A 54,441-nucleotide genomic window follows, 5' to 3' on the forward strand; every position below is an offset into this window, starting at 1 on the left:
ATCTTCAGTCTGCCATCGCAACGCTCGGCATTTCCGATGACCTGGCGCGGCATATTGCACCCCTCGGCTGGGAGCATATCTCTCTGACAGGGGACTATCGCTGGAATGTCGATGAGCAGCCCGAAGCGGGCGCGTTACGTCCGCTTCGGGTGCCTGCATCCCTGCTTGTCGCTTGAACCCCAATGCTGGCGGTTCTGTAGGTGTTCACCCTAAGCGTACGTAAAATACACTTTCGTGTCGTGACCCCATACAGATCGGTGACCGTCACCGGCCGGATGTCGCCAAGAGCCCGCGAGAACGTCTCGGCCTCCCGGAGAGAGCCCTCCGATACGGCCGTCCAGCAGCGATGAACATGCCGGCTTTCGGCAACATAGGACGTAAAGCCTGTCATGGCCGAGGATCCACGCGGCATGGCGTTGATATGCTCGTCGGACGTCACACCCTGCGCCGCATCAACTGTCATAGCGTGACCAAAGCCCAGACGGATGCGTCCGGTCTTCGGGTCGGCCAGCCGGGTCCAGGGCACGAGCCCTTCCCGTCCCTTTGCGTTCTGTAGAACCAGTCCCTCATCAGACCAGCCCCTGACGGTCGTGAAGTCACCATTCGAGCCAAGATCACGCCAGCGGCGCCCATGGGGGGTGTCCACCCGGACGCTGGTTTTTGCAAACAGCCGAACCCTGTCACCGACTGCGAGAGGCAGCTCATAGGTGACGCCACGCTGATCGATGGCGGCCTTGACGATCTCCGCCTGACCGATCTCGCCACGCTTGCGCAGCCGGTCGCGGACGGCACGGCTAAGATCCATAACGTCTTCGTTCGTCGGCGCAGACATGGTGATGCCCCGTTGCGATCCGGCCTGGGCCAGCATGTCGCGGCGTCGAAGATACAGGTCAGCGATCTGCTCGACGACCTGATCATGATCGCCGCCCACAAGTCGGATGGTGCCGTCCTTGCGCTTCATGTCGATTGCTTCACGCGCCCGCGCAATATCGGCTTTCTTCTGCTCGTCCTCAGTCTGGCTCAGATCGCGGCCGGGACTACGGAACATGCTGGCGATCTGCCGACCGCGCGCGGACTTCTGGCGGATTGTGCTCAACAGCTCCGGACGCGCTTCTTTGGGCATGACACGCAAAAGCAGTTCAACAGCATCACCGGCCTCGATCGCCTGGGCCTGTTCGCGGTCGCCCACCACCCGGAGGGCAAAGCCCTTCTCCTGCTGAAGCTGGAGGATCTCGAGCAGCTGACGCGGGGAGACCTGACTGACTTCATCAAGAACCAGAACGGACTGCCGATCGAGGACGATCTTTCCCTGCGCAAGGCCGTCCAACAGAGGTGTCATCGCGTAGGTCTGGGAAATGCCCGCATCCTTCAGCGCATCGGCCTGACGCCAGGCAATGGCCGCGCCAATGACGGTGCGGCCATCCTCCTGCCAGGCATCGACCAGAGGCTTGAGAAGCGTCGTTTTGCCGGAGCCGGCGACACCAATCAGGAAGCCCAGTCCGCCCGCCTGACCAAGCGCATTGATGGCTGCAAGCTGCGCAGCGCCGTGTGCCGGTTCGCGTGTGAAGTCGAGACCCGACCGGGCAACGGCAGCGGAAATCTGCTCGTCACTGAGCGCGCCGTCCCGCGTCCGCGCAGACAGGCCGGCAAGACGGGCCATGTCCTTTTCAAGGGCGATCTGGGCACTTGTCGCGACCCGGAGGCGGCCATCCTGCTCGCGCTCAAGGAAGCGGACCTGTTGGCCGTCGATCTCAATGCCGCGCTCCTGGATCAGATCGGCAATCCGCTCGATGTCCCGCATGTCTTCAATGCCAGCCGCAATGAGACCCCGTGCGGCATGGGTCCGGAACGTGTCCCGGTCGAGAACAGCAGCTGTCCGAAACTCCTCAGCCAATTTCTTAGCCGCAATCGCATAGGCCTGCTCGTAGCGCTCAGCGCGCCCTAATGGCTGGACCTTCTCATTGGTCAGGACAGTATCGTGATACCACCCGATTTCGTGAGCCTGCTCAAGCCAGAACTCCCTGTCGTTGCTGCCATTGTACTTCTTTGAGCGGTAAGCGAGATTTGCGTTGTGAAGGATTGAAAACTTCCGCTCGGCCGACAAATCGTTCCAGTCCAGGCCCTGCCGTTTGGCATAGGCTTTTCCCATTTTCTCCGCCTGGGAATGCCGCTTTGAAAAAAGCTCACAGGCTTCTCGCGGCACACTATCAATCGCGATTGCGCGGCCACTCTCGTCGACGTGTACCGCGATACCGAGCTTGCGAAGTTCGCTTGCAAGTTCCGCCTGAAAATACGCCCCGAACATGAAAGACGTCGCACTGGTAATGCGAGCACTGTCCAGCGAACCCAAATGGCCGCTTTCGGTCGCTACGGCATTCAAAAGCAGATTGTGAATATGCGCCTGTGGGTCCCCCGGCACCGGAACTTCCACCGCCGCCGTGGGGCCTTTTGCGCCATCCTGAATCTTCATGACCGGTCGTGCCGTGTAGTGCCGGAACGATACCCACGCGACTTCCCCCCGTTCCAGCGTGGCTGTCTTTCCTGACCCTCTGCGCGCCACGCCAACCTCTTTGGCAATAAACGCCATAGCCTTGTCGTTGGCCTTGTGAATTGCGCTCCAGATGAGCGCCCGCTCGGCATCCGTCGACGCAAATTCAGCGGCAAGCGTCACTGATTTATCGGGTGACGCTGTGAAGTCGATGGCCGAGTGCTCACGCTTCCGGCCTGTGTTGGCCCATTTTTCACCTGTGTCAGCGCGCTTCGCTTCGAACAGATTGGCCAGCGCCTGGTCTGTCGGCACCTTCATGACGTCAATGCCTAGCGCATCAGCGATCCGGGGGCCCATATCTGGCGACCACATTCCCCGCCCATCACGTCCGGTATAGTAGGTTGTCAGCCGGTCACCGTTTTCACGGGTCGGATCACTCCGTTCCCGTTCAAAGCGGGCATCCTTCTCCGGCTCGGACTGATTCTCTCTCAGATAAGCGACGATCAGCTTACCGGCACCTGCCGCAGAAATCTTCCGGTAAGTGATCATCTTCCAGCCGGTGCAGAGAAGGTGGAAGCTTCAAGCCGGCCAAGCTGCGCCGAGATTGTCTCAAGGGCGGCACCCTGCTGTTCCATGGCCTGAGCCATGCGCGCGACGACCTCGACCAGGCCCTCGCCTTCTTCTGCTTTCTCTGGAGGGCTGACCATCTGGTGGATTTGGGCGAGCGTCTCCCCGATCTGATCCAGCCGTTGCAAAACGAGGAGTTGAAACGGCGCTTCGCGATCTACCGGTTGCGGGAGGTCAAATACGTTTTCGTCTGGCATGCATCGTCTCCGTGGGCAAAGGAGACATTTTGCTCGAGGTGGTTGTGAGTGCTCGCCGACAAAAACTGTCGCTCCGAGCCCACATCGTCTCAGAGACTATCTGCCTAGCCGTCGCATCCCACCAGGAGCGCAATCTGACGTCTGATGGCAGCAAGCTGATCAGATCTCACTTTGCTGCCTGTCACGGTGACACGTTGCTTGGATGTGGTGGTGAGCAGAGCACTGACCGCCCAACAGGGTTTAGAACAACCGTTCTCGGATGTTGGGTCGATCCGTACTGCCAGATCCGGAATGACGAGGTTCTCATCGTCGGTCAGCGGCACAAGCATCACGTTCGGCCACTCAGGCGGAAAGAGGTCGTCTTCGACAACAACAGCCGGCCGACGCTTGTTGGGCTCCTTCGGCAGCGCATCTCCACGCCAGTCTGCCAGCACAATTTCTCCAGGCGAGAAGATCGCTGCCATGGCGACCGGCCGATCAGGAGCCATGGGTTCCGCCAGCCTCTTCAAAAAGCGCCTGGGCGGAAGGCGTCGCAGCGACGTAGCGGGCAACACGCGCACTGTCCCTGCGGATACGGTCTCGGCGCGCACTCTTTGCCCCTGTCTCCAGAAGATCACGGATGAGTTGGCTCAGAGGAATACCGCGTGCTGTTGCTTCCTGCTCCAGGTCGGTGCGCAACCGCTCGTCCAGACGGATCGAAAGGGGGGATGCCATGACACACTCCATACATTCAGAACGTCATTAATGTAGCGCACTGTCGTAGTGCAGAACAACATATTTGGCAGAGCAGAATGCGATGAGAGGTCTTCAGCCCGGGTCAAACCCTGCCCCGCCGGATGCAACACCCGCAGGGTGGCGCGAAGCGCAAACTGAAAGTTTGCATTTGTGTATGGAAAAAGAAAAACTTTGTAGCTTTCTTGTAGTCGTTAGTAGTCGACGCGTAGCTCTTACGTAGTCGATTGTAGTCGATTGGTAGTCGTGTTAGGGTGCCCCTTAGAGATGCGCAGCAGCCGCACAACGGCCACGGGAGGCACCACATGGCAGCGACAGGTATCGGGATCAGCGGGGCCATTGGCGCGCTTGAAAACGTGTCTGGAGCGATGTCGCTGCGCGTGTGGATGGAAGCGAACCGCGAAGAGCTACTGCGGGCATGGAACGGGCGTCGTTTGAACTGGCAGGCCTTGTGCGCATGGTTCAAAGACGTTGGATTAACCAATGCTGATGGGCAGGCACCGACTGTACGATGTGCCAAAATGACGTGGTATCGGGCAGGCAAGACATTGGCTGCCCGAAAGGACCGTGCAGTGGCAGAGGCGAACGGTCCTTCTCGTGATCAAGCGGCTCGCAGAACTGTCGCACCGACAGACAAAGCGCGGTCTGGCCCCTCTGATGAAGAGATCCTTGCCCTCATGGCTGAAGCCGATAATGAGGAGCGTCTCAACAGGGAGCGTCGTGAGCGGATCGCAGGCTATGAGGCACAGCGCAGAACCACGGCGGAGTCCAAAGGGAATGGCGTTCAGTCAGAGGTACCCGTCGAGGCCGCCCAGTCCGAACCTGCACCTCTAGAAACCGCCACCCGACCCCGGATCAAAATCGGGCAGATCGCCAACCATGTGACGATGCTCAAGCAGGCTCCCCGCTATGGTGCGGACAGGGACAAGCCACTCCCGCCGCCTTATGTCGGGCCTCGGCCTGATGGAATGCCGGAATATCTGCCGCTCGATGCCCTCATGCCTCTCGATGCGACGGGGCGTCAGCCCGATGGTCGCATCGATTATGAGGCGCTACCGGGACTGCCACGACGCTCGTTTTTTGAAAGTGAGCGCGAATGGGCCAAGGCGTGTATCCCGATGGTTGAGGCAGTCCCGCATGAAGATCGCTCTATCGTCCTGAAAGCCCTCCTTATGCGGTCCCGTGATCGCATGAAAAGCCTATACTGAGCGCTCTTGCTCGCACTCACATACGGTGTCCGCATACTGAAGGTCTCTCCTCACTGAGCTGGAGAAGGCATTGAAAGTAAGGACCTGTCATGAGTGAAAAGCCTATCCCCTCCAAGTCACCCCGTTCGCCTTCTGCTGCGGTCAAAGCGGGTCGCGGCAATCTCGGAGGATCTACGGCCGAGGCGGCGCTCGCGGAGCGCGCCATTATGCAGGGGCGCCCGCCTCTTCTTGCAGACGGTGACGCCCGCAATCCCGGGCTCTCGGCGTTTAAATCGGTCTATGAGCGCTTTGGTTTGAGCCGCCCCCTGAGCGAAGAAGCCTCCGTGCTGAAAGAGTGGTTTTCCGAGGCATTCGGAATGGCCGCCGAGCAGAAGAAATCGCTTCTGGTCGATGTCGGCGGTGGCGACCGCACTTTTGAACTCTGGGCAAAAGAAGAAGGCATCATTTCTCTTGCTGAGAGTATTGGCCTCGAAGTGACTGGGCTCTTCATGTGTGGCCCGCAAGTGGGCGATCTCGATTACATCAAGCGGCTCTGGGAGAGCGAGCTCTTCCGCCCGAAAAGAGCTCTTCTGGTGTTTAACGACTGGTCGGTTCCAGTCGGACATGACCCAGACCGCGCATTTGGGAATCTCACGGAGAATCCCTTTTTCGCCCAGATGTCTGACTGCAAGCTTGGCTTCCTTCGCATTCCTAAGTTGAGCATTCTCCCCGCTATCATCGAGAGTGGGCTCTCCTTCCAGCAGGTCATGGAGAGTGCGCCGCGCCCCTGCGGAACGCCATTCGACGTTCTGCGTCGTGCACAGGTCAAGCGCTGGTTTGACCTGATCGAAAGCAACATTGTCGCCGAAAAGGTTGAAAGCTGGCTCCCATGAGTGACACTGAGACGCCTCTTTCTACCCTGCACGCGTTAAAGGACGCGGGCCGTCTGATGGAGGAAGCGGCCCGACTGGAAGGGATGGACCAGTATTCTCCATTCGGGAAATGGGTTTCCGCAACCCGGGCCACCATGGATGCCTTTGCGCAACTTGCCCTGTCATGCGCCTCTGAAATGCGGGATTTCAGGGGAGAGGCCCGCGGCATTATCGAGATGGCCAAGCAGGAACAAAGCACTCTGCGGGACCAGTACATCGAAAGCCGTCGGCAGATTGAAAAGATGGGGGAAGTCGCGGAGCGGAATATCGAGAAACAGGAACTGTTTCGAGACCGCGAATTACAGGCCACTCTCGGGCGGATTGTCTCTGGTGTGACGTCGGAACTTCGCGACAAGGTTTTCGATCAGTTACGGACAGAGATTCCGACGCATGAGCGCCAGTTTTACAAGGAAGCGCGATGGCGCGCCTATGTACGGATGGCGCTGGCCGGTGCGGTCCTTATCGGTCTCGGCTTTGCCTCTGGTTACACGTATGACGGTTATGCAGCGCAGGTCGGACGTTATTGCGAGGAGCATCAGGCGTTCGACACGAAGGGCGCATCATGGTGTCAGATCGTCCCGCCGCCGATCCTGCCGAAGTCCTGAGCAGGCTCTTGCGTACCCGCTCCAGGGCGAAGCCCTGACGCAACATACGTCACAGCCGCGCCTGCGCGGTTGTGTCCATTTTGGCGCGGTCTGACCGGACAACAAAAAAGGCGGCTCCCCAGGGAGCCGCCTTTTGCGCGTGTGGATCTGGCCGAGGCCGATCAGGCGAGGCCGTTCGACGCGGCCCGGATCTCGTCAGGGGTGGCACCAGCGGCGCGCGCCTCTTCTGCGGCCTTCTCGATGCTGGAATCGAAGCGGGTATTTTCCAGAAACGTCATGAGGGCGTCCGCGATGGCGAAGCCCCGCGCAAGGTGCTCCAGCCGTCTCAGGGGGAGGCTCTTGGCGCTGGCGTCGGGAACATAGGGGGCGAGTGCGTGAGACATGGGACAGGCTCCACGACCGGGCAGGGCCGGTCGCTCTTCGATGTGCAAAAAAACAGGAAGAGGCCGCGCCCTTTGGGCGCGGCGGGCTTGCCTTAGAAGCCCATGGCGTCCGCCTGAACGGCGGCAACGTCACGGGAGAGGCTGCGGCCATTGTCGCGGGTGTAAGGCTTCCAAGCCTGACCCATGAGTTCTTCATAGGCAGCGCATGCGCCAGAAGCGACGCAGGCCAGCGCGTATGCCTTCGCGCCGTTCTCGGCGGCAATACGGCGCAGGCCGTCCACGCGGTTTTCTCCACCGTCCACGCCCAAGCGGTCTTCGTCGCGGTCGGCGTTCTTGAAACTGTCAGCCGCGTCAATGGCAATCATACGGCGGTTTTCGTAGAAGTTCGCGGCGCCATAGGCGGAACGGATGAGGCCATCCACCACGCGGTCAAGGTGCATCCGCAGACCGTTGAAATTCTGCTCGCCCCGAATGTGGGTCACGAGGATGGGAAACATCAGTTCGTATTGCTCGCGCACCATGTTGGACCCTGCCCCGGTCAGCTCGTCAACGTCACCCGCTTCGACACCGAACGCGGGCACGATTTTTGACATCTGGTCGTCAGAGGGAACAAGACGGAGAATGTCGGCCAGAGACGGCGCGGCAAGAGCCTTGGTGCGGCGTTGTGCTTCACTGAAGCGGCGAACAGCGGCGGGGGAATAGTTGCCCTGAGAAGCGTTCTGGGACATTGTGTTGGATGCGTCGGACATGAAAAGAACCTTTCTAGTCTAGCGAAGTCCCGTTCGGTGCTCGTAACACCGTTCGGGGCGCTTTGTCTTGAGGGCCAACCCCTCTCGACAAGTAAAAGATAGCCTTTCCGGCCGTTCATGACAAGAGAAAAAGCACAAAAAACCGCCATAAAACGCGCTTTATTTTTGCATGACAAGTAAAAAGATTACTTGATTACTTTATGAAGACCTGTCGTTTTCCTAGACCCATCCTGCCCGTGCGGCGAGCACATTGACGGCGACGAGAGTGGAACGACAGTGGCGTTTTCCTGAGCCCATCCTGCCACCGGCCAAGACGGTCGACGGGACAGGCCGTCAAGCCCGGAGCGTCCTGAGCAAGGGTGGCTGGCCTGCGGCTGATGCGGGGTCGCGTGCGGCCCTGCAGCAGACGCGGGCCTGACACCTGAAGCCGAGGGTCGCGCAGAGGCTTTACGGACTGGCACGGCGACTGTCAGACTGAACGCTGGATGCGAGGACGCTGTCGTGGAACGGCCCTCCCGGGCGGTCCTTCAGGACCGTTCGGGAGGGACGAGGAGCCGTCTCACGGTCGAACGTGCCAGACCAGAACCGTCCGTTCATGGAAAAGGATGCGGGTGAACCGTTACCCGGACGGGCCGAGACGCAGGGGCCAGACGCCCGGTTGAGGGCGGCTGGACGCTGTGGCTCGGTCGAACTTGGCGACGCAGGAGCCTAGTGAGATAGAGTGAACGAACCCTTCAGGGCCGCCCCCAATCCTCTTTTGCTTTCTTTGCTCACTGCCCTGATTTTTTCCCGGAAGAGTCCCGGGTCAGAAAGAACACCACAAAACCCACGGCAAGCACCAGCAGGCCTCCCCGGATTGGATGCAGAAAGCCCTGCCAGATCAGGAGTAGAATGGCGACCTGAATGATCAGCGCACCGATGCGAATGACGGTTTGTCGTGACATGGGGCCAGTCTAGTCTTTTTCGCTGTCCTGGCGCAGCCCCCCTGTGGGGGGCGAGCATTGGGGGCATCAAAGCTCGCGCCGACGAGGCGCGTCCGCCTGACTAAACCGGGTGAGCGGACAAAAAAAGCGGCCCGGAGGCCGCCTGTCGGTGTCACTGATGGGACGTTCGCAACTTTGCGAGCCGGGTGGCAATCGGTCCGATCGCAAGGCCCAGACCGATGGTGAAAACAGCGGCAGGAAGAAGAATAAACAGGATACTCTGGGTCACGTTATCCATTGGTTTTCGCCTCCGTCTTGTCCTCAGGATAGGGGATATAGGCCAGAAAAGTCAAAGAAATTGCCTCAAGCGCCGCACCCAGAAAAAAACAGGTGACGGCACGCATGGGGGTCAACGGTCCTGTCCCGGATATGAGTGGGGTCACGATGCCGAGCCCCCACGCGCTGAGGGCGAATGTCTGAAGGACGCTGGCAATCGCCTTGTAGCGGTCTTCCTTGTGTTTGGAGCGCTGCGGCGGGGGCAGCAGCGCCATGAGGCGGTCTTTGTTCATCTGGYGCAACGCTCCTTTTTCCCGGAATCAAAACGGCACGTCATCGTCAAGATCGTTCCCGCCCGGTGCGTCCCAGCCCGCATTGCGGTTTCCGTTGCCAGACGATCCCCCGGACCGGCCGCCATTGCTTCCACCAGCAAAGCCGCCCTCGCCTTCATCGCTGTTGCCCCTGTTGCTGTCGATCAGCACCAGCTCACCCCTGAAACGGTCAATGACAACCTCTGTGGTGTAGTGCTCCTGACCGCCCTGATCGGTCCATTTGCGGGTGCGGAGTTCACCTTCGATATAGACCTTGCGGCCTTTGCGGAGAAAGCGTTCCGCTACGTCACCAGCCCGCTCATTGAAGATGACGACCCGGTGCCATTCGGTGCGYTCACGACGCTCCCCGCTCTGGCGGTCGTTCCAAGTATCAGACGTGGCGAGTGTAAAGCTCACGATCTTGGAACCGGACTGCGTATGACGGACTTCGGGGTCTTTACCAAGGTTGCCAACGAGAATGACTTTGTTAACAGAACCGGCCATGAGAACCTCCAAGAATTAAGGAACGTATCAACTGGACTGTTTCGGCGTTATTGCCTCCGTCCATGAATATATATTATGTTTTTACTTACTTGCAGTCAACAAAAAACCGCAGAAAACCGCCATTTTTGAGAAAATAAAGCCTCCGAAACTCACGATTTACTTGTTGAATACTGAAAGGATATTTGATGTTTTCCTAGACCCGTCCTGCCCGTGCGGCGAGCACACTGACGGCGACGAAAGGGGAATGGAGGTGGCGTTTTCCTGAGCCCATCCTGCCACCGGCCAAGACGGGCGACGGGACAGGCCGTCAAGCCCGGAGCGTCCTGAGCAAGGGGACTGGTTTGCGTCTGATGCGGGGTCGCGTGCGGCCCTGCAGCAGATGCGGGCCTGACACCTGAAGCCGAGGGATGTGCAGTGGCTTTACGGACTGGCACGACGACTGTCAGACTGAACGCTGGATGCGAGGCCACCTTCATGGAACGTGCCTCCCCGGACGGTCCAAAGGACTGGCCGGGGAGGTTGAGGAGCCGTCTCACGAACAGATCCCCCAGACCAGGACCGCCCGTTCATGGAAAAGGATGCGGGTAAGCCGTACCCGAAAGGGCCAGACCCGATGTCCAGACGCCCGGTTGAGGGCGACTGGACATCGGGGCTAGGCGGAGCTTGGCGACGAAGGAGCCTAGCGCAGTAGGGCGAACGAACCCGTCAGGGCCGCCCCGATCCTCTTTTCGCCTCCCCTTCACATCACCCACGGGTCAGTCTCGAAGAAAGAAAACACTCTATCCCCTCTCTCCCCCTCTGCTTTCTTCAATCTCCTCCTCAGCACCTTCCGCTCCTGGCGCGCTTTCCTCCTTTTCTTTTCGCTTGCCTTCCACCAGCCCCGCAGGACATCACGCAGTTCCGGGCACTGTGCGCTGATCTGCCCATAGGACTGACGCCGGAACCGGGCGACGCCACCGAAGCGGTCGATCCCGGTCAGCAGGGTGCTCCTGCCGATCTCCGGATAGAAGATCACGCCAACGCCATCCTGCGCATCTGGTGTTGAGGGCAATCGAAGGAAAAGGGTAGCGAAGCCGTCCGTTGTCTCAACCCATCGCGGCACCGGTTCTGCCAGTTGGCGCAAAGGCATCAGGTCAAAGTGGGGACAGTTCTCGGCTATGGCAGTCGCGAGAGGCGGAGACCTGTGCCAGAAGCTGGCGCTACATCCCGGCCAGTCTTTTGTGGCGTCAGTCGGAAAGAGAATTCCGAAGACTGTGATGAGATCCGCTTCATAGACAAGCTCGCCGCCCTGCCATTTGGCAAAGGCCGGATCATCGAAGCAGTCGAAATACTCCATTCCCCGGATGCTGACGTCTGGATATTCGTCAGACAACCCCAGCCCATGACCAAGAAATGAGGTCCCGATCCCGCTTTCGAGGGTCATCACGAGTGTTGTCTCATCCTCCCACGTCATGTGTTCGGGTGCGCAGGTCCGGTAGGCGCGCTCTCTGGCGATCTGGCGCAAACGGTCCTGTGGGCCGGTGAGCGTGAAGACTGTTATGACGGGAGTAGCCANCCGGATCATCGAAGCAGTCGAAATACTCCATTCCCCGGATGCTGACGTCTGGATATTCGTCAGACAACCCCAGCCCATGACCAAGAAATGAGGTCCCGATCCCGCTTTCGAGGGTCATCACGAGTGTTGTCTCATCCTCCCACGTCATGTGTTCGGGTGCGCAGGTCCGGTAGGCGCGCTCTCTGGCGATCTGGCGCAAACGGTCCTGTGGGCCGGTGAGCGTGAAGACTGTTATGACGGGAGTAGCCATGGAGAACATCCTTTTTCATTTTCTGGATGCTTTCCTGCGGGCGCAGACGGCTGGCCGGGACAATGGCGCGCCCTCAGGGCGCGGGCCGCGTGCGGCCGGACCATTGTGGCGGTCGGACGGCCTGTGGCGATCTTCTCTCTCTTTACCTCGGCTCGTCTCTGTTCTGTCTCCCCAACATGTCATTCGTAAGCGCCCGGAGATGACATGCTGCGATCCTGCGTGACATGCTGACGCGCATGATCGATGGTTATCCAGCCGCACGTCCCAGCGAACTGCTTCCGTTTCCCCAAAGCGCCAGCGGCTGATTGGGGGGGGTAAACGGAATGTCAGTTATCGGGAAGCGATAGTCGAAAGTAGCCATTCGCAACACTCAGATTCATGACGCCTACCGACCCAACTCACGCCGTTGACCCTTACTGGGATCAACGGCCGGCATCCAGGAAAAGCCGCCGTTCAATGCCATCCGAACTGCAGGCCGGAAGCGTCAATCCTCCAATCCCCAGTTCCGATGAGATCAGTCGCACAATGTCGAACGCTCCTTCGCGCTTCGCATCTGCGCCGTCACGGTGTTTTCTTACACCCCAGCGAGGACGCTCAGATCGCCATTTCGCCAGACATTGTCGACGACCACCCGCCGAATAACCCAGACGTCGCGATTGCGGGACAGGTCGACGTCGTAGCGATTTTTCATCATGTAATGCCGCGAATGATCGTCCTGCATTACATGCTGCGCCTCGACCAGTGCCTCCATTCTTGCGGTATCGCCCTCCAGCCACACGCGCGGATTGCTGACCGTATGGGTCGTGTCGATCCCGGCGAGCGACGCGGACAGCGCCGAGACCAGCGTATCGCGCCCTTGCAGCACGGGATATTCGAAGCCCGCTTTCGCCGCCGCCGGCCTGAAATCGGAGATCGCGTCTTCCGCTAGGGACGACGCCAGCAGATCCTGATCGCGTAGATCGATGCCCGCAGCATAGCGATAAAGCGCATCGATCACGGCGAGAGTCTCGGCGATGGGGGAATTGGAAGTCATTGTAATATCCTCGGAACCGGGTGAGGTGGGAGCGTGGGTCAGTTAGGGACGCTTGAGATGCTGGTATCCGCGATCGTCTCTGCGAAACCGCTGCCGAACAGGCCGGCAGGTGTCTGGAACCCGGGTCGAGTTTCGCCCGCGAGCACCAGCCGTGCAGCCTCGGCTGCCGCCATCGGCGTGAAGGTGTAGCCATTGACCGTCTCGAGGCGATGCAGCGTCACCGTGCCGTCGGCTGCGGTCACTTCCGCCACGGCGGCGTAGCGATTGGCCGCGCGCTCGGCTTCCGTGGGGCCGTCGGGAAGCGCCGACAGATCGCCGCCGGGAAACGCATCGCCGGCAACGTGCACAAAAGTTGCGATATTGGGCACCTTCGTCTCTCGCCAGATCGTGATCAGGTCGGGCAAGGTCAGCGGAAAGGAGGCGGCCAGGCCGCTGCCGAAGTCGAACTCGTGCAGTGCCGTGGTGTTGCTCGGGACGAGAGCGCCGTCTGCCCGCACAAGGAGGTCCACGGTCACATTCTCAGCAGCGCTGATAGCCGAACCGCGCGACATCGCGCCGGAGACCATGAGCGCGATGCGGATGCGTACCGGCTCTGACACAGTCTCGATCGCCCGCGCCGCCAAGCAGCCGAGCATCGCGACGCTGCCGCCGCTCCCCGGCAAGAGCATGACGCCACGCGCGGCCGCTTCTTCGTCGAGCTTCTCGGCGAGCCGATAACTGTCCAGTTCGGCTGCGATGTCGAGGTAATGAACACCGTTGCGGATCGCCGCACGCATCAATGGCTCGGCAGTGCGCAGGAAGGGGCCAGCGCAATTGAGCAGGACCGTTACGCCCGAAAGCGCTGCATCCGTAGCCGCCTGGTCGTCGAGGGTGAAGGCTCGCGTCTCACCGTTCAGCCCAGCCAACGCCGCGGTATCACGACCGGCAAGGAGCGGATCGAGCCCGGCTGCCTTCGCATAGCCGGTTGCGAGGCGCGCGGTGTAGCCAGTAGCGCCGTAGATCATGAGCCGGCTCACGACGCATGCTGCCAGCTCTTGAACACGAATTCGAGGCTGTAGCCATCGGGATCGAGCACGTTCGCGGCATAATAACGGAGATCATAATGGAGCCGCGCACCGGGTGCTCCCATGCCTCCGCCTATCGCTTCGGTAGCACCGGCGGCGATCGCTGTGGCATAGGCTACATCAACCTGTTCCCGCGAATCCGCGACGAAGCCGATATGGGCAGCCCGTCCTTCGACCACGCCCTGTCGCAGCCAGAAGAAGATGCGCCCCTTGCAGCCAAAGCCCTTGAGATCGGGGTGGCCGGGAGGAGCGTCCTTGCCATCGTAATCGACGCGATCAGTGATGCCGAGCGGCGCGAGTGCTCGCGTGTAGAAGGCGATGGAGCGGTCGAGGTCGGCAACAGATAGGAAGACGTGATCGAGCATTTCTGATCTCCAGTTCAGATGAGGTAACCGCCGGCGACTTCGATCGTCTGCGCATTGATCCAGCGGTTGGTGTCCGACAGCAGGCTGGCAATGACGTAGCCCACGTCGTCAGGCTCCCCGATCCGCCCAAGCGCGGCAGCCTTGCCGCCATTCGCTTCAATCGCTTGCACCACCTCGACCGCCTGCTCCGAATTGCGGTTATAAGTGAGGATGACGCCCTGACCCTGACCCTGACCCTGCGCCGCGCAAGCGATGGCGGTGGTGCGACCGAGGCCTCGGCTACCGCCGGTGATGATGGTGATTTTCATGGGGCGTTCTCCGCTTTTTTTTCGTGTGGTTTGGAGATAGTTGTTCGACCCGTTCGCGGCTGCGCCTGATCCTCCCTCGATTTTGCCTATTCCTGCTTTGCGTTTGCCGCGGCCACACGAGAGGCGCACAAGAGGCACATGGAAAAACAGCTTGTAGAACTGCGTCACCTTGCCTCAAACGCCCAGAACAGGCGTACCGAGACCGGTATCCCGCGCGTGGCGATGGTGCAGGGAGCGATACCAGAGCACGAATTGGCAGCGGTCTATGATCCGATGATCAACCTCATCCTGACCGGCAGCAAGGCGATGACGATCGGCGAACGGACAATGCGATACGATTCGGCTAGCTATTTCGTGATGTCGCTGGATCTGCCCGCCGTTGGCGAGGTGTGTCCGGATTCTGTCGGCAATCCCTATCTGGCCGTCAGCCTCACGATCGACCCGCAGATGGTAGGCATGATGCTTGCCGATCTCGGCCATAGCGCCCCGCCGCAGTGTTCGAGTGGGTTCTCGGTAGCGTCGGTGACGCCCGAGTTACTCGATGCGTGGCTGCGCATGCTGCGACTGATCGATAATCCGACCGATATTGCTGCGCTAGCTCCGGCCTACGAACGCGAGATCCTGTATCGGGTGTTCCAGGGGCCGCATGGCGCAATGCTGCGCGACATCGCCTCGCCCGACACCGCCCTGTCGCGAGTCCGGCTCGCCATCCAGTGGATACGCATGAACTTCAAGGTGCCGTTGCGGGTGGAGGCTCTTGCCGAGATCGCCGCAATGAGCACCTCAGCCTTTCATCGCCACTTCAAGGCTGCAACGGCGATGAGCCCGCTGCAATTTCAGAAACGTATCCGCCTGCTTCAGTCGCGAATGCTGCTGATCGCCAGTGCACAAAGCACCGCAGCAGTGGCTTATGAGGTGGGGTATGAAAGCCAGTCCCAGTTCACCCGGGAATATACACGCTTCTTCGGTCAGTCTCCCGCAAGGGACGTGCGTCGGGTTCAGCGCGAGCTACGCAACGGCTTGGCCTGACGGTCACTTGTGACCGTGACAATGTCGGCTTTCGGGCAACCACCATTACCGCTTTGATGTCTGCCTTGAGGGCGACTGCGGCCTGTCTGCTCCTGCATCACTGAGCAGACAGACGGATCAGGGGGGGGAAAGCAGAATGTCGGCTTTTAGTCTCTCAATGCCTGTAATCCGACATTGAGAGATGCTCATTCGTAATTAAAGAAAAGGATAGTCAGTATAGCCTTTCTCGGTTCCGCCGAAGAAAGTGTTTCGGTCTGCCTCGTTCAGCGGGGCATCTACCTTCAGGCGGGCCAAGAAGTCCGGGTTGGCGAGGATCATCTGGCCGTAGGCTTCCATGTCGGCGAGGCCGCTGGCGACGTCTTTCCCGATGTCCTCGCGCGGCCGACCGGGACGGTTGAGGATCAGCTTGCGCGTCCAGAGTTGCCGGATATCGGACAGAAGCTGTTCATTGCCCTGATGCATGATGTGAACATACGACAGATGGAGTTTATCCAGTTCACCAATCAGATAGCGATACAGGTCCGGCCCCTCTGCGCCCTCATCAATGCCCCAGAGGCTGGTGCCAGGTGAGAAGCGGATGGCTGTCCGGTCCGCACCGATTTCGTCGGCAATCGCTGTGGCTACCTCGATCGCGAAGCGCGCACGGTTTTCGATCGATCCGCCATAGTCATCAGTCCGTGTATTGGCGCTGGGAGCAAAGAACTGTTGAATCAGGTAGGCGTTGGCGCCATGGATCTCAACACCATCTGCTCCGGCTTCGATCGCGCACTTGGCTGCATGCCGAAAGTCCTGAACGGTCTGGCGGATTTCCTCGATGCTCAGGGCGCGCGGCGTCGGAATATCCTGCATGCCGGTGGCCGTGAACATGCCTGTGCCCGGGGCAATTGCAGAGGGTGCAACACCCTGCCGATGATGCGGGGTGTTGTCCGGATGGGACATGCGGCCCGCGTGCATCAACTGGATATAGATATGCCCGCCTTTGGCATGAACGGCGGATGTCACCGTTTTCCAGCCGGCAATATGGGCTTCGGTATAGATGCCCGGTGTCATCAGATACCCCTGTCCATCGTCGGACGGTTGCGTTCCCTCGGCAACGATCAGGCCGACGCTGGCGCGTTGAGCATAATACTCGGGGGCAAGAGGCCCCGGTGTGCCGTCATATTGCGCGCGGCTGCGGGTCATGGGGGCCATTACAAAACGGTTGGGTAGGGTGGCCCGGCCCAGGGTTATTGGCTGCCAGATATCCGTCATAGTCATCTGTCCTTGTTCGGCGTCACGCGCTTTCAGCAACGCGATGCCTGATGGAAAAGCCTGCTAGGGCACTGGTCTGATCCCGTCCCAGAGCAGGGTGATTACGTCGGCAACATGACGTTCGTCCGTTGCCTTGTCAGAACCCGGTTCGCCGCAGATACGGTTGGAAAAAGCCCGGTTGTGCAAAACCCCAAGAAGCGTGGACGCAAGAACCTGTGCATCGCATTGTGCCAACTTCTTCTGATCCTGCGCCCGTCCGATCCATTCGGTCAGGGCTCGAAAGGCACGTGCTGGGGCGGATTCCTCCGGATCTTCTCCTGAGCACAGGGCTTCGGTGGGGATGCCACTGGCCTGAAGCACTGTAAATCCGGCATGCAGGTCTTCGAAAAACGCTGCTATGGTGCAGGCGATCTCGACAATCTGCTCCCGGATCGGTCGGTGATCGGGACCGGATTCCAGTGTTTCAATCCAGTAGATGTCCTTTGGTGCGCCCAATGCTGCCAGCATAAGACCCTGCTTCGAACCGAAGCGGTTGAAGAGGGTTGTATGACTGACACCGATCTCCCGTGCGATGTCCGCAGCCGAGACGCTTCCACCGCGTTCAAGAAAGCAGCGACGGGCAATGGCTACGATGTGTTCGTCCGAGACTTCTTTTGGGCGTCCGATTTTCATTCCTGATTCCGACTTGACGATTCACCTCATCAGCATATCTTTCTGTCTAGAAAGAAAGCAAGAGGCATCCAAACTATGAAACGCGATCTTAGCCTGAAATGGCATAATGTGGATCCAGGCTCGCTGCGCGGCAAAAGAGCCATCGTCGTCGGGGGAACAGGCGGGGTGGGGCGTGCCGTGAGTCAGGCCCTTGCTGCGCGTGGTGCGCAGGTGACTGTCGTTGGACAGACATTCCGCGACGCCGATATTGCCAATCTCTCGTTCGTGCAGGCCGATCTCAGCCTACTGAACGATGCGGAGCGGGTTGCGCGGGAACTTCCAGCAGAGCAAGCTGACCTTTTTATTTTTACAACGGGTATCTTCGCCGCTCCCAAACGTCAGGTGACGGCGGAGGGGATCGAGCGCGACATGGCGGTCAGCTATCTGAACCGGCTGGTGATGCTCCGCAACCTTGCGCCCCGTCTAGGCACACAACGAAGCGATAGCTCACCGCGTGCGCGCGTGTTCATCATGGGGTACCCCGGCACGGGCCAGCTTGGTACGCCAGACGATCTGAATTCCGAACGGGCTTACAAAGTGATGGCGGCCCATATGAACACGGTCGCTGGCAATGAGGCGCTAGTCGTAGATTCTGCACATCGTTACCCTGATCTCGACGTCTTTGGACTGAATCCTGGCCTGATCAAATCGAGCATCCGCAGTAATCTGATGGGCGCGGACAGTCTCAAACACCGGATCATGGAATGGCTGATTGGCAAGCTGGCCCCGAGCGCTGACAACTACGCCGCGCGCATTCTACCCCTGCTGGTCTCTCCCGATCTGGATCAGCGTAGCGGGGCATTCTTCAATCGTAAGGCACAGGCCATTTTGCCATCCGAGGGCATGAATGAGGCTTATGCCAAGCGTTACATTGCTGCTTCTGAAGCATTGATTGCCAAGGCTGGCGTGAGCTTGAACGACTAATCGACTGAAGCGAAGCCATTTCAATTGAAGGGAAGACAGATGTCGACATCTTTAGAACGCCAGCCCGTAGTCGTTATTGCCGGAGCAGGTCCAGGAAATGGTCAGGCCATTGCGCGTCGCTTTGCCGACGCGGGATATCTTGTGGCTCTACTCGGTCGCAATACAGAGAAAGCGCAGGACCTGGCCAAGGAAATTCCTCAGGCCGTCGGTTATGGTTGTGACGTTGGAGATGCCGCTGCAGTGACTGCGGCATTCGATCGGATCCGATTGGATCAGGGGACGATCGACGTACTGGTTTTCAATGCTGGGTCGGCGATTTTCGCCAATATCGAGACGATAACAGCAGAGCAGTTCGAAGCCTCATGGCGGGTCAATGCACTGGGTGGTCTACTCTGCAGCCAAGCGGTCATTCCGGAAATGCTTGCTCGGGGAGCAGGCCAAATCCTGTTTGTCGGTGCGACGGCCTCTCGTCGGGGTGGTGCGCAGATGGCGGCATTCGCGCCAGCCAAGGCAGCGCAACGAAGTCTGGCGGAATCCATGGCGCGGCAGCTCTGGCCGAAAGGCATCCATGTCGCTTTGATCATTATCGATGGTATCGTCGACACGCCTGCGACGCGTACCTACGTTCCGGACAGGCCAGTTGAGAGTTTGGTAGCACCCGATGCCGTCGCCCATACCGCGTATGAACTGACGCGACAGGATCGCCGGGGTTGGAGTTTTGAGGTCGAAGTCAGGCCATTTCTGGAGAAATGGTGAGTTTGATAAGCTGCAAAAACACGTTGAGCAGGGGGGCTTTTAGGAGGGGGAAGCGGTCGGTCCACGTCGAGACAAAAACTTGTGAAAGCGGACATGTTCGCCATTTCGAGGGCGGTTCAATCAGGAAAAATAGGAGGCAGCTTATAATTGCAAAAAGATGCCCCCGGATAGTACAAATCAAGCTTCTTTGGCTTCAGATATAATCTCAGCCTGAAGGTCAGCTTTAGGCGTTTCCGTTAGGGCGTTAGGTTCACATTCCACTCGGTCACTTTCAGACATCTTTTCCATGAAGGTTTCTAGTTCAACCACGTTCATGCTTTCGGTGATGTCAAAATCTTCAATGATGCTTTCTTTCCCCTGAACCGATGGCCCATCCTTCAGCTTCTTGATTGCCACAAAGCCCATAGCGCGTGTCGAAAACGCGTTTGCACCGCCCCCAATCACACCGCCTAACAAAGGAACCATTTTTGTAAGGTTTATTAGGCCCTTTTGTGCCCCTCTGCTGACCACTTTACTCCCAACCTTTGTGCCTATCTTGGTTGCGGTCTTTGCGCTGGTGCTAGACCCTTTAATAACCAGATGGAGGGTTCGAAAAAACCCCTGGTTTTGATGCCTGCTCTGTGATTCCATTCGTCTGGTTCTGACTGAGGGAATGGCGCTATGAAGCAGCCGGGTTTCTTTGATGTTGAAGAGCGGTTGGCCCGGTTAAGCGGGCTTGGTGATCAGCTCGAAGCATTTTCCCGGACTGTGGATTTTGAGGCCTTCCGCCCTGATCTGGAGAAGGCTCTGGCCTATTCAGACAGGATCAAAGGCGGCCGTCCCCCGTTCGATCCGGTGCTGATGTTCAAGATCCTGGTCATCCAGACGCTGAACAATCTGTCCGACGAGCGAACGGAATATCTGATCAACGATCGCCTCTCCTTCATGCGTTTCCTTGGCCTGGGGCTTTCAGATCGTGTTCCTGATGCCAAAACACTCTGGCTGTTCCGTGAACGCCTGACGCAGGCGGGAGCGATCGAGGGTCTGTTCAATCGCTTTGATACAACCCTGCGCTGTGCTGGTTATCTGCCGATGTCGGGTCAGATCCTGGATGCAACGCTGGTGGCTGCTCCAAAGCAGCGCAACACGAACGCCGAGAAAGCCGATCTCCGGGCAGGCCGTATTCCCGAAGACTGGCAGGACAAGCCATCCAAACTGTCTCACAAGGATCGTCATGCGCGATGGACGCTGAAGTTCACGAAGGCGAAGCGGCAGGATGACGGGACGATCCCGTCAACGGATCTCGCCATCCCGTTCTTTGGCTATAAATCGCATATTTCCATCGACCGGAAGTTCAGGTTGATCCGGAAATGGAAAGCGACAGATGCCGCCGCCAGTGACGGTGCCAGACTACGCGAGGGCTTGCTGGATAAAACCAATACGGCCTCAAGCGTCTGGGCCGATACCGCGTATCGCTCGAAAGCCAACGAAGACTTCATGGAAAAGCAAGGGCTTTGTCTCAAAGGTCCACGGGAAAAAGCCGCATCTCAAGCCCATGCCCCGCCACATCCAGCGGTCCAACGCAGGGAAGTCGGTGATCCGGTCGCGTGTCGAGCATGTCTTTGCCGATCAGAAATCGCAGACGGGGCTCTTCATTCGGGTTGTCGGTATCACCCGGGCCACCATGAGGATCGGACTGGCCAATATTGTCTACAACATGCGCCGCTTCCTCTTCCTCGAGAGGTTGAACGCGAGCGCGTAGCCAGCAAGCGGGAGACAGCCCCTCGATCCGCTCAAAACGCAGATCAAAAGCCAACCAAAGAACCGTCAATTAAATCGCTAAAACCCAGAAATTACCGGAAAAGCACATCAATTAAGGGTTCTTCGATCCCTCCATCTGCCTCGCCGCAACTGTCATCTTCTGGCTATGAGTCCTGAGCCTAACTGACAACACGCGTTAGGCTTGAAACAAATTATTACGTCCACAGATTGACATCAGGCTACATTGTTTCCAGATCAGAGAGTTGAGTTTCAGCATGTAAGCTCGCTGCTTCCTGAGCTGAAGTTTTGGAATCGATGAGACGCGCCTGAACGGGGACAAGATCTGGCCACAGAGGTCGGAGTGAAAGGATAACGGCGCGGGCGCGCTGATCCGATACACCGTAGACGACGTGCTTGGCCTGCCTTCTACCTCTAATAATTCCAGCGTTCCGAAGAACACCCACCTGTTGCGAAAGGGTGGGCTGATGAATGTCCAGACATCGTTCGATCTCAGACACCGACCGTTCCCCCTCAACAAGCAGACAAGCAATAGCTAGCCGGGTTGGATTACCAAGAACCCGCAGGATACTGCTTGCCGCAGCTACATCTCGACAGAGCACGGACAACACCATGTCCCCCTTATACAGCGTTTCGGACAAAGGGTAGAGAAAAATCAGGGTAATTCACTTTCAATGGAAGTGGATAAAATTAAAAAACGAATCCTCTTGCGCTTTTCCTTTTCAATATATCATTATGCATATCGATATAGTGAAAGGGCTTCAAGTGTCACTCAAAATTGGGGTACATAATGCAAACCTGCATCTATTTCTCGCGTCCCGTTGGCCTGCTCTGTTTGATGGGATCGCAGTTGAATTCGTACATTATGACGATGGCCGTGAGAGCGCCCGCTTCCTGACGCGTGGTGAGATTGACATTTGTGGCACCGGATCGACGCCGCCGATCATTGCCCAGGCCAATGGTGCCGAGGTTGAATATATCGCGGCATCAGCTCGTCGGCCGCACAATGGTGCTCTGGTGACGACGCATACATCAACTATTGCAGACATCCGGGAACTCCAAGGGGCGAGGATCGCGTTGGTTGACGGCTCGTTCCATACCTACCTACTGGCACGTCTGCTGGATGGGGCGGGACTTTCTCTGCGAGACGTGCGGCGTGTTGAACTGTCGCCGTCCGCATCCCTCACTCGCCTTCTGGACGGAAAGGTGGATGCATGGATTGCAATGTCTCCATTGCTCGAAAAGGCAACATCCAAAAAACTCGTCAAGGTCATTGCCGAGTGTGGTGACAAAATTCCCAATCGCTCTGTCTTCTGGACGATCAGCAATCGAAAGCTTTCCGCATCACAGAAAGAAGATGTTCTTTCGCGTCTGGCAACTCTCGGGCGGGAAATTAGCGCTGATCCAGAAAGAGCAGCACGCATTCTGACGGATGCCCGCACAGAACAAGTCGATCTAAACACTTGGTCAACAGCCATCGCCGCACGGGACTGGAGCATACACGCAGCTGATCGGGAAATTGCCGATGAACAGCAGGAAGAAGCGGACACCCTCCTGCGTCATGGTGACCTCTCTCGGGAAATTGCAGTGCTGGACGCCATACGGCTCTGAGTGGGCCTTAAACCTCTTCCACGGAGAAGATGTGACATGAAAATCTTTGGATATATGTGTGCGCCTGACGGAGTTTACCCGTGGCGTCAGGACGGAACTCGTAAGGTAGATCTAGGCTATTATCGTCAGTTGGCGTCCGCCTACGATCAACTTGGATATACTGGCGCGCTTTTTGCGACTGGTGCACATGATGTCTGGGCTCTAGGAGGTGCGCTGGCCTCTTTCACGGATCGTCTGAAATTTCTGATTGCCATTCACCCAGGACTGATCCCCCCGACCCTGCTCGGAAAAATGGCGGCATCATTACAGGAATTTACGAAGGGTCGCGTGCTGCTGAACATTGTCTCAGGCACTACAGAAATGCTGGAGACTTATGGGCTTCACCTCCCTCATGGCGAACGCTACGCCATGGCGGACGAATATCTTTCCATATGGCATAGGCTGATGGAAGGCGAGGCCGTGACGTATGAAGGGCGTTACATCTCTCTCAAGAACGCGAAGCTGGCCCTTCCAGTCGGAAAGACGATCCCTGCGCCGCCCCTGTATTTCGGTGGCTCGTCGGATGCAGCGATTGATGTCGCCGCACGCCATGTCCATACCTATCTGTCGTGGGGGGAAACGCCAGACCAACTCGCGGAAAAGCATGCCCGTGTTCAAGAACGGGCCAAGAGTTATGGCCGGGAACTCTCATTCGGAGTTCGTCTCTATGTGATCGTGCGCCGCACCGACAATGAGGCATGGGACGCTGCCAATGACTTATATGCTCATATGGATGCGGACAGCGTGGCGGCCAATCAGCGGATGATTAATAATACCGACTCTGTTGGCCAAAAACGCATGGCGGCGTTGCACCAAGGCAAAAAACCCGAAAATCTTCGGGATCTTGAAATAGCACCAAATCTCTGGTCGGGCATTGGTCTCGTGCGCCCTGGACCTGGCACTGCGATCGTAGGGTCGCCAGATACGGTCCTGCGCACGCTGGAGGCATATCAAAAAGCCGGAATCGAAACGTTCATTCTCTCAGGCATGCCCCTGCTCGAAGAAGCCTACCGCTTCGGCGAACTGGTTATGCCACGTCTACCCACCGAGAACGCGACGTCGACTCCCATTAATCAGAACCTCACCTGGTCGTCTCTCTTCGATCGTGATCAGCAGAGTTCGTAAACCCGAGCTTAGCTGGCGCCCAAGGATTTCCCATATGTCTCAGTCGCGCTTGCCCGTTCGTCGCTATCTGACGCACGCCCATCGTTTTGCCCTTCTCGGTAGCACACTGCTTGCATATCCAGTGGTGGAAGCGAGCGCCGCCTCTCCGCTACCCACGGAAAAAAAACATTCGTCACCATCTGTTCAACATTCCGATCCGAAACATGCTACGTCCGCTATCGGCAACACGCGACCGCGCGATGAAACGCTCACTGTTGTTGCTCAGCGCAGACGGCAAAACCCGCAAACCGTGCCGGTTTCTCTGTCGGTCATCGGCGGTGACCAGATTTTACGCGATGCCCAATTGCAGCGCACCAGCGACATCGCAAAACTCGTACCTAATCTTCAAGGCGCAGCGACCGAAGGACCTGAACGTCCCCGGTGGTTCATGCGCGGAATTGGTACGAACAGCACCAACGCGAATACCGTAAATCCGGTCGGAGTCTATTACGACGAAGTCTACATCGCCAACGTTTATAATCAGGGCTTCCCCCTATTCGACCTGGCGCAGACAGAGGTTCTTCGGGGCCCACAGGGGACGTTGTGGGGTAAGAACGCCAATGGCGGTGCCATTAACCTAATTTCTCAGGCACCAACATTCAAACGCCAAGGATATGCCAAGTTCGGCTATGGAAGCTTCAATCATTCTCAGGAACAGGTCGCAATCGGTGGCACGATCATCCCCGACAAGGTGGCCGGTCGTTTTGCCTTCTATGCAGATAACAGCGATGGGTGGCAAAAAAATGTCACAGACGGAAAAAAACTTGGAGGCGGCCTGGACACGGCGGCGCGGGGGCAGTTGCTCATCCGGGCCACGCCTGATCTCAATATTACATTGAATGGCCATTACAGAAGGTTTGACGGGTCAGTATATCCGCAACAATACGCAGCGGATTTGTCGAAAAGCGGTTTTGGCAATCCGTCAACCGTGTATATTCCGGGCTATAACACGCCATCAGCCGTTCCGAAACTGGCGTATGACGAGGTCAATACATATCGCGCTCAGCAATTCGTTCAGGAAACTGGTGGGTTCGTCAAGGCGGTCTGGTCCCAGCCGCATTTCACGCTGACCTCAATCTCTGCTGCTGAGGGAAACCGTCGCAACCAGAGCGAAGCATACCCCATGATTGCGTTGCCTACCGGGCAGGCACCTTACAACGCATCTTACAATACCGGTGACTACTGGCAGGCAACACAGGAAATTCGCATTGCTTCTCATGGTACCCGTCGCTGGACCTGGCAAGCCGGTCTTTTCGGAATGCTCGAGCATCTCGACAGCATCGGCGCGAATGCCTATTATCATACACCCGTAACGGCCAATGGTCAGGCGCTTTCTTTTTCCGTTCCGCCATATTCTCGGGACCATTATGATCAAAATTGGCAAAACGGCTCAGCATTTGCTAGCGCTACCTATAACGTAACATCGCGTCTTCACATCACCGGCGGCTTGCGGTGGTCCATTGAGCGGATCGGCATCACAAACGCCTATGACGCAGTCCCTCTGACCGGAAGTGCGGGGGCCTATGGAAGTTCTCTTGCCTCACTACCTGCGGGGGCAACGAGGATACTGACCCAGAAAGAGCATAATACCTATCGGAACTGGAACTCCGATTTTACGATCCAATACGATATAACGCGACAGGCAATGGCCTATTTTCGGTTCGCTTCGGGGAAGATGCCGGGAAATTACAGCTTTACAGGGTATAGCAGGGTTCCGGGCACATCGTTTTCGGCTCAGCAATTAACATCTGTGAATCCGGAAACCATTGATTCGTTCGAATTGGGTGCCAAGACGCAATTCTGGGACCATCGGTTGACCCTGAATGCCGATGTATTTCGCTATAATTATGCGAACGCATTGGTGAACGTTCCGACCAATATTGGGAGAGGCATTACGACCATTGTTTTTCGCAATGCTGGCGCGGCTCGCATTCAGGGCGCGGAGGTGGAAGCAGCGCTCCACCCGGTCGCCGGCCTAAAACTCGGTGCCAATCTGGGTCTGCTGGACACACGCTATACATCGCAAAGCGAATACGGCGACGGAATCCTGGGGGCACAGATCCCACGCTCACCCCATGTCAGCTTGTCAGGATATGCCGACTACGACATCCGGCTACCCCACGGTGATCTTATTCTCGGAAGCGACTTCCAATACTACTCAAAACAATACTTTTATCCGTCGGTGTCCTCCCAAACGTCAGATCCCTTGCTGAGCCAGAGGAAATACGCGCTTTGGAATGCTCATCTGACATGGTTCCCCCAAAACAATCATCATCTTTCGTTTGATGCGTCTGTTTTGAATTTGCAGAACAATCATTACAAATCTCTGGCAATTACCCCGATCAACGGCCTGTCTTCTCTCACGCTGGGACAGCCGCGTAGTTTCTTCCTTCAGGCAATGTATCGCTTCTGAATTTTAGAGGACGCAGGCTTATGACCGACAGAGCACTGTCCCCGTTCCATCGATCCGCCGTCTGTGGGATGGCGATCGGAATGTTTATGCTGAGTTATGGTGATCGTGCTGTCCTCTCGGTCAGTATGCCTCTCATTGCGCATGAGTTTAATCTAGGGCCTGCCCAGACCGGATGGGTTCTTTCGAGTTTTCTTTGGTCCTACGTGATACTCACGTTCCCCGCCTCCTTGTTGGTCGATCGTTATCCGACCCGGGCGATGGGAGTGGCGGCTCTTCTGATCTGGTCGGTCGCCATGTTCATGGGAGGCTTATCTGCTACTCTTTTTGTCTTCCTCATGAGTCGTGTTCTATTAGGTATCGGTGAAACGCCGACATTCCCGCTGGCCAACCGGATTGTCCGCCAGTGGTCTGGGGAACAACACAGGGGAATAATTCTGACAGCGCTGGTCTGCTCAAGCCAGATCGGGCTTGCTTTCGGACTTCTGGGAAGTGGCTGGCTGGCTGGCTGGACCGGTTGGCGAAGTGCGTTTCTAGCCTATGGTGCGCTCAGTATCGTCATGGCCGTATGCTGGAGGTCAGTCTTTCCCGCTGAAGCCGTCAAAAGAATGAAATGGAGTGATGGTCGCTCGCTTCTCAATCTTCTTACTCAACGCACGTTCTGGGGACTTTTGTCCCCTGGTGCGGCCGGACAATACGCAAATTTCCTGATGATGTCGTGGTTCCCCACCTATTTGCATCGAACGTTCCATTTGCAGACCTTTGAAACGGGCTTGGATGCAAGCATCTGTTACGGAGTAGCAGCCATTTTTTCGATCGTGCTTGGAAAAGTAGCGGAAAAGATTTCCCTTGCCTTTTTGCCGAAACAAATATTGGCACCCAGACGTCTTGTTGTGGCGGTGTTGCTTCTGGGATCTTCGGTGATTGGCATCCTTCCGTTTCTAGATTCGGTATGGTTGGTTTTGTTTTGTGTTTCAGTAGTGATAGGTTTGATTATGGCCGCGTTGGGCGCCAACACGGCACTTGGATCCGATCTTCTGGTAGACGGTACCCGAATTGGGTCAGTCACTGGGTTCGGAATGATTTTCGGCAATGGAGTCGGGTTTCTTGCGCCAGTGACAACCGGGTACCTTGTACATTTGACCGGGACATTCTCCAGCGCTTTCTATTTGGCCGCGTTCGTTCTAGTTGCCGGAGCCGCTTTGGCGACACTTCTTCCAAGGCAGCCTCTTCAGCTGACCAAATGACGTGGAGAATTCGAAGAAACGGTGATTGATTTCTCTTTTACCTGATTTCAGGTTTTTAGGGAGTTGATTGCTGGTTCCTAAACGTGATTTTCATTCTGTAATTTGAGCTGCGTCAGGCTTTCATGCTCTGCGGAGGTTTTTCAAATGAACGCTGGCGCGGCGTGAGAGTGCGCCAGCATCCACTTGTCTGCTTTCTCCATCACGTTTCCCATAACAGACATTCCGCTCTCCCCCATGTCGGTCGTCTGAATGAGTGGATCTGGACCTGTGTTTTCTCACCGCGGCACAGAAAGCAGTTCACTCACCAGCGACGGCCGCTTCTCCAACATCGCCAGCAAAACCTGGGCCGGTCCGGTTGGCTGACGACGGCCATGTTCCCAGTTCAGAAGGGTCCCCTTGGCGACCCCGATGCTTCTGGCAAACTGTGCCTGAGAGAGCCCGGTCCGGGTCCTGATGGCCGCCACGTCAACCGACGGAATACGGACCTGGTGGGTCACGCTGTCCTCGACCGGAGCTTCCGCATAGGCGAGAGCCTCACTCAGCCCCTGCAGAATGCTGTCATAAGCGCTCATGATGGTTCTCCGTATTTCGCAACAAGCGTCTTGCTCAACTCTACCAGGGCAGCCTGTTCAGATCGCGTCAGATTGTCTTTCTCGTTTTTAGCAAAAACAGTCAGGAGAAACAGAGGCATCTGTCTTCCACCAAAAACGTAGAGAGTTCTGTACCCTCCCCTCTTCCCACCACCCTCGCGGGAAAAGCGGACCTTTCGCAGACCGCCGCCTAAAGAAATGCCAGCCTCTGGCATCGCAGCGAGCATGTTAATCAGAGCCATACGATCGTCGTCTGACATCAGGGCTTTTACCCGCTTTATGAATTCAGGCAGTTCGACAACGGTCTGCAGCTTTGATATTTATAATGAAATATATGCCATTGGCATATACGTCAACGGCGCATAACTCAGAGAGACGAGCGATATGACGGGTATTCAGACAAACAGCAGTCCACAAACTGCACGAAATCTCCAAAATCGGCAGTTTTCCGACATAAAACCTATGTCCGTTTTTTTACTTTATCGGACATAGGGGGTGGGGCCCAAGAAAGACCCGAAAAGGTCCGTTCCAGGCGTGTTCCACAGAAGCTCTGCACGGACAGAATTTACTCCCGGAAGGACAGTCTGATTGTCTCTGGCCTCTCTACAAGAGACGATCAGTTTCACGCAGGCTTACAATCGTTTCTCTGACTTGCGACTGACTTGGAGGGGCAAGCCGCCATAAACCGCGTTTGGGACAAAGCGGTCATTCCCTTGCGGCATGCCAAATGACCTGTCTTGTCAGAAGTTGACATTCCGCGTTTGCCCCACCGCCTTGTCATCGCGACCCGCGTCCGCGGTCCCTTTATCGGCGGCTTGTTCCGTGCGCGGCATGCACCGGGAAGCATAACTAACGCCTGCCGACAGGACTTGAATCGGCAGGTCGGTCGGGTCTAACTGCGCCCATGACTACATCCGATCACTCTCCCGCCATGCAATCCGCCAGGACGGCAGCCGCACGCTTGTTCCGCGCGTATGAAGCGCACAACCGTGCTGCGGGACCGGACACCCTATTCAACACGCTCACGGCGATGCACAGCCTCAATGACAAGCTGAAGAAGGCCGACGTTCAGGACTTTGAACATTTGGAGGAGTTCGCCGCGCTGAAGGCGCTGCGGAATTTCGCGCATCATCAGGAAGAAATCGACGCCAATGTGCGGGTGATTCCCTCGCCTGCCGTCAGCGACCTGGCCTTCCTTTGTCTCATGCGTCGAGATCAAGTCGAACAGGCAATTGAGACGGTGAGCCGGAAGTGGCGCGCCAAGACACACGCCGCCTGTGAAAGCCGCTTCCACTGGTATGGCGAGGCCGTGAACATCAATCCTTGCCTTTTTAACTTCATGGTGCACGCCTATGAGCAACTCGTGGCCGCTGGTGTAAAGCGGGATCCGGATTCATTTGAAGCTTTCGAGGCCTCGTATCAATTCGAGGCACGCGAAGGTTACGCCCACCTCATCGACGGCCGCATGGCGGGTCCGGCGGGCAGGATTGAACAAATGCTGGCGGCCATCGTCGCCAACCTCCCAAGCCGCTGAGATGAAAAAAACAGACTTTCGGCAAGCGCCTGTCGAGATCCGCTATCAGGTTCTGAAGCAGGAAGCCGAAAACAGCCCACCAATCTACGAGGTGTGCCGGCGTGGAGTGATTTCAAAAATTTCCCGGTAAGCAACGCCTGCGCGTCAGCGCAATACCAGTCACAGCGCAGACGGCGACAGCCGCCACTCGCCCCCATCATCCATCAGGTAGCTGTATTGCCGTGTATGATCATCGCGATTGCTCGTGAGCATTAAAGACCATTCGTCGGAAGCCAGGAGCAAATCGTCCGCGTGGCGTGTGATGGTCAGCGTTGCCACCACCATCGCCTCATTCCATCCATTTCAGCGCGGATGGGTCCGACGTGGCATTCACGTCGGAGACGGCAAATACCCGTTCACGAACCTGAGTGAACACACGCTCTTTCAAAGCAAATTCGAAATGCTCGGCAACGACCAAATGGTGGGTATGATGCGCTTCCGTGCCGCAGTCACACTGGTTGGGATGATCAACGCGATGCCAGCGGAACGCTTCATCAACCTGGAAATACCAGCCTCGGGTGATGCCGAAGCCGGCGGGTCGGGCACCGAAATGGTCGACGACCAGTTCCGTGAGGAACATCGTCCCATCTTCCAGCATCTCCAGATAGATGCCTTTGCCATATTGGCCCGAGTTGGAGGCGTAGGGATGCCGCACCAATCCGTCGATCTCCAACGCCACGCTTTTTCGCTCGCGCAGGAGCCGGGTCAGATTGAGAAAGACCAACTCGCCGGACGTCGCGCCGTGGAAGGTTGTTTCATCCGTCAGGTAAAACGTGGTCTTAGCCAATAACGTCTCTGGCCCCACCGCATCCGCCAGCCAAAACCTGCGATAATAGGCCGTGTTTACCCCGGTACGGCGAATGGTCTTCACCTCATACTCGGGGAGCGGGAGCCCCCGCCCAAAGAAGTCGATGCCAATGCCGTTGCTATCGACCTCCCGCTTTACCCACGGGATCGACAGCAGCGCGGCCATGACCGGGTCGATGCGTGGGCTGGGAAATAGCGCCTCGCACGTCAGTTCTGGCCTTTGCGCGGCGTAGGCCTGGAAGACTGCGGATGGCGCAAATACCCGGTTCACAATGCAATCGTCCGGCAGCGGGCCGTTCAACGGCCCCACCATGAACGCCGACTGCGCTAGGCATCGATGACGCCCCTCGACCGTCGTAATCTCGACTAGATCAACCGTCTGCAGGTCCCGCGCGCGCAGCGCCTTTCGGCTGAGTACATAGACGCAGCCTCGATCGTCCGCGAGTTCATACCAGGCACGTTGCCGGACCACGAACAGGGGATCTTCGAAACAATCCTCGATCAGTTCACCGCAAGATTCGGTGCGATAGCTGTTGGCGGCAAACCAACACGCCACGGACGCGTCGGCCGTAGCATCGAGAAAGAACGACCGCCAACCGTAGTGCTGCAGGATGGCCTGATCCGTCGCCAGATCTGTCAGGCCGTCGAACCCTTTGACGTAGGTGGACAGGATGGCACGCGAGTAATGCCACCACTTCAGCATACGCGACGGGATGCAGCCGTGGCGGTCAAAGCTTGTGCGAATATTGGGACCGCCGTCAGTACGTAGATATTCCTTGGTCTGGCCCCGAAACAAGGCGCCGGGTGCTAGGCCGTCGAAGAACGCCCCCAGTTCCTCTACCGTCTGACAGTCGACCGTTTCCATCCTACCTCGCGCCAATCCAGTTCCTTAGTATGAAAACCTTTAAGCTTGATCTGCAAGTCAAAACGCCCAGCTTGGTCGCTGGCTGATCCGGCCATGCCTTCCACAAATGGCGAAGCCCGCGGGCAGGAAGTTTTCGAGCCCCCCTCGATCAGCCTGTCTGTTCAGAACAACAGGAACAGACAGGCTGCACACGCCTCATCCCGGACATACAAGCCCCCATTCGCCACGCTCCTAAGCGGACAGTCCGCAATCACCATGAGCTGATGGAGTTTCCTCCCACCCGAGTGCATTCTCCGCTCGGCTGCATACAAGCAGCCCCTCCTGAGAAAGTATCATGGAACAAGGCATGTCAGATGGGGTGGACGGCCTCCTTGCGGCATTGATGTGCCATACCGGCGGTTGATAAACCTTCGGAAGGAGACCGCCCACCCCAACTGACAGCTAGCGCCGTCACCGGCCTCTCCGCCAGATGTAGCCGCACGGAGTCCAAAACCAGCGGTCCGGCTCCCAGACATAGCCTCGTCGTGTCAAGGGCATCATCTCGTGGGATGGTAGTACGGCGGAGGTGGCGGCGCGACCACGGCTGGTGGTGGAACGACAATTGGTGGTCCAGCATAAATCCACGGCCAGCCCTCCGCCGGAGCGGCACTCAGCATGGTCGCGGCGAATGCCGCGGCCAGCAACTTCCATCGGATGCTATCAGGCATTGTTCTGGTCCACTCTGAACATGCGAACGATAGACGACGCCCAAACCTGCCTTTCTGCATTTTTGATGCCTCTTGACACCATGCATGGAGTGCCCAGATTGAATTTGCCGGCCGCCGAAGGGGTCGGCAGACAGAACTATCAGTTTTGATCTTGTGTCCATGTTGCTCAAAGGAGGATATGGCTATGAGAGCCACCGTTGATTTTGCTCCCCTGTTCCGTTCGAGCGTGGGTTTTGACAGAATGCTCAATGCCCTTGATCTCGCCAGCCGGATTCCGACGCTCGATAACTGGCCGCCTTACGATATCGTCAAGACCGGTGAAGATGATTACCGGATCGACATGGCGGTTGCCGGACTTGCCGAGAACGACCTTACGATCACACAGGAGCGCAATACTCTTGTCGTGACAGGACGAAAGGCGCAGGAGCCGCAAAGCGCCGCCGAATATCTCCATCGGGGTATTGCGGGCAGAGAATTCGAACGCCGCTTCGATCTGGCCGAGCATATGAAAGTCACCGATGCGCACTTCGAGAACGGACTTCTGTCCATAACTCTGAAACGTGAGATACCCGAAGCGATGAAGCCGCGTCGTATCGCGATTACGTCCTCTACAGGACGTGCGGAGGAAGCCGTGCCCCAGATCGAGGCGCGGAAAGAGGCAGCCTGATGGCGTGACGAAAACTCTCCCCCGGCCATTCATCCGGCCGGGGGAGAATCTCGAAAGGTCACGAGCATGAAGAGGATGAAAATATCTCTGTCGTGCGCTGCTCTGGGCTCGTCTCTACTGAGCCAGTCGGACGCACATGCTGGTGATATTGTCCGGACGACTGCAACATCGTTCGATGCGGGGGCGACCGAGGGAACGTCCACAATCCCCAAAACCGGAGCTCGCACTCATTACGAAGACGGCGCGGGTGATATGCTGGTCGGGAGCTTGAACGCAAACCAGGTGGATCAGAACTACAAGGGGCCGGTCTATTAACCCGGGCAACCCATTCCGCCGTTCCGGCCCATCGACACAGATCATCCGGCACCGTCAGGTCCAGAGACGGCGAAGAAGACGTCCTCATCGCACGGGACGTAGTAGGGATTTGAGTAAAGGCGGCGTTATGGGCCGCCTTTACCTCGATTCTTCAGGATGAAGACCGTGCTGGCTCACAGCAGGCCGCAGAATTATCTTCGAAATGCGCCTGTTCCCTGGCATCGCGCGCGACACGCGCATCCTGCTCGCGAACCAGCCAGTAGACGACGCCCAGCGCCAGAACAGCCGCCGAGAGCGCGAACAGTTCCATGGCAGTCACATCATGCAGATCCAGCAGGATGAATTTGCGGGCAATCGCCAGGAGGGCGATCAGGACGATGGTCCGAACCCGGATGACGTTCTCATGCTGGGCAAGAACGACCAGCAGGGAGTGTTTGAACTCAAGAGCGATGATAACAGTAAAGATCGCGCCAAAAATCGCCTGGAAGATTGTCTGGTTGATCGGATCGATTCCGACATCGACGACCAGATGCCATACCGCGCCGATCAGATGAATCGTCGCGATGGCGGTGACCAGCATGATGAGCGCAATCAGGGTCAGAATGATCGCCTGTTCAAAACGCTCGTAGAATGTCAGGCCCCTGAACAGCTTGATGAAGCGGGACCAGTCCCTGCTCTGCCAGGAACGTTTCATGGAGAGGTCTTCCATAGCCGTTTTCCCATCTATTAATTGAGTTATAGTTCCCACGTCCTCGGTCTCGTTTTTCCTTTAGCGATGGAGAATGTCCCCATGCAGGACACGTTACGGATCATGGGCGCTCACCGTCCGTTCGAACCGCCTCCGCTTCCTTCTCGGGAGAAGGAACAGCGCCCGCGTCCGGCGCGTGACGAAGAGGAGCCACCAATTGATCCGGACAAGGAAGGGCTGGTCGAACCGCTTGATCCTTCGGATGTGGATGCGAACTCCCATGCGGATTGAATCAGTCTCCGGAAGGGCTCGTGGCCCTTCCGGCGCACCTCCGGGTCAGAGCCGGTGCCAGCGTGGCAGACGACAGGACAATATTCTGGCATGATCTCCCACGGCCTTTGGCAAGGCCGATGTCAGCTGGTTTTCGAGGTCTCCCAACGACCAGCCCAAGGCCTTGGCCATGTGCGTGCGGTCGGCGACAGGCAGGAGTTTTCGGACCACGGCGACGGTCGTCGCTTCCGGGTCGGGCGCGGTTCTCCAGCGAGAAACCCGATCGTAAATCCGGTGGTCAGCCGCTCGACGCATAAGGCCTTCATATCCTTGGTCTTTTTCATGGTCGCGGAGATAGTCGGCCAGCAGGACCGCCAGTTCTGTGCCGATCTGAACGGTCGGAAGCGACATAATTCTGTTCGGTCTGTCCGTGTGAAGTGTCATGATGCAGTTCTCAAGCTGGCGCGCGGGAACCCATTGGTTCCTGCGGTTTTGCCGCGCTGCGTTTCAGTGATGTGTGCGCCGTTTCAAACGATAACGGTGATATTCCAGTCATACGTCGGTCCTGGTCGGCCCGAGTGTCGCCCGATGTCAGAGCCGTCGCATCCAGAGGGCTGACGCTCAAGCCCGAAACAGTGGCGGTGACGTCGACATGCACGGACCCGAACAGATGCAGGAGGGCGGCCTGAGGTGTATAGGCGCCCTTGACGGCTGCGGAGGTCCGGCCGTCCATAAGGATCGGGTCGACAAGGATCGGGCACCCTGACTGGCGGCCTAATATCTCGATGGCGCGGGCCAGTGGCATGGATGGGATGTTTACCGGCTGCTTTTCTGTCTCGCACGACAGCACATCATGCGGCGCATGAGCCGATGCCGGCGAGGCCATTCCGACCAGCAGCATGAGGACGAGACCGACAGCGACGTGTTGTCTCTCCCTATGCCGAAGGCGCCGAGGTTGCTTGGCCGTCTGTTCCGCTCGCTCCGTCTTTCCCGCGGAATGCGACCAAACTGGCCGCATTGTCCCCCGTGAACGGGGCACGGGGGAATGGCTATTCCGGTAGTCCCGAAGCGCCTTCAGGTTGAGAAAATGGATAAAACTCGACATCTCCCTGTTCTCTCTGCTTTCGACCTCACCTTCAGAGACGCGGGGCCTCCGATGGAAGGCCCCGCTCCACCCTCTCATTCCTGCGGTCGTTCCAGAAAAGACGGCGTTTCCGCTCGGAGAAGGCGTTTCTGATCTACCCGGCGCTGTCAGTGCCTTACGCCGCGACCGGAACTGGCGGTGCGGCTCTCGCCCGCACGGGGAGACGGAACGCGAGATCAGAAGCCAGGGGATCACACCCGGCAGGGGCGACCGCGCCCGCCTGGACCAGGCGTTCCAGCGTGGAGCGAAGTCTGATCCCCGGTATACCGGTATGGGCCACCAGAGACGTCAGCGTCACGCCACGTCCGTCATGACCGAGGCGGCGGAGCGCGGAGAGGACACGCAGAGCGAGCGGATCGTCTCCGAAAAGGGGGCGCGTTACCATGATACGCCTCCCTCCAGTCGGTTGCGCCATCTCCGGGCGGCTGTGCGCAGGGAGCGGCGATAGCGGGAATAAAGTCCTTTCAGTTTCGACATCCACATCCTCCGATTAAAGCAACATGGACTCCAGTTGTCTGGCTCACAGAGCCTATGCCGGACCCGATGGCGTCCGGCGAAAGCAAGATTGGAAGAGATGCTTGCCTCGTCAAGGGGGAACGAAATGCAGATTCTTTTTCATGAATAATTTTATTATTTATATTTGTATTTATTTTTTGTGGTGGTGTTGCGGACGGAAATTACAGGGGTTTTGTTGATATTCGTTAACCATCATGGGGATGATCACGGAAAATCAATATATTTTCCTTCTATGATGGTGGCCCGGGGTTTTCCGGCCACCACCTGTTTTAGAGAGCGCTTCCAGCGCGTCCGTTTGTCGGGACTTCCGTCCGCGTCTCGACGGCGGGCGTCATAGCCGTGGAACCATTCTTTTGACCTCCGGGATCGTCAACTGCCATCGGCGCACGGAGCGTCGCACAGGACTTGCTTCCGGTGCGTGACACATGAACGATTGGCGCCGCCTGACCGTTTGATGTGATCGTGATCGTCTGCGTACAGGCGGTGGGTCCACCGGTGCTGACCGCCTCGAAACGCTGCCAGGACATGCTCTGTTTCGGGAGGTCATGACCAACAGCCGGAACGGCGCGCAGGACGCCCTCCAGCCGCGAGCCCAATGTCCGATCGACCGCCTTCATGAGAGCCATATTGCGTGCCATCATGCGATCAACGGCCTCGAACATGTCGATATCATGCATTGCCGCTGTCGTTGCGATGCCCTGGACCGGGACCAGGATACCGACCTGGTGTCCCCGTGCATCAACAACGCGCAACGTATCCTGAGCCTGCGCAGGCAGCGGCAGCCGCGCCGCAGGCCAGTGTAGCAACAAAGGCGCCAGCCTGAATCATACGAGAAAAATGCATTTTGGAATCCTCCGTGTCTGTTAGGTGTTTAGTCCCGGGATTTGATGGGGTATTATTTTCACGCGAGTGGAAGGAAGCCTTATGGGACAGAGACGTCATGGCAGCGCCCCGACCACGCACGCCGTGCGAGCAGCACTACAGCGATCGCAGGCTTCGCTCGCGACGCTGAGCGAGGAGTTCGGGATCAACCCGAAAACAGTTGCAAAATGGCGGAAGCGTCAAACGGTTGAGGATCAGAAGACAGGTCCCAAAGAGCCGCGATCCACAGTTCTGTCCGAGACGGACGAAGCGATGATCGTAGCCTTTCGCCGGCATACGTTGCTGCCACTGGATGACTGTCTTTATGCCCTGCAGGCCAGCATTCCCCATCTGACACGCTCGGCTCTGCATCGCTGCCTTCAGCGCCACGGGATATCCCGGCTTCCGGATATCGAGGGAGACAAGCCCAGACGACAACGTTTCAAACGCACTCCCATCGGCTTTTTTCACATCGATATTGCCGAGGTCCAAACTGCTGAAGGCAAGCTGTATCTCTTCGTCGCGATCGATCGGACCAGCAAGTTCGCTGTCACACAACTCGTCGGGAAAGCCGATCGGAAGACCGCCTGGGAATTCCTCGAATATCTCCTGAGCATCATTCCTTACCGGATCCATACCATTCTGACCGATAACGGCATCCAGTTCGCTGATCAGCCCCGTAACCGCAATACGGCCTGGTCTCGCCCCATGCGCTTCGACATGATCTGCGAAGCTCACGGGATCGAACATCGTCTGACGAAACCCAATCATCCCTGGACGAACGGTCAGGTCGAGCGGATGAACCGGACAATCAAGGAAGCAACCGTCAAACGCTTCCATTACGACAGTCATGAGCAGTTGAGGACACACCTCAACGACTTCATGGCAGCCTATAATTTCGGGCGAAGACTCAAGACCCTCACTGGCCTTACCCCTTACGAATACGTCTGCAAAATCTGGACGTCAGAGCCAGAAAGATTCATCATCAATCCAACCCATCAAATCCCGGGACTAAACAACTAGATCACCAGAACTTTACACATCAGCACGACATCAAACGGTGAACGTCAACCTTGAGTGCTCCCTGAATAAGCCAAATCCTGCTCCAGGTCAGAGCGGAACACTGCAGAATCTAGGCTTCCAATTGATCGCTAGGCCCTCTGAACCGAGTAAATCTCTCTTCATCAACATAAAAGAACCTTGGCTGCTTCATATCACTATGCCGTGCCCCAAGATCGAAGGAATGGAGTCACATAGAAAGCCTCAAAACCAGAGAGTTTTTCGACTCTTCCCGCGGGGGCAATATTTTTGTCATTATAAAAAAAACATTCACTTGATGATTTCTATTTTATTAACTACTAATTAACCGTTACCGCCTCGCGATAAAAGTTTGGAACTTCTTAATTAATGACTCAGAGCCCGATATCGAGTGATCGAGAGGCCGCTTCAAGCGGTGCGAAACCCCTTGGTTCCAAGCTTTCTGATAAGCCCTCCTATCCCCCTTCAGCGTCAGTCCCGACTCAACAGGCTCATCATGGCATTCGGTTTGATTTCAATTTTGGGTGTCGTGTTCAACTGCCAATTCTGGGAGACGGGAAAACATGGCACGTCCGACTTAGAGACCTTGATACGGGCAATATTCTCTTTGAGAAAACCGGGATCCCTGCAGGTCTTATTCATTCCAGCAAGCGTTGGTATGTCCGATTTGGCATAGATGTTTGGATCGAAAGTCAGCCTCAAGGTGGCGTCAAATCAGAGAAACAGGTTTTCAGTCATCACTTCGAGCCACAAAACAAAGAGATTCTAATCCAATTCCCGGTGGGTACACTCGGCGACACATTGGCCTGGATGCCCTATGCAAACCGCTTTGCGAAAAAACATGGTGCCCATGTCACCTGCGCTCTTTCAGGCCTCATCAGTCCTTTGTTTGAGAAAGCGTATCCTCATATTCGCTTTTTTACGCACGAAGAGGTCATTGACCAAAAGCTCAGCGACACATTCTACGGGACCTATAGTTTAGGACTGTTTTTTGATGATGTGGGATGTGACTGGCAACCGACTGATTTTCGATATGTCGGCCTACATAAAACAGCCGCCTATATCCTCGGGGTTCCCCCTGAAGAAGAGCCTGCAAAGATTACTCTTTCTGACGAAAGTCGTCCTCTAAAAGAGCCTTATGTCTGTATCGCCGTACAGGCGAGCTCCCAATGTAAATATTGGAATAACCCGACAGGTTGGCGCGAAGTTATCACGTGGCTTAAAGAGCAAAGGTATCGCGTCGTCTGTATTGATCAGAAAGCCGAACATGGGACAGGCGTGGTATGGAACCACTTGCCGCATGGAGCTGAAGACCAGACAGGAAATCGTCCTCTGGCAGAACGAGCGCGCTGGCTTAAGCATGCAGCATTTTTTATTGGCGGCAGTTCAGGCCTAGCCTGGCTCGCATGGTCTGCAGGCTGCCCTGTGATCATGATTTCAGGGTTTACCCACCCAAATAACGAGTTTGAAACGCCCGGGCGCGTGATCAACTGGCACACCTGTAATTCATGCTGGAATGATCCGAAGGAGCGTTTTGATCACCACGATTTTTTGTGGTGTCCGCGGCACAAAAACTCCGAAAGGCAGTTTGAGTGCACAAAACTTATCACCTCCGAAATGGTGATAAATAGAATCAAGTTAATAAGAGGATAATAAAATGAGTTATGTATCTGGCGGAATACTGTACGTAGATAGCCCGGTAAGTATGGCGGGTGACCCAGGAACGTTTTATGGATCTGCACATTCCGGTGTTGTTATATTGTCTGGGGGAAAAATAGTAGGTTCGGGGTATATTGCCTCTGGAGGGTCACTGATTGTTAGCAGTGGGGGGGATGTAGAAGAAAACCTTACCATATCTTCTGGTGGTTCTATGGAGCTAAAGTCCGGGTCTATAATAGGAGCAACTTCTTCGGCTGAAATAACGCTTCTTAGTGGATCTTTGCTTAAAATAGATAGCGGTGCTGAGCAGTATACTAATAAGAATTACATACTCTCCGGCGGAACGATAGACGCGTACAAAGAAACAGGAAAAATTACTTGGACAAGCGCCGGTGGGACCCTAATCATTGAGAGTGGCGCATCCCTTAGTGAAAGCCCTGTTGCTGGAGCGGCAACTGTTGCGGTCAGCAGCGGAGGTAGCCTGTCTGGCGGGACCTTTGTCTCCGGTAATACTGTCGCCGTGTATGCGGGTGGTGTGACGTCCAACATTGTCGCCTCCAGCGGAGCCGGTGTTGGTATTCAGGGTACCGGGTCAAATGTTACGATTGATACGGGCGCTGTTTTGGAAATTGCTTCTGGTGGTTTGGTAGAAGGGAGCACAATTAACGGCGGGACAGGTCACGTCGACTCTGGCGGAAGCCTGACAACGACGACAATTGACAATAGTGCCGTTGTGCACGTGAGCGCAGGCGCTACGACGTCAAATCTGACACTTGAAACGTTCGGTACTGTCGTCGTCAGCTCCGGAGCAACTGTTTATAACACCGTTATTTCCAGTGGCGGCGGTCTTGGCCTCGCGGGTACGGCTTCCGGAACAATCGTTAACTCCGGCGGCGTACTGGAAATCAGTTCCAGTGGTGTTGCTCAGGATAATACCGTTACCAGTGGGGGCGCCATTGATGCCGACGCTGGCAGTGTTGTGGGCACCACGACAGTGTCGAGCGGCGGATCGCTTACTGTTGCAAGTTCAGCAGCAATTTCAGGTGTTGTCACAATAGCCAATGGCGGCTCTGCAACGATCTGGAACAATGCTGGCGGAACCATTGACCTCGTAGGAGACACCAACCACGGACTGACCATTTCGGGTCTCGAAAATGGTGGTACAGTCAGTACGGTTATCAGTGGGTATACAGGAACGGGACCTGGTGATTCAGATTCAATAGATCTGGCTGGCGTTTCCCCTACTGGTGCAACATACAGCTATCCGTCCAACGATCAGGTGATCGTAACGCTCAGCAATGGAAACACCATTACCCTGAATATCGAAGGCGTCAAAACGACAGGTTTCGCTCTCGTGAGTGATGGCAATGGTGGGTCCCTTGCTGAAGTCTGCTTCCTTGCGGGTAGCCTCATCTCAATCCCGTCTGGAACGATTGCCGTCGAAAAGCTGGCGGTCGGTGATAACGTCACAGCATATGTCGATGGGACCGAGACAGTTCGCCAGGTGACATGGGCCGGCCAGGCCCGCTGCACAGTCCGTCCGCATCTTGCTTTAGATCAGGCAGGATATCCCGTTCGCATTCTCAAAAATGCGATCTCTGAGGGCGTTCCTTTTAAAGACATGCTGATCACCGCCGAGCACTGCCTCTTCTTTGACGGCAAGTTCGTGCCGGCTCGGATGCTCGTGAATGGTCGTTCGATCTTCTATGACACCTCGATCACGTCTTACGACTACTATCACATCGAAACCGCTGACCACTCCGTCATCATGGCTGACGGTATGTTGACGGAGAGTTATCTCGATACCGGAAACCGTCGCGCTTTCCGTCAAAATAACACTGTCGTCTCCATTCCTCTCAGCCGTAATCTCTCCTGGGATGATGCCGCAGCCCCTCTCACCGTGTCGCGTGAAGCAGTCGAGCCGATTTACCGTCAGCTTGAAGTCCGTGCCAAGGAGCAGAACTGCCCGGTACACTCCGAAGCCCCGTCCCTGACCTATGACAGCGACCTGCACCTTGTGACCGATACAGGCGCAACAATCCGGGCTGCCCGGACCAATAATGATCAGGTTATCTTCATGATCCCTGTCGGCGTCGACAGCGTCCGGATCGTCTCTCGTGCCAGCCGTCCATATGACGCACTAGGACCCTTTGTGGACGATCGCCGGAAACTGGGGGTTCTGGTCGGCGATATCAGAATGTTCGAAAGCAATGCAACGCGTTTACTCAGCGCGCATTTGACTGAGGAAGGTCTTTCGGGTTGGAGTAACGTCGAAGACGGAACAGTGCGTTGGACTGATGGGAATGCTTTTCTTTCTTTAGGACATCGCCCCCTAGGCAGTATCGCTCTGTTATCCGTTCAAATTCTTGCGTCTGGTCCCTATCTGGTGACAGACACGACTCTAGACGTGGCTCTTCAGGCATAACAAAAAAGAACCCGGTGACTTCACGTCACCGGGTTTTTCTTATATGATGCCACAATCATGCCACATAGAACCTTGCTGACTCCAGGACAGATCTGGACCCCCAAAAATCAACAGGAATTCCCTAGAAAAATTGTTGATCTGGTGAAAAGCAGTATCGAATTTCAGGTATTGAACAATAAATTAGATATAAAAAGATGCGCTCACTCTCTTTTTCGAAAATGGATTAAAAGTACCCAAGCGTCTCTTACTGAAATTGATGAAACCCGCGTATCTCCAACACTCGCGTTGGCACAAAAGCTCTTTGCTCTTCGCAAGTCCGCAAAGATGAGCCAGCTTGCTCTTTCTGAAGCGCTCAATATCAGTCGCTCTGCGGTTGCTGCGCTTGAAACGGGACGAACTGGAGATCTTCAAAAATACCTTCCAAAAATTGCTGAAATTTTTGATGTTCCCATCAATTTTTTTCTGGATGGCCTCTCAACCAAACCAGTAAAACGCCTCATCTCATCAGATGAAGATATTTTGATTGATCTTTACAGAGCTCTCACGCCAGAAAAAAAAATCAGTGCCCAGAAGTATATGGAGAGGCAAAAAAATACATAAATGATCAGGTTGCTACGCAGCGGGGTTGATCCGCTCCAGAAAGAGGAAGCGGCGCATATTATAGACGATGTTGGCCAGCCCGATCTTCATGGTGGCCCGCTTTATGCCTACGGTTCGGACGAACAGCCCCATCTGTGATTTCTGATCGGCAAAGACCTGCTCGACGCGGGATCGGATCACCGATCTTCCTGCGTTGGATCTCTGGATATGGCGGAGCATAGGCCTGAGATGCGGCTTTTTCCTGTGAACCTTGGAGAGAAAGCCCTGACTTTTCCATGAAGTCCTCATTGGCTTTTGAGCGGTAGGCTGTGTCTGCCCAGACCGTTGAGGCTGTATTGCTTTTATCAAGCAGGCCCTCTCTCAATCGCGCGCCATCACTGGCGGCGGTATCTGTCGTCTTCCATTTCCGGATGAACCGGTATTTCCGATCGATGGAAACATGCGATTTACAGCCAAAGAATGGGATAGCGAGATCGCTGGATGGCATGGTTTCATCGTCCTGCCGCTTCGCCTTCGTAAACTTCAGCGTCCAGCGCACATGCCTGTCCTTGTGGGACAATCTGGATGGCTTATCCTGCCAGTCTTCAGGAAGACGCCCTGCCCGGAGGTCGGCTTTCTCAGCGTTGGTATTGCGCTGTTTTGGAGCAGCTACCAGTGTGGCATCTAGGATCTGGCCAGACATCGGCAGATAGCCTGCGTTCCGCAGGGTTGTATCAAAGCGATTGAACAGACCCTCGATCGCTCCCATCTGGGTCAGGCGTTCACGGAACAGCCAGACCGTTTTGGCATCAGGAACACGATCTGAAAGCCCCAGACCTAAAAAACGCATGAAGGAGAGGCGATCGTTGATCAGATATTCCGTCCGCTCATCAGACAATTTGTTCAGCGTCTGGATCACCAGGATCTTGAACATCAGCAGCGGATCAAATGGCGGTCTCCCGCCCTTGCTTCCATCTGAATAGGCCAGAGCCTTCTCCAGATCAGGGCAGAACACCTCAAAATCCACAGTCCGGGAAAATGCTTCGAGCTGATCACCAAGCCCGCTTAACCGGGCCAACCGCTCTTCAACATCAAAGAAACCCGGCCGCTTTATAGCGCCATTCCCTCAGTTAGAACCAGACGAATGGAATCACAGAGCAGGCCTCAAAACCAGAGGGTTTTTCGAATCCTCCATCTCCAAAAACTGCAGTTTTCCGCCATAAAATCTATGTGCATTTTTTTACATTAACGGACATAGGGGGGTGAGCACCCAAAAAGACCCGCAAAGGTCTTTTCGAGGCGTGTTCCACGGATGCTCATGCAAGGACAAAGTCTGCTGCTGGAAAGACAGCCTGATCTTCTCTGTCCCTCTTTGCGAGAGACATTCCAACTCACGCAGGTCTGTAACTATTCTGAGGCTCGCGGCTGACTTTGGGGGTGAACGGAACGTCTGCTAACTGGCAGCACCAACATGATAGCTGACCTCCCTTGCAGCAGCCTTTCTCGAACGTGATCCCTTTGAGAAAGCACCGGCTGTCTTGAACGCCGTTTCCAATCGGGGAAGGTGTTGGCTTAACTGCCTATCCTGTCATGAGACCTACAATACCTAATCCCAGCCTTAACACCTCATCTCGACGCAAGGTCAAAATCTCCACACCGCTTTTTGTAACTGCAACAGTATGTTCGAACTGAGCTGAGAGTTTTCGGTCTTTGGTCAAGACTGTCCATCCGTCGTCTTTGGTCATAACCTGCCGGGTACCCTGATTAATCATGGGTTCTATGGTAAAAACCATCCCTTCCTTGAGTGCTTGGCCTGCTCCTCGCTTTCCGAAATTAAGCACCTGCGGTTCTTCATGCATCTCGCGACCAATCCCGTGTCCACAATACTCGCGGACAACTGAACAGCCATTTCTTTTGGCATAACGCTCGATTGCGAAACCGATATCTCCCAGATGAGCGCCTGGGCGCACCTGTTTTATCCCTTCCCACATCGCCTCCTGGGCGATCTGGACAAGGCGACGCGCGGCTGGCGGTACATTCCCCACAAGATAGGTTTTGCTCGAATCTGCAATAAAACCGTTTTTTTCGAGTGTAATGTCGAGATTGATGATGTCCCCGTCACGGATGATCTCGTCCGGATCAGGTACCCCATGACAGACAACATGATTGATTGAGCTGTTCAGGACAAATTTGAAACCATATTGTCCCTTACTGGCAGGGCGAGCTCCAAGATCAACAGTAATGAAGCGTTCAACCAAACCATTGACCGCTAACGTCGAAAGGCCAATGAGATCTAGTTCGTCCAGCATTTCAAAAACGGATGCCAACAGTCTGCCTGACACCCGCATGAGTGCCAGTTCTTCAGAGTTTTTTACCATGTCACGCGACTGTCAGGTCTGGGACACGAACGTCTCCCAAAACAAGCTGCTGCTTTACAATGTCATTGAAGGAGAGAGTCGGATTAGCTTCGGCCAACATTCCGATCTTCATCCAGAACTCGGCCTGAGCGTTGATGGAACGGCACATGACGGTACTGGCGCGACGTGCTTCCTCGTGCAGGTCTTCGTCGATCTTTACAATGCCCATTGATGTCGCTTTTAAAAAGAGAATATATGAAACGTATATGGACCATATATTTTTTGCGTCAATGGCATAGCAGTCTGGAGAGCCCTCGGTTTTTTGAGCTCTCCATAAGGAGGTCTACTGGCAGCTAGCTTCTGAGCCGCTGCTATGAGGAAAGTATCAACCTCAATCGAATATCCAGAATATCGGCGATAGCTAGCCTGCTGCTTATATCGGTTATGTCAGATATAAAGTGCCTAACCCCTCATCCTTGAAGGTAGGCCTTTATGGGTGAATATAATTTAGCATCAGATAGGGCGCGACAAAATCTTCGGGCGACACCTCAAAATACTCTAGCGTAAATGCGTTTATCTTTAGAGACACCGCGCGATAAAGCCGCAATTCATCTAAAATGATGTCTTAGTTCTCACCTGCTCCATGTCCGAGCCTGTGTCCACGTCGGAACCCGTGAGAGTGGGCTCGCCATGCGATTAAGAATCCAGCAGTTGTAAGCCCCAGCACAGCCCAGGGAAAAGATGGTGCCCCCCATGTGTCCAGCATGATCCCGCCTAGTAGTCCGCCGCCTGCAATCGCGCTGTTCCAGACGACGACATTCATCGATAATGCGACGTCCACGCCATCACCGGCCGCATCGGCCAGAGCCGTCTGGAGCAACGTCGCAGCTCCTCCAAAGGTCAGACCCCATACCGTAACGCCCATCATGATCACCGCGGGCGACGCGGACCCAATTGCAAAAACACCCGCAACAGCAGCGAATATTGCCAGACTGGCCAGAACGGAACTGCGTAGGGCGTGATCGACCGTACGGCTGGTCAGCCAGATGCCGACAAGGGCAGCGAGACCAAAAAGCAACAGGATGCGGTCTGCCTGTCCTGCCAGCCCAGCCGGTGTGATGAACGGAACGATATAGGTGTAGAGAACATTGTGCGCGAGCATCCATGTCACCACGACGCCCAAAACAGACCGCACCCCCGGGGTTCTCAAAACACGCCTAAACGGCAGACGTTCGTGCTGCGCAACACCCGGAAAATCCGGTACCCTGGCCAGAACCCAGACGATCAGCAGCAGGGTCAACCCTGACATGATCCCGAAGGCCAGTCTCCAGCCCACAACAGCGCCCAGCCATGTTCCCGTGGGCACGCCTATCGAGAGGGCGATTGGCGTTCCCACCATGGCAATAGCCAGAGCACGCCCCTGCTGGGAACGCGTCACCATCCTGCGCGCGTAGCCCGCCAGCAATGCCCAGGCGAGACCCGCTGCCGCACCCGCGCCGTAGCGGGCCACAAGGGTGATGCCGTAATGCGTCGAAAACGCTGTGATTGAATTGAAGATCACAAATCCGATGATCGCCAGCAGAAGAACGCGCCTCCGCCGCCATCGCTGCGTGGCGATTGTCAGGGGGATCGCGGCACTCAGGGAGCCCAGGGCATAAGCCGTGACCATCTGCCCTGCCAGCGCCGGAGAAATATGCAGACTAGCCCCGATCTGGGGCAGCAGACCAGCCGGGAGGGTTTCGGTCATGATGCAGAGGAAGCCGGCCATGGCCAGTGCGAGCAGACCGGCTACGGGCAGCCCATCATCGGTGCTCTGCCCGGGGGATGTCGGAGTGAACGTCATGCGACTCTCATATGTGGATCGGTTGGTATATATATATGAAGGCCGCAAAATCTTGGCAATCACTTCTGGATCACTTAATATGAAAGTCTTTCAGCAGGAGCAGCACCATGGCGCGGACAGGGCGTCCCCGTGAGTTTGACAGGGACAAGGCAATTGATGCCGCCACGGCGCTTTTCTGGGCGCAGGGCTACGAACCGACTTCCCTGACGCAGCTCAAGTCCTGCATGGGCAATATTTCGCCCGCGAGTTTCTATGCTGCATTTGGCTCTAAAGAAGCCCTGTTCCACGAAGTCGTGCAGCATTATCTGGCGACCTACGGGCAGGTCATGGCGCCCTTATGGGACGAAAATCTGGCGCCGCGCGATGCGATTGAACGGACGTTGCGCGGTTCGGCGCGCATGCAGGCAGCCCGGACGCATCCCTGCGGATGTCTGGTCGTATCGGGCGCCAGCAACTGTTCGCCCGAAAACGAACCTGTTCAGGTTCTTCTTGCTGAAGAGCGACAGCGGACGCGGACTGGTATCAGGGCCTGTGTGGAACGGGCCATTGCCAACGGCGAATTGCCGGATTGCGCAGCGACAGAGGCCCTGCCTGATATTTTCGCGACATTTTTCCATGGCATGACCTGCGAAGCCAGGGACGGGATGACCTCAACGCATCTGGATGCGGCGATCACATCTCTTCTGACGTTGTGGGACGCCAATGCTGTGACACCGAGGTCAGAAAAACAGTCAGACAGACGATAACGATCCCGGCACAACTCGGGTCTTAAAGCTGCGCCTTTAGTACTAATCGATCCATAATTCATTGACCCTGCTTTGAGCGCACATTATGGACTGTTCGGTACGGAATTAGATTCCGGAACATATCGCCGTGTCTCGGCCAAGGAATCCAGTTATGAGCAAACAGGACATCGCATTCGTCACGGGCGCCAATCGCGGCATCGGATACAGTATCGCGAAGCATCTGATTGCCTCGGGCATCAACGTGATCGGGACCTATCACTCCAACGAAGACGAGGCGAAAGCTGCCGAAGCAGCCCTCGTCGGCGAAAGCGCAAAACTGCGCATGTTGAAGCTGGATATCGTGGACCATGAATCGTTCACGAATTTTTCCGGACAGGTCAAAGCACTTCTCGCACATGAGTTCGAGCACAGTACGCTGAGTTATGTCATTCAGAACGCGGGCAATATCATTCACACTCGCTTCGATGCTGCGACATCCGAACAACTCGATAACCAGTACAATATCCATTTCAAAGGCCCATACCTGCTGACAGTGGCCCTTTTGCCCCTGATCCGGGACGGCGGTCGCATTCTCAACATCACTTCCGCCGCGACCCGCTTCTATCTAACGGATCATGGGCCTTATTCAGCCATGAAAGCCGCAACCGAAGTCATCTCGCTTTACATGGCGAAAGAGCTGGGCGAGCGGGGGATTACGGTCAATGCTGTCGCCCCCGGTGCAATCGCCTCGGATTTCGGCGGTGGTCTGGTCCGTGACGATGCCACGATCAACAAGAGCCTCGCAGAGATCACGCCCCTCGGGCGCGTCGGACAACCCGACGACATCGGTGCCGCGGTCCGCGCCCTTCTGTCTGACGACATGCGTTGGGTGAATGGTCAGCGTATCGAGGTAACAGGAGGTCAGTCGCTATGACACTCGCAGCTGGGAGAGGCCTCATGATCCATGTTATGGCCAGCAGTGTCATTCCTGCATCCGTTCCCTCTGTGTGGCAGCTGGTCCGTGATTTCGGCGCCCTTGGACGCTGGTTGCCGGGCGTCAAAAGCTGCGTGATTGAAGGTGATGAGTCCGGTGACCGTGTCGGGGCAATCCGCCGTGTCGAAATGGGGGATGTCGGCCTCCTCCGTGAGCAGCTTCTGGCCTTGTCCGATGTCGATCATGCGGTGACGTTCTCGATCGTTGAATCCGCCCTGCCGATCCGAAACTATCGCTCTACGATCAGCCTTCTCCCCATCACGGCGAGCGACGGCACGTTCATCCAGTGGCGCGGGCAGTTCGAGGCGCCTGTCGAGCATGCCGCCAGTATGGAGGCCCGGATGCCGACAGATATCTATCAGCCAGCCTTCGATAGACTGGCAGAAATTCTGGTGTCGCGGGAGACGCAGTCATGAGCGGCTTTGAGGGTAAATCCGTTCTCGTGCTAGGCGGCAGTCGCGGGATTGGAGCCGCCATCGTGCGCCGTTTCGCGTCGGATGGAGCGAAAGTCCTTTTCACGTATCTTTCATCACGGGACGAGGCTCAGGCCCTGGCGACCGAGACCGGAAGCGAGGCCCTCCGCGCCGATAGTGGCGATCGTGACGCTCTCATCGCGCTGATCGGCTCACTTGGTCCGCTCGACGTTCTGGTCGTCAATTCCGGCATTCTTGGCGCGGGCGATCCGCTGGATATCCCCCCGGATGAGATCGACCGGCTGTTTCGCATCAATATCCATGCGCCTTATCATGCGGCCGTTGCTGCCGCCCGGACCATGCCCGACGGGGGTCGCATCATCTTCATCGGTTCCACCAATGCCGATCGTATGCCGATGGCCGGGCTTGCGGCCTACAGTGCCAGCAAATCGGCATTACAGGGCATGACCCGGGGACTGGCGCGGGATTTCGGCGTGCGCGGGATCACCGTCAATGTCGTCCAGCCCGGGCCGACCGATACCGACATGAACCCTGCAGAGGGGCCGCTAAAGGACGTGATGCATGGTTTCATGGCAATCAAGCGCCATGCCACGGGCTCGGAGATTGCGCGGCTGGTGGCGTATCTTGCCGGACCAGAGGCCGGCATAATCACAGGCGCCGCGTACAACATCGATGGTGGCTTCGCAGCCTGACGGAATGGCTGCTTTCCCCAGAGGGAAACAAGGACCAAAGACATGACCGCTTCAACTTCCAACGCCTCCCGATCCGGTACATTCAGGATCGGCGGCGATCTCGAGATCAACCGGCTTGGTTTCGGTGCCATGCGCATTACGGGGCCGGGGATATGGGGTCCGCCCGCCGATCGTGATGAGGCCGTCCGCACGCTGAAACGTCTTCCCGAACTCGGCGTCAACTTCGTCGATACAGCGGATTCCTACGGACCGGATGTCTCGGAATGGCTGATTCGGGAGGCGCTGCATCCGTATCCCGAAGGGGTGGTGATCGCGACCAAGGGCGGTCTGACCCGTTCAGGACCGGATATCTGGAAGCCGGTCGGGCGTCCGGAATATCTGCTCCAGCAGGTGCACAAAAGCCTGCGCAATCTCGGTGTTGAACAGATCGATCTGTGGCAGCTGCACCGGATCGACCCCAAAGTGCCAGCGGACGAGCAGTTCGATGCGATCAGATCCTTCATCGACCAGAAACTGATCCGTCATGCGGGGCTGAGCGAGGTTTCCGTCGATGACATCAGGGCGGCGTCGAAGTTCTTTGTCGTGGCGACCGTCCAGAACCGCTACAATCTCGTCGACCGCACCAGTGAGGACGTGCTCGATTATTGCGCGGCACAAAACATCGGATTCATCCCGTGGTTTCCGTTGGCGGCTGGCGATCTCGCGAAGCCGGGTTCGATCCTAGACATCATGGCACGAAAATATGAGGCTCATCCAAGCCAGATCGCACTGGCCTGGATCCTGAAACGCAGCCCGGTGATGCTGCCAATTCCAGGCACGTCCAAAGTTGTCCATCTGGAACAGAATGTAGCCGCTGCGAACATTACACTCTCCGACGAGGACTTCGCGGCCCTGGATATGGAAGGCCGCAAGGCGTTCCGCTCCACACCGTAAGAGAGCACGTCCGGGCAGTCACAGACCCAGCGCCTAAAGGCCGGGATGGCTGTCCGGATGCCGCTTTTCAGGCCAATGGAACAGGCGGCTAGCAGCTGAAATGGGCTGGTCATTGATAGACGCGGCGCGGTAACGCATCAGCCCGTTTTCATCGAACTCCCAGTTCTCGTTCCCGTGCGACCTGAACCACGCTCCGGACGCATCCCGCCATTCATACGCGAAGCGGCGTATGCTCACTTACGGCATCCTCTTCTCGAACTGATCAGATGTGGATGCCGCCTGCGACCTCGATGCGTTGAGCGTTGACCCATCCAAACTCGTCGGACAGCAAACTCGCGATTACCGGTCCGACGTCTTCAGGTCCACCTACGCGCCCAAGCGCAGTATGTGATGCCAGCGCCTTGTTGACTTCAGGATTGTCGCGCACGATGCCGCCGCTGAAATCCGTTGCAATAGCCCCGGGGGCAACGACATTTGCAGAAATGCCACGCGGTCCCAGTTCAAGCGCCATGTAGCGTGTTAGTGCTTCGACAGCCGCTTTCATCGGGCCGTAAATCGTCCGCCCCGGGAACGCGAAGCGCGCGAGGCCCGATGAGATATTTACGATCCGTCCGCCGTCGTTCATCAACGGCAGCAACGCCTGGGTTAGCAAATACGGGCCTTTGAAATGTACCGCGAATTGCGTGTCTAACTCGACCTCCGTTCCATCGGCCAGCGTCGCGGTAGAGGAAATGCCGGCGTTGTTAACCAAATAATCGAAGCGCACCGCGCCCAAAATTTCCAAAGCCTTACGCACATTCACCGTGAAGTGCTCAACGCTGGCCGCCTGGCCCACGTCAAGCTGAAGGGCCACCGCTTGTGCGCCGGCCTGCCGGATCGCCTGGACCACTTCGTCCGCTTCGCCGCGACCCGTGTTGTAGGTGATGATCGAGGATATTCCGCGTTGAGCCAGTCGTAGAGCAGTATCGCGCCCCATGCCACGGCTTGCGCCAGTGATGATCGCGATACGGGTTTGATTGTTCATGATTGATCCCCTTCGATAGGAGACATAAGGGCATTCATTGTGCCATATAAGATGGTTATTATCCGACATGATGTACGGATTATTGAACAATGCGCATTGATTTTGCCGGGACGCGTGCTTTCGTTGCCGTAGCTACTGCCGGAGGGTTTCGGGAAGCAGCCAAGATAACGGGCATGAGCGCGTCAAGTCTCAGCGGGGCCGTGAAGCGGCTCGAGGATCAACTCGAGGTCCGCTTGCTCAACCGGACGACACGCAGTGTGGTTACGACGGAAGCCGGTGCCCAACTCCTGGAGCGCCTGCAACTGGTGATGGTCGAGATGGAAGCGGCGCTCGAAAGTGCCAACGATTTTCGCGTTTCTCCCAGCGGAACGATACGTCTCAACGTCCCTTTGGGGGTCGCACGTCTCATCCTCCCTCGTATCTTGCCCGAATTCTCGAAGACTTACCCAGAAGTGCGGGTTGAAGTCGTCGCTGAGCATGATCTCGTGGATATTCTCGCCGTAGGGTCCGACGCGGGCATCCGTTACGATGATCGCCTGACCAAGAACATGCTCGCTGTACCGATTGGACCTGAGTGGCAAAGGTTTGCAACGGCAGCCTCGCCTGACTATCTCGCCAGTCATGGTCGCCCCGAGCATCCGCATGACTTGCTTGACCACCGGTGTCTGCCAGCAAGCGTGCGGGGCGGTGCAGCGTTGCCTTGGGAGTTCGAGCGGGCGGGTGAGGTCATCAAAGTTGACGTGACCGGGCCGCTCACGGTTGACGCGAATGCGATTGACCTCGCCATTGCGACAGCAGTCGAGGGAGGCGGAATTGTCCACCTCTATGAGGATTGGATGCAGCGCGAAATCGACAGCGGTGCTCTTGAGCCGATCCTTTTACCGTGGTGGCAGAGCTTCAAGGGGCCTTCGCTTTACTATCACGGGCGCGACCATGTTCCTGCGTCGCTTCGAGCCTTTATCAGTTTCATCAAAGAACGAAGATGGTAAGCAGCTATCACCTCTTCACTGCGCCGAAGGCGATATTCCGCTACCGGCCACAACTTGGCCGTGAGAGATCGTGCTTTTTATGTCCGCTATTTAGGCGACTGGCGCCGCTTTGTTCTGATTTTCTCGAACAGACAGGAGAATTGTGGGGGGGGGGGGAAGCGGTAGGTCCGCTTTGAAGTGTGACGGCGCGCCGCGCGCCCAGAGTCGTCATGGTCGGATGTCTGCCCCTCGGGGGAGCCTAGGGTTCTTTATTAAATACTTTATAGCATACTGCTCAAATCCTCGCAGGTTGATCAGCCTCGATTGCCGGAGTTCGTGTGATGTTACAGATCAGTACCGGAAAGTTTTTCACGAACGATGCGTACGAGACGCTGCGGCGCGCAATATACTTTACAAACTACCAACTCTTCCCGGACGATCGAATCGAGACAGAAGTAGGCTCACTCCAACCTGTCGTCGGGGTGCATGGTCTGGGAGCGCTCATCTGTGAGATCATTGAACGCATCCAGAAGCTACCTGGTGGTCCGTATGCCGGAGAAATTATCGCGACGGGTGGAGAAACGCTGATCAACGACTTCGCGGCCGTCGTTTCGTTTGCCTTGAACATCACCTGCACAACGGATATCGACCTCGCTCGTCGCCTAGTAACGAAGGAACGGCCGAGCCTCGGCGCCGACTTAGTACCTCAAAAATATATTCCCCGCATGTTTGATCGCGCCGTGAACTGGCAACCAAGCGACTTTGAGAACCTTCAGCGCTTTGTAACGGATCTCGTAGCGCTCGAGCGCAAGAGCTACGAAGGCGCCATGCGGGCAATTCGACGCTATGTCATCGGCGCTCATCGTATCTCGGACGACGTCAATCTCGCCTACGCGCTTTTTGTAATGTCGATAGAATCTCTTGCTCAGAAATTCGATGGATTTGAGCCAACTTGGGATGATTACGGCGAGCGGAAGCGGCGGCGTATCGACGAAGCTCTTGAAGAAATCCCTGAAATTAACGTAGACAAGGTCCGAGCCGCGGTTCTCGCCAATGAGCACGTGGCCATCGCGAGGCGCTTCCGCGAGTTTGCACTTGACCATGTTGGTCCGAGCTTCTTCCGTGGGGAGGCGGAGAAGGCCACCGCCGCCATCAGTCGCCCCGACCTTTCGATTGCACTGCGGCAGGCATATTCAATCCGTTCAAGGTACGTTCACAATCTCGAGGACATTCCGCGCCTTCTTACCGGCATCGAAGGATTCCATGAGATGATAACCATCGATGGAGAGGCGACCTTGACCTTTGCGGGCTTGGCACGTGTAGCCCGCCACGTGATACAGACATTTGTGGCGCGTGCCCCGAAAACCGAAAAGGAAGAATTTAACTGGGCGAAGGATTTGCCAGGACAATTGACCATGCAGATGGCGCCCCAATACTGGATCAGCAATCCTCAAAGTTTCGATGCGACCACCGCCCAACAATATCTCGTTGCTTTCATCGGGCAGGTTGTTGGGCGCTTACTGCAGCCGTCAGCGACAATAACCGACATTCGTCCTGTGTTGAGGAAAGTGGAAGCCCTCGTGCCGGGCTTGGCAAAACCCGGCCAGCGCCTACCGATGCTGGCCCTCTATTTTATCTTCAACTACCTTGCCCCCGAGGATCTCCGCAGCGCGGGGTATCCAACGCTTATTGAAACATACAGGAGAGATTTTGAGACACCCTCCATTATCAGTCTCGCAGCGCATTTGGTGACAGGTCAAAATCCGGACTGGTCCTTAGAGGCAATGGAAAAGCTTTACGCATGCTATTTTCGTGAGCGCCACCACGCCAGCACGCTGGAGTTGGGCCGCATACTTGAAGCGGCTTTTGTACTAGTACTGGCGGAACAAAACCGAGCAGCGGGTCTTTTTACCCGCGCGCGAGAACTCGTGGCATATGCCGTCGAAACTTGCCCACAGCACGAAGGCCTACAAAAATTTGAAAAGTCTATTCAGCTAAACGACCGGACTGCCATTGATTGGAAAGCTATTATGTTACCGACGGCGTTAATGCCCCAATAAGCGTTCGACAACGATGTAGATCACTTTCGGGGCGAAAAGTTTGGAACTGATCGAACTATCGTATTTCTGCTTTCCTCGACCGTCTCCACCGCAGACCATCCAGTATCAGCCCAAAATAGCAACGAGCGTTTGGTTGCTGATGTCCGTTATGACGAAAACGGTTTTAGCGGCTGAATGACCGACATGAGGGCGTAAGCAGAGGTCCGCTAACGCCTCTGAGCTGCTTTTCGCTAAACCCTGTCTTCCCCGTAGCCCAGCACTTCAATCACCCGGCATTCCTCGACCGTACCGCGCGCACACCGATCTAGCGAGCGTTGC

At 56.4% G+C, this 54,441-nt stretch carries 64 protein-coding genes and 3 pseudogenes (1 of these 67 only partly in view); 29 read left to right on the forward strand and 38 right to left on the reverse strand.

Translation table 11 applies throughout. The features are described from left to right. Positions 1-94 precede the first annotated feature (94 nt). The 4 genes from mobF to KP707_RS13595 form a co-directional block, all read right to left on the reverse strand. On the reverse strand, positions 95-3,037 hold the full coding sequence (mobF, locus tag KP707_RS13580) for a MobF family relaxase (RefSeq protein WP_252348877.1): 2,943 nt from the start codon (positions 3,035-3,037) through the stop codon (positions 95-97). After that, positions 3,034-3,312, reverse strand: coding sequence for a hypothetical protein (locus tag KP707_RS13585; RefSeq protein ID WP_061928996.1), 279 nt, complete (start codon positions 3,310-3,312; stop codon positions 3,034-3,036). The genes mobF and KP707_RS13585 overlap by 4 nt, the downstream gene beginning before the upstream one ends. A gap of 104 nt (positions 3,313-3,416) precedes the next feature. Then, positions 3,417-3,800, reverse strand: coding sequence for a type II toxin-antitoxin system PemK/MazF family toxin (locus tag KP707_RS13590; RefSeq protein WP_086649715.1), 384 nt, complete (start codon positions 3,798-3,800; stop codon positions 3,417-3,419). After that, positions 3,790-4,026, reverse strand: coding sequence for a BrnA antitoxin family protein (locus KP707_RS13595; RefSeq protein WP_231100982.1), 237 nt, complete (start codon positions 4,024-4,026; stop codon positions 3,790-3,792). Before KP707_RS13595 ends, KP707_RS13590 begins: the two co-directional genes overlap by 11 nt. 323 nt (positions 4,027-4,349) lie before the next feature. Between KP707_RS13595 and KP707_RS13600 the strand changes: the two genes are divergently transcribed. The 3 genes from KP707_RS13600 (at position 4,350) to KP707_RS13610 (ending at position 6,768) form a co-directional block, all read left to right on the forward strand. Further along, positions 4,350-5,252: a hypothetical protein gene (locus KP707_RS13600; RefSeq protein ID WP_086649717.1), complete on the forward strand. Its 903-nt coding sequence runs from the start codon at positions 4,350-4,352 to the stop codon at positions 5,250-5,252. Positions 5,253-5,341: 89 nt separating this feature from the next. Then, a complete protein-coding gene (locus KP707_RS13605; RefSeq protein ID WP_086649718.1) occupies positions 5,342-6,124 on the forward strand; it encodes a hypothetical protein in 783 nt (260 codons plus the stop codon). After that, complete coding sequence (locus KP707_RS13610; protein ID WP_252348878.1) at positions 6,121-6,768, forward strand: hypothetical protein; 648 nt, start codon at positions 6,121-6,123, stop codon at positions 6,766-6,768. Before KP707_RS13605 ends, KP707_RS13610 begins: the two co-directional genes overlap by 4 nt. Before the next feature lie 161 nt (positions 6,769-6,929). Here the strand turns inward: KP707_RS13610 and KP707_RS13615 are convergent, their stop codons facing one another. Both KP707_RS13615 and KP707_RS13620 read right to left on the reverse strand, forming a co-directional pair. After that, positions 6,930-7,151: a hypothetical protein gene (locus tag KP707_RS13615; RefSeq protein WP_086649720.1), complete on the reverse strand. Its 222-nt coding sequence runs from the start codon at positions 7,149-7,151 to the stop codon at positions 6,930-6,932. A gap of 92 nt (positions 7,152-7,243) precedes the next feature. Then, complete coding sequence (locus tag KP707_RS13620; RefSeq protein WP_202258770.1) at positions 7,244-7,900, reverse strand: hypothetical protein; 657 nt, start codon at positions 7,898-7,900, stop codon at positions 7,244-7,246. A 265-nt stretch (positions 7,901-8,165) separates the two neighbouring features. On the opposite strand from KP707_RS13620, the gene KP707_RS13625 reads away from it, so the two are divergent. Next, entirely contained in the window at positions 8,166-8,318 is a 153-nt protein-coding gene (locus tag KP707_RS13625) for a hypothetical protein (RefSeq protein ID WP_215751962.1), read from the forward strand. A gap of 29 nt (positions 8,319-8,347) precedes the next feature. Here KP707_RS13625 and KP707_RS13630 read toward each other — a convergent pair whose 3' ends face one another. From KP707_RS13630 to KP707_RS13650, 6 genes are all read right to left on the reverse strand, one after another. Next, positions 8,348-8,497, reverse strand: a complete 150-nt coding sequence (locus KP707_RS13630) for a hypothetical protein (protein ID WP_202258768.1) — start codon at positions 8,495-8,497, stop codon at positions 8,348-8,350. Between the two features lie 173 nt (positions 8,498-8,670). Next, positions 8,671-8,844 (reverse strand): hypothetical protein, encoded by a 174-nt coding sequence (locus tag KP707_RS13635; protein ID WP_167386193.1) that lies wholly within the window; start codon positions 8,842-8,844, stop codon positions 8,671-8,673. 151 nt (positions 8,845-8,995) lie between these two features. After that, positions 8,996-9,121 (reverse strand): hypothetical protein, encoded by a 126-nt coding sequence (locus KP707_RS17005; RefSeq protein ID WP_255376059.1) that lies wholly within the window; start codon positions 9,119-9,121, stop codon positions 8,996-8,998. Further along, positions 9,114-9,392 carry a hypothetical protein gene (locus tag KP707_RS13640; protein WP_010505526.1) on the reverse strand — a complete coding sequence of 93 codons (279 nt, stop codon included), beginning with the start codon at positions 9,390-9,392 and terminating at the stop codon, positions 9,114-9,116. Before KP707_RS13640 ends, KP707_RS17005 begins: the two co-directional genes overlap by 8 nt. 27 nt (positions 9,393-9,419) lie before the next feature. Continuing rightward, positions 9,420-9,914, reverse strand: coding sequence for a single-stranded DNA-binding protein (ssb, locus tag KP707_RS13645; protein WP_099213636.1), 495 nt, complete (start codon positions 9,912-9,914; stop codon positions 9,420-9,422). Positions 9,915-10,653: 739 nt separating this feature from the next. Further along, the gene (locus KP707_RS13650) at positions 10,654-11,367 is read right to left on the reverse strand and encodes a hypothetical protein (RefSeq protein ID WP_252348879.1); all 714 of its coding nucleotides are present in this window, start codon (positions 11,365-11,367) and stop codon (positions 10,654-10,656) included. Between the two features lie 350 nt (positions 11,368-11,717). Between KP707_RS13650 and KP707_RS13655 the strand changes: the two genes are divergently transcribed. Continuing rightward, the gene (locus KP707_RS13655) at positions 11,718-11,942 is read left to right on the forward strand and encodes a hypothetical protein (RefSeq protein ID WP_211579187.1); all 225 of its coding nucleotides are present in this window, start codon (positions 11,718-11,720) and stop codon (positions 11,940-11,942) included. A 351-nt stretch (positions 11,943-12,293) separates the two neighbouring features. Here KP707_RS13655 and KP707_RS13660 read toward each other — a convergent pair whose 3' ends face one another. Genes KP707_RS13660 through KP707_RS13675 form a run of 4 tightly spaced genes read right to left on the reverse strand, consistent with a single transcriptional unit; the run spans position 12,294 to position 14,489 of the window. Next, positions 12,294-12,752 carry a nuclear transport factor 2 family protein gene (locus KP707_RS13660; protein WP_211582173.1) on the reverse strand — a complete coding sequence of 153 codons (459 nt, stop codon included), beginning with the start codon at positions 12,750-12,752 and terminating at the stop codon, positions 12,294-12,296. 38 nt (positions 12,753-12,790) lie between these two features. Beyond that, the gene (locus tag KP707_RS13665; RefSeq protein ID WP_211582174.1) at positions 12,791-13,756 is read right to left on the reverse strand and encodes a saccharopine dehydrogenase NADP-binding domain-containing protein; all 966 of its coding nucleotides are present in this window, start codon (positions 13,754-13,756) and stop codon (positions 12,791-12,793) included. 8 nt (positions 13,757-13,764) lie between these two features. Continuing rightward, a complete protein-coding gene (locus KP707_RS13670) occupies positions 13,765-14,181 on the reverse strand; it encodes a VOC family protein (RefSeq protein WP_211582175.1) in 417 nt (138 codons plus the stop codon). Between the two features lie 14 nt (positions 14,182-14,195). Further along, positions 14,196-14,489 (reverse strand): SDR family oxidoreductase, encoded by a 294-nt coding sequence (locus KP707_RS13675; RefSeq protein WP_215751791.1) that lies wholly within the window; start codon positions 14,487-14,489, stop codon positions 14,196-14,198. Positions 14,490-14,627: 138 nt separating this feature from the next. Between KP707_RS13675 and KP707_RS13680 the strand changes: the two genes are divergently transcribed. After that, positions 14,628-15,518: an AraC family transcriptional regulator gene (locus tag KP707_RS13680; protein WP_215751792.1), complete on the forward strand. Its 891-nt coding sequence runs from the start codon at positions 14,628-14,630 to the stop codon at positions 15,516-15,518. Between the two features lie 195 nt (positions 15,519-15,713). Here the strand turns inward: KP707_RS13680 and KP707_RS13685 are convergent, their stop codons facing one another. Continuing rightward, positions 15,714-16,769 carry an alkene reductase gene (locus tag KP707_RS13685; RefSeq protein WP_215751793.1) on the reverse strand — a complete coding sequence of 352 codons (1,056 nt, stop codon included), beginning with the start codon at positions 16,767-16,769 and terminating at the stop codon, positions 15,714-15,716. A gap of 63 nt (positions 16,770-16,832) precedes the next feature. Continuing rightward, a complete protein-coding gene (locus tag KP707_RS13690; protein WP_202258956.1) occupies positions 16,833-17,441 on the reverse strand; it encodes a TetR/AcrR family transcriptional regulator in 609 nt (202 codons plus the stop codon). 75 nt (positions 17,442-17,516) lie between these two features. Here KP707_RS13690 and KP707_RS13695 point away from each other — a divergent pair, with 75 nt between their 5' ends. Beyond that, positions 17,517-18,404 carry an SDR family NAD(P)-dependent oxidoreductase gene (locus KP707_RS13695; protein ID WP_215751794.1) on the forward strand — a complete coding sequence of 296 codons (888 nt, stop codon included), beginning with the start codon at positions 17,517-17,519 and terminating at the stop codon, positions 18,402-18,404. Between the two features lie 39 nt (positions 18,405-18,443). Next, positions 18,444-19,160, forward strand: coding sequence for an SDR family NAD(P)-dependent oxidoreductase (locus KP707_RS13700; protein ID WP_215751795.1), 717 nt, complete (start codon positions 18,444-18,446; stop codon positions 19,158-19,160). Positions 19,161-19,337: 177 nt separating this feature from the next. Here KP707_RS13700 and KP707_RS13705 read toward each other — a convergent pair whose 3' ends face one another. Further along, positions 19,338-19,790 (reverse strand): hypothetical protein, encoded by a 453-nt coding sequence (locus KP707_RS13705; protein WP_215751796.1) that lies wholly within the window; start codon positions 19,788-19,790, stop codon positions 19,338-19,340. Positions 19,791-19,820: 30 nt separating this feature from the next. Between KP707_RS13705 and KP707_RS13710 the strand changes: the two are divergent. Beyond that, positions 19,821-20,901, forward strand: a pseudogene (locus KP707_RS13710) (IS5 family transposase). A 238-nt stretch (positions 20,902-21,139) separates the two neighbouring features. Here the strand turns inward: KP707_RS13710 and KP707_RS13715 are convergent. Continuing rightward, the gene (locus KP707_RS13715) at positions 21,140-21,532 is read right to left on the reverse strand and encodes a helix-turn-helix transcriptional regulator (RefSeq protein WP_215769423.1); all 393 of its coding nucleotides are present in this window, start codon (positions 21,530-21,532) and stop codon (positions 21,140-21,142) included. Between the two features lie 151 nt (positions 21,533-21,683). Between KP707_RS13715 and KP707_RS13720 the strand changes: the two genes are divergently transcribed. Genes KP707_RS13720 through KP707_RS13735 form a run of 4 tightly spaced genes read left to right on the forward strand, consistent with a single transcriptional unit; the run spans position 21,684 to position 27,389 of the window. Next, positions 21,684-22,529: an ABC transporter substrate-binding protein gene (locus KP707_RS13720; protein ID WP_215751798.1), complete on the forward strand. Its 846-nt coding sequence runs from the start codon at positions 21,684-21,686 to the stop codon at positions 22,527-22,529. Between the two features lie 36 nt (positions 22,530-22,565). Further along, the gene (locus KP707_RS13725) at positions 22,566-23,693 is read left to right on the forward strand and encodes an LLM class flavin-dependent oxidoreductase (protein WP_211497492.1); all 1,128 of its coding nucleotides are present in this window, start codon (positions 22,566-22,568) and stop codon (positions 23,691-23,693) included. Positions 23,694-23,727: 34 nt separating this feature from the next. Next, complete coding sequence (locus KP707_RS13730; RefSeq protein WP_215751799.1) at positions 23,728-26,145, forward strand: TonB-dependent receptor; 2,418 nt, start codon at positions 23,728-23,730, stop codon at positions 26,143-26,145. 20 nt (positions 26,146-26,165) lie between these two features. After that, the gene (locus KP707_RS13735) at positions 26,166-27,389 is read left to right on the forward strand and encodes an MFS transporter (protein ID WP_215751800.1); all 1,224 of its coding nucleotides are present in this window, start codon (positions 26,166-26,168) and stop codon (positions 27,387-27,389) included. 275 nt (positions 27,390-27,664) lie between these two features. Here KP707_RS13735 and KP707_RS13740 read toward each other — a convergent pair whose 3' ends face one another. Both KP707_RS13740 and KP707_RS13745 read right to left on the reverse strand, forming a co-directional pair. Beyond that, positions 27,665-27,961: a DNA-binding transcriptional regulator gene (locus tag KP707_RS13740; RefSeq protein WP_215751801.1), complete on the reverse strand. Its 297-nt coding sequence runs from the start codon at positions 27,959-27,961 to the stop codon at positions 27,665-27,667. Continuing rightward, complete coding sequence (locus KP707_RS13745; RefSeq protein WP_215751820.1) at positions 27,958-28,299, reverse strand: type II toxin-antitoxin system RelE/ParE family toxin; 342 nt, start codon at positions 28,297-28,299, stop codon at positions 27,958-27,960. The genes KP707_RS13740 and KP707_RS13745 overlap by 4 nt, the downstream gene beginning before the upstream one ends. A 584-nt stretch (positions 28,300-28,883) precedes the next feature. Here KP707_RS13745 and KP707_RS13750 point away from each other — a divergent pair. Beyond that, on the forward strand, positions 28,884-29,513 hold the full coding sequence (locus KP707_RS13750; protein WP_064275671.1) for a hypothetical protein: 630 nt from the start codon (positions 28,884-28,886) through the stop codon (positions 29,511-29,513). Positions 29,514-29,672: 159 nt separating this feature from the next. Here KP707_RS13750 and KP707_RS13755 read toward each other — a convergent pair whose 3' ends face one another. Together KP707_RS13755 and KP707_RS13760 are read right to left on the reverse strand one after the other, a co-directional pair. Then, positions 29,673-29,837: a hypothetical protein gene (locus KP707_RS13755; protein ID WP_157091261.1), complete on the reverse strand. Its 165-nt coding sequence runs from the start codon at positions 29,835-29,837 to the stop codon at positions 29,673-29,675. 4 nt (positions 29,838-29,841) lie between these two features. Next, a complete protein-coding gene (locus KP707_RS13760) occupies positions 29,842-31,224 on the reverse strand; it encodes a hypothetical protein (protein ID WP_064275672.1) in 1,383 nt (460 codons plus the stop codon). 93 nt (positions 31,225-31,317) lie between these two features. On the opposite strand from KP707_RS13760, the gene KP707_RS13765 reads away from it, so the two are divergent. After that, positions 31,318-31,488, forward strand: coding sequence for a hypothetical protein (locus tag KP707_RS13765; protein ID WP_215751804.1), 171 nt, complete (start codon positions 31,318-31,320; stop codon positions 31,486-31,488). Positions 31,489-31,674: 186 nt separating this feature from the next. On the opposite strand, the gene KP707_RS17155 is transcribed toward KP707_RS13765, so the two are convergent. Then, the gene (locus KP707_RS17155; RefSeq protein WP_157091262.1) at positions 31,675-31,764 is read right to left on the reverse strand and encodes a YXWGXW repeat-containing protein; all 90 of its coding nucleotides are present in this window, start codon (positions 31,762-31,764) and stop codon (positions 31,675-31,677) included. After that, positions 31,761-31,931, reverse strand: a complete 171-nt coding sequence (locus KP707_RS13775; protein WP_157091263.1) for a hypothetical protein — start codon at positions 31,929-31,931, stop codon at positions 31,761-31,763. The genes KP707_RS17155 and KP707_RS13775 overlap by 4 nt, the downstream gene beginning before the upstream one ends. Before the next feature lie 184 nt (positions 31,932-32,115). Between KP707_RS13775 and KP707_RS13780 the strand changes: the two genes are divergently transcribed. Together KP707_RS13780 and KP707_RS13785 are read left to right on the forward strand one after the other, a co-directional pair. Beyond that, complete coding sequence (locus KP707_RS13780) at positions 32,116-32,598, forward strand: Hsp20 family protein (protein WP_064275673.1); 483 nt, start codon at positions 32,116-32,118, stop codon at positions 32,596-32,598. 66 nt (positions 32,599-32,664) lie between these two features. Further along, a complete protein-coding gene (locus KP707_RS13785; protein ID WP_198150551.1) occupies positions 32,665-32,913 on the forward strand; it encodes a hypothetical protein in 249 nt (82 codons plus the stop codon). A gap of 151 nt (positions 32,914-33,064) precedes the next feature. Here the strand turns inward: KP707_RS13785 and KP707_RS13790 are convergent, their stop codons facing one another. Further along, a complete protein-coding gene (locus KP707_RS13790; protein WP_064275674.1) occupies positions 33,065-33,622 on the reverse strand; it encodes a phosphate-starvation-inducible PsiE family protein in 558 nt (185 codons plus the stop codon). A gap of 81 nt (positions 33,623-33,703) precedes the next feature. On the opposite strand from KP707_RS13790, the gene KP707_RS13795 reads away from it, so the two are divergent. Then, positions 33,704-33,892 (forward strand): hypothetical protein, encoded by a 189-nt coding sequence (locus KP707_RS13795; protein WP_064275675.1) that lies wholly within the window; start codon positions 33,704-33,706, stop codon positions 33,890-33,892. A gap of 45 nt (positions 33,893-33,937) precedes the next feature. Here KP707_RS13795 and KP707_RS13800 read toward each other — a convergent pair whose 3' ends face one another. The 4 genes from KP707_RS13800 to KP707_RS13815 form a co-directional block, all read right to left on the reverse strand. After that, complete coding sequence (locus tag KP707_RS13800) at positions 33,938-34,315, reverse strand: hypothetical protein (protein ID WP_064275676.1); 378 nt, start codon at positions 34,313-34,315, stop codon at positions 33,938-33,940. Positions 34,316-34,325: 10 nt separating this feature from the next. Further along, entirely contained in the window at positions 34,326-34,772 is a 447-nt protein-coding gene (locus KP707_RS16865) for a hypothetical protein (protein ID WP_232309444.1), read from the reverse strand. A 358-nt stretch (positions 34,773-35,130) separates the two neighbouring features. Next, on the reverse strand, positions 35,131-35,400 hold the full coding sequence (locus KP707_RS13810; protein WP_064275677.1) for a hypothetical protein: 270 nt from the start codon (positions 35,398-35,400) through the stop codon (positions 35,131-35,133). Positions 35,401-35,800: 400 nt separating this feature from the next. After that, the gene (locus KP707_RS13815) at positions 35,801-36,337 is read right to left on the reverse strand and encodes a hypothetical protein (RefSeq protein WP_252348882.1); all 537 of its coding nucleotides are present in this window, start codon (positions 36,335-36,337) and stop codon (positions 35,801-35,803) included. A 118-nt stretch (positions 36,338-36,455) separates the two neighbouring features. Here KP707_RS13815 and KP707_RS13820 point away from each other — a divergent pair, with 118 nt between their 5' ends. The 4 genes from KP707_RS13820 to KP707_RS13835 all read left to right on the forward strand — a co-directional run bounded on the left by KP707_RS13820 (position 36,456) and on the right by KP707_RS13835 (position 42,114). Next, complete coding sequence (locus KP707_RS13820) at positions 36,456-37,415, forward strand: IS481 family transposase (protein ID WP_215751805.1); 960 nt, start codon at positions 36,456-36,458, stop codon at positions 37,413-37,415. Positions 37,416-37,799: 384 nt separating this feature from the next. Next, positions 37,800-39,083: an autotransporter strand-loop-strand O-heptosyltransferase gene (locus KP707_RS13825; protein ID WP_215751806.1), complete on the forward strand. Its 1,284-nt coding sequence runs from the start codon at positions 37,800-37,802 to the stop codon at positions 39,081-39,083. 286 nt (positions 39,084-39,369) lie between these two features. Further along, the gene (locus tag KP707_RS13830) at positions 39,370-41,514 is read left to right on the forward strand and encodes a Hint domain-containing protein (RefSeq protein WP_232309424.1); all 2,145 of its coding nucleotides are present in this window, start codon (positions 39,370-39,372) and stop codon (positions 41,512-41,514) included. Between the two features lie 57 nt (positions 41,515-41,571). After that, positions 41,572-42,114 (forward strand): helix-turn-helix domain-containing protein, encoded by a 543-nt coding sequence (locus KP707_RS13835; protein ID WP_252348884.1) that lies wholly within the window; start codon positions 41,572-41,574, stop codon positions 42,112-42,114. Positions 42,115-42,126: 12 nt separating this feature from the next. Here the strand turns inward: KP707_RS13835 and KP707_RS13840 are convergent. The 4 genes and pseudogenes from KP707_RS13840 to KP707_RS13855 all read right to left on the reverse strand — a co-directional run bounded on the left by KP707_RS13840 (position 42,127) and on the right by KP707_RS13855 (position 46,293). After that, a pseudogene (locus tag KP707_RS13840) lies at positions 42,127-43,207 on the reverse strand (IS5 family transposase). 466 nt (positions 43,208-43,673) lie between these two features. After that, positions 43,674-44,471, reverse strand: coding sequence for a type I methionyl aminopeptidase (gene map / locus KP707_RS13845; protein ID WP_064275607.1), 798 nt, complete (start codon positions 44,469-44,471; stop codon positions 43,674-43,676). Position 44,472: 1 nt separating this feature from the next. Continuing rightward, positions 44,473-44,679 carry a ParD-like family protein gene (locus KP707_RS13850; RefSeq protein ID WP_064275606.1) on the reverse strand — a complete coding sequence of 69 codons (207 nt, stop codon included), beginning with the start codon at positions 44,677-44,679 and terminating at the stop codon, positions 44,473-44,475. Positions 44,680-45,075: 396 nt separating this feature from the next. Then, a complete protein-coding gene (locus KP707_RS13855; RefSeq protein WP_215751807.1) occupies positions 45,076-46,293 on the reverse strand; it encodes an MFS transporter in 1,218 nt (405 codons plus the stop codon). Positions 46,294-46,400: 107 nt separating this feature from the next. Here KP707_RS13855 and KP707_RS13860 point away from each other — a divergent pair, with 107 nt between their 5' ends. The 5 genes from KP707_RS13860 (at position 46,401) to KP707_RS13880 (ending at position 50,071) form a co-directional block, all read left to right on the forward strand. Then, the gene (locus KP707_RS13860) at positions 46,401-47,039 is read left to right on the forward strand and encodes a TetR/AcrR family transcriptional regulator (protein WP_215751808.1); all 639 of its coding nucleotides are present in this window, start codon (positions 46,401-46,403) and stop codon (positions 47,037-47,039) included. 151 nt (positions 47,040-47,190) lie between these two features. After that, positions 47,191-47,952 (forward strand): SDR family NAD(P)-dependent oxidoreductase, encoded by a 762-nt coding sequence (locus KP707_RS13865; protein WP_215751809.1) that lies wholly within the window; start codon positions 47,191-47,193, stop codon positions 47,950-47,952. 23 nt (positions 47,953-47,975) lie between these two features. Further along, positions 47,976-48,428, forward strand: a complete 453-nt coding sequence (locus KP707_RS13870) for an SRPBCC family protein (protein WP_215751822.1) — start codon at positions 47,976-47,978, stop codon at positions 48,426-48,428. Then, complete coding sequence (gene bdcA / locus KP707_RS13875) at positions 48,425-49,138, forward strand: SDR family oxidoreductase (RefSeq protein WP_215751810.1); 714 nt, start codon at positions 48,425-48,427, stop codon at positions 49,136-49,138. Before KP707_RS13870 ends, bdcA begins: the two co-directional genes overlap by 4 nt. 42 nt (positions 49,139-49,180) lie before the next feature. Continuing rightward, positions 49,181-50,071 carry an aldo/keto reductase gene (locus KP707_RS13880; RefSeq protein WP_211504528.1) on the forward strand — a complete coding sequence of 297 codons (891 nt, stop codon included), beginning with the start codon at positions 49,181-49,183 and terminating at the stop codon, positions 50,069-50,071. A 33-nt stretch (positions 50,072-50,104) separates the two neighbouring features. Here the strand turns inward: KP707_RS13880 and KP707_RS13885 are convergent. Then, positions 50,105-50,296, reverse strand: a pseudogene (locus KP707_RS13885) (DUF1348 family protein); the annotation flags it as partial. Positions 50,297-50,333: 37 nt separating this feature from the next. Beyond that, positions 50,334-51,095 (reverse strand): SDR family NAD(P)-dependent oxidoreductase, encoded by a 762-nt coding sequence (locus KP707_RS13890; RefSeq protein WP_211504529.1) that lies wholly within the window; start codon positions 51,093-51,095, stop codon positions 50,334-50,336. A gap of 89 nt (positions 51,096-51,184) precedes the next feature. Between KP707_RS13890 and KP707_RS13895 the strand changes: the two genes are divergently transcribed. Then, on the forward strand, positions 51,185-52,084 hold the full coding sequence (locus tag KP707_RS13895; protein WP_211501705.1) for a LysR family transcriptional regulator: 900 nt from the start codon (positions 51,185-51,187) through the stop codon (positions 52,082-52,084). 320 nt (positions 52,085-52,404) lie between these two features. Beyond that, the gene (locus tag KP707_RS13900) at positions 52,405-54,123 is read left to right on the forward strand and encodes a hypothetical protein (protein ID WP_211504530.1); all 1,719 of its coding nucleotides are present in this window, start codon (positions 52,405-52,407) and stop codon (positions 54,121-54,123) included. 230 nt (positions 54,124-54,353) lie between these two features. Here the strand turns inward: KP707_RS13900 and KP707_RS13905 are convergent, their stop codons facing one another. Beyond that, positions 54,354-54,441, reverse strand: partial view of a helix-turn-helix domain-containing protein gene (locus tag KP707_RS13905; protein ID WP_215751811.1) — the end only. 320 nt of this gene lie beyond the right edge of the window; the window shows 88 of its 408 coding nt (coding positions 321-408); its start codon lies beyond the right edge, outside the window — the gene reads right to left on this strand; its stop codon occupies positions 54,354-54,356.

It is taken from the genome of Gluconobacter sp. P5E10 (assembly GCF_018812145.1).
GTDB lineage: Bacteria > Pseudomonadota > Alphaproteobacteria > Acetobacterales > Acetobacteraceae > Gluconobacter > Gluconobacter cerinus.

Bases quoted from the DNA above. Each gene is read 5' to 3' on its own strand.
- mobF (WP_252348877.1), bottom strand. From the start codon at position 3,037: ATGATCACTTACCGGAAGATTTCTGCGGCAGGTGCCGGTAAGCTGATC.
- KP707_RS13585 (WP_061928996.1), bottom strand. From the start codon at position 3,312: ATGCCAGACGAAAACGTATTTGACCTCCCGCAACCGGTAGATCGCGAA.
- KP707_RS13590 (WP_086649715.1), bottom strand. From the start codon at position 3,800: ATGGCTCCTGATCGGCCGGTCGCCATGGCAGCGATCTTCTCGCCTGGA.
- KP707_RS13595 (WP_231100982.1), bottom strand. From the start codon at position 4,026: ATGGCATCCCCCCTTTCGATCCGTCTGGACGAGCGGTTGCGCACCGAC.
- KP707_RS13600 (WP_086649717.1), top strand. From the start codon at position 4,350: ATGGCAGCGACAGGTATCGGGATCAGCGGGGCCATTGGCGCGCTTGAA.
- KP707_RS13605 (WP_086649718.1), top strand. From the start codon at position 5,342: ATGAGTGAAAAGCCTATCCCCTCCAAGTCACCCCGTTCGCCTTCTGCT.
- KP707_RS13610 (WP_252348878.1), top strand. From the start codon at position 6,121: ATGAGTGACACTGAGACGCCTCTTTCTACCCTGCACGCGTTAAAGGAC.
- KP707_RS13615 (WP_086649720.1), bottom strand. From the start codon at position 7,151: ATGTCTCACGCACTCGCCCCCTATGTTCCCGACGCCAGCGCCAAGAGC.
- KP707_RS13620 (WP_202258770.1), bottom strand. From the start codon at position 7,900: ATGTCCGACGCATCCAACACAATGTCCCAGAACGCTTCTCAGGGCAAC.
- KP707_RS13630 (WP_202258768.1), bottom strand. From the start codon at position 8,497: ATGAACGGACGGTTCTGGTCTGGCACGTTCGACCGTGAGACGGCTCCT.
- KP707_RS13635 (WP_167386193.1), bottom strand. From the start codon at position 8,844: ATGTCACGACAAACCGTCATTCGCATCGGTGCGCTGATCATTCAGGTC.
- KP707_RS17005 (WP_255376059.1), bottom strand. From the start codon at position 9,121: ATGGATAACGTGACCCAGAGTATCCTGTTTATTCTTCTTCCTGCCGCT.
- KP707_RS13640 (WP_010505526.1), bottom strand. From the start codon at position 9,392: ATGAACAAAGACCGCCTCATGGCGCTGCTGCCCCCGCCGCAGCGCTCC.
- KP707_RS13650 (WP_252348879.1), bottom strand. From the start codon at position 11,367: ATGACGTGGGAGGATGAGACAACACTCGTGATGACCCTCGAAAGCGGG.
- KP707_RS13655 (WP_211579187.1), top strand. From the start codon at position 11,718: ATGGAGAACATCCTTTTTCATTTTCTGGATGCTTTCCTGCGGGCGCAG.
- KP707_RS13660 (WP_211582173.1), bottom strand. From the start codon at position 12,752: ATGACTTCCAATTCCCCCATCGCCGAGACTCTCGCCGTGATCGATGCG.
- KP707_RS13665 (WP_211582174.1), bottom strand. From the start codon at position 13,756: ATGATCTACGGCGCTACTGGCTACACCGCGCGCCTCGCAACCGGCTAT.
- KP707_RS13670 (WP_211582175.1), bottom strand. From the start codon at position 14,181: ATGCTCGATCACGTCTTCCTATCTGTTGCCGACCTCGACCGCTCCATC.
- KP707_RS13675 (WP_215751791.1), bottom strand. From the start codon at position 14,489: ATGAAAATCACCATCATCACCGGCGGTAGCCGAGGCCTCGGTCGCACC.
- KP707_RS13680 (WP_215751792.1), top strand. From the start codon at position 14,628: ATGGAAAAACAGCTTGTAGAACTGCGTCACCTTGCCTCAAACGCCCAG.
- KP707_RS13685 (WP_215751793.1), bottom strand. From the start codon at position 16,769: ATGACGGATATCTGGCAGCCAATAACCCTGGGCCGGGCCACCCTACCC.
- KP707_RS13690 (WP_202258956.1), bottom strand. From the start codon at position 17,441: ATGAAAATCGGACGCCCAAAAGAAGTCTCGGACGAACACATCGTAGCC.
- KP707_RS13695 (WP_215751794.1), top strand. From the start codon at position 17,517: ATGAAACGCGATCTTAGCCTGAAATGGCATAATGTGGATCCAGGCTCG.
- KP707_RS13700 (WP_215751795.1), top strand. From the start codon at position 18,444: ATGTCGACATCTTTAGAACGCCAGCCCGTAGTCGTTATTGCCGGAGCA.
- KP707_RS13705 (WP_215751796.1), bottom strand. From the start codon at position 19,790: ATGGAATCACAGAGCAGGCATCAAAACCAGGGGTTTTTTCGAACCCTC.
- KP707_RS13715 (WP_215769423.1), bottom strand. From the start codon at position 21,532: ATGGTGTTGTCCGTGCTCTGTCGAGATGTAGCTGCGGCAAGCAGTATC.
- KP707_RS13725 (WP_211497492.1), top strand. From the start codon at position 22,566: ATGAAAATCTTTGGATATATGTGTGCGCCTGACGGAGTTTACCCGTGG.
- KP707_RS13730 (WP_215751799.1), top strand. From the start codon at position 23,728: ATGTCTCAGTCGCGCTTGCCCGTTCGTCGCTATCTGACGCACGCCCAT.
- KP707_RS13735 (WP_215751800.1), top strand. From the start codon at position 26,166: ATGACCGACAGAGCACTGTCCCCGTTCCATCGATCCGCCGTCTGTGGG.
- KP707_RS13740 (WP_215751801.1), bottom strand. From the start codon at position 27,961: ATGAGCGCTTATGACAGCATTCTGCAGGGGCTGAGTGAGGCTCTCGCC.
- KP707_RS13750 (WP_064275671.1), top strand. From the start codon at position 28,884: ATGACTACATCCGATCACTCTCCCGCCATGCAATCCGCCAGGACGGCA.
- KP707_RS13755 (WP_157091261.1), bottom strand. From the start codon at position 29,837: ATGGTGGTGGCAACGCTGACCATCACACGCCACGCGGACGATTTGCTC.
- KP707_RS13760 (WP_064275672.1), bottom strand. From the start codon at position 31,224: ATGGAAACGGTCGACTGTCAGACGGTAGAGGAACTGGGGGCGTTCTTC.
- KP707_RS13765 (WP_215751804.1), top strand. From the start codon at position 31,318: ATGCCTTCCACAAATGGCGAAGCCCGCGGGCAGGAAGTTTTCGAGCCC.
- KP707_RS17155 (WP_157091262.1), bottom strand. From the start codon at position 31,764: ATGATGCCCTTGACACGACGAGGCTATGTCTGGGAGCCGGACCGCTGG.
- KP707_RS13775 (WP_157091263.1), bottom strand. From the start codon at position 31,931: ATGCCTGATAGCATCCGATGGAAGTTGCTGGCCGCGGCATTCGCCGCG.
- KP707_RS13780 (WP_064275673.1), top strand. From the start codon at position 32,116: ATGAGAGCCACCGTTGATTTTGCTCCCCTGTTCCGTTCGAGCGTGGGT.
- KP707_RS13785 (WP_198150551.1), top strand. From the start codon at position 32,665: ATGAAGAGGATGAAAATATCTCTGTCGTGCGCTGCTCTGGGCTCGTCT.
- KP707_RS13790 (WP_064275674.1), bottom strand. From the start codon at position 33,622: ATGGAAGACCTCTCCATGAAACGTTCCTGGCAGAGCAGGGACTGGTCC.
- KP707_RS13795 (WP_064275675.1), top strand. From the start codon at position 33,704: ATGCAGGACACGTTACGGATCATGGGCGCTCACCGTCCGTTCGAACCG.
- KP707_RS13800 (WP_064275676.1), bottom strand. From the start codon at position 34,315: ATGACACTTCACACGGACAGACCGAACAGAATTATGTCGCTTCCGACC.
- KP707_RS16865 (WP_232309444.1), bottom strand. From the start codon at position 34,772: ATGCTGCTGGTCGGAATGGCCTCGCCGGCATCGGCTCATGCGCCGCAT.
- KP707_RS13810 (WP_064275677.1), bottom strand. From the start codon at position 35,400: ATGGTAACGCGCCCCCTTTTCGGAGACGATCCGCTCGCTCTGCGTGTC.
- KP707_RS13820 (WP_215751805.1), top strand. From the start codon at position 36,456: ATGGGACAGAGACGTCATGGCAGCGCCCCGACCACGCACGCCGTGCGA.
- KP707_RS13825 (WP_215751806.1), top strand. From the start codon at position 37,800: ATGACTCAGAGCCCGATATCGAGTGATCGAGAGGCCGCTTCAAGCGGT.
- KP707_RS13835 (WP_252348884.1), top strand. From the start codon at position 41,572: ATGCCACATAGAACCTTGCTGACTCCAGGACAGATCTGGACCCCCAAA.
- map (WP_064275607.1), bottom strand. From the start codon at position 44,471: ATGGTAAAAAACTCTGAAGAACTGGCACTCATGCGGGTGTCAGGCAGA.
- KP707_RS13850 (WP_064275606.1), bottom strand. From the start codon at position 44,679: ATGGGCATTGTAAAGATCGACGAAGACCTGCACGAGGAAGCACGTCGC.
- KP707_RS13855 (WP_215751807.1), bottom strand. From the start codon at position 46,293: ATGACGTTCACTCCGACATCCCCCGGGCAGAGCACCGATGATGGGCTG.
- KP707_RS13860 (WP_215751808.1), top strand. From the start codon at position 46,401: ATGGCGCGGACAGGGCGTCCCCGTGAGTTTGACAGGGACAAGGCAATT.
- KP707_RS13865 (WP_215751809.1), top strand. From the start codon at position 47,191: ATGAGCAAACAGGACATCGCATTCGTCACGGGCGCCAATCGCGGCATC.
- KP707_RS13870 (WP_215751822.1), top strand. From the start codon at position 47,976: ATGATCCATGTTATGGCCAGCAGTGTCATTCCTGCATCCGTTCCCTCT.
- bdcA (WP_215751810.1), top strand. From the start codon at position 48,425: ATGAGCGGCTTTGAGGGTAAATCCGTTCTCGTGCTAGGCGGCAGTCGC.
- KP707_RS13880 (WP_211504528.1), top strand. From the start codon at position 49,181: ATGACCGCTTCAACTTCCAACGCCTCCCGATCCGGTACATTCAGGATC.
- KP707_RS13890 (WP_211504529.1), bottom strand. From the start codon at position 51,095: ATGAACAATCAAACCCGTATCGCGATCATCACTGGCGCAAGCCGTGGC.
- KP707_RS13895 (WP_211501705.1), top strand. From the start codon at position 51,185: ATGCGCATTGATTTTGCCGGGACGCGTGCTTTCGTTGCCGTAGCTACT.
- KP707_RS13900 (WP_211504530.1), top strand. From the start codon at position 52,405: ATGTTACAGATCAGTACCGGAAAGTTTTTCACGAACGATGCGTACGAG.